The following is a 57,671-nucleotide window of genomic DNA, read 5'->3' on the forward strand; positions in this document are numbered from 1 at the left end:
ACACACCTCTCTGATAACGCTGTTGATTTTCGCGAAATAGATTACACGCGTCCAACCTGTATTCTGATGGGTCAGGAAAAAACCGGTATTACGCAGGAAGCGCTGGATTTAGCGGATCAGGATATCATCATCCCCATGATCGGCATGGTTCAGTCGCTTAACGTTTCTGTCGCCTCTGCGCTGATTCTTTACGAAGCACAGCGCCAGCGGCAGAACGCCGGAATGTACCTTCGCGAAAACAGCATGTTGCCGCAAGACGAACAGCAGCGCTTGTTGTTTGAGGGCGGCTATCCCGTGCTGGCAAAAGTCGCCAAACGCAAGGGGCTGCCCTACCCGCATATCAATCTGCAAGGCCAAATTGAAGCCGATGACGCCTGGTGGTCCACCATGCAGGCGGCGAAATAAATCATGAGTGGGCGCCTGTTAGATGCTGTCCCGCTCAGTTCACTCACTGGCGTTGGCGCAGCGCAAAGCAGCAAGCTGGCGAAAATTGGTCTGCATACCGTGCAGGACCTGCTGTTACACCTCCCTCTGCGCTATGAAGACCGAACCCAACTCTATCCCATCGGAGAACTGCTGCCCGGCGTTTATGCCACCGTTGAAGGGGAAGTACTGAACTGCAATATCACCTTCGGGGGTCGCCGGATGATGACCTGTCAGATCAGCGACGGTTCCGGCATTCTGACAATGCGCTTTTTCAACTTTAGCGCGGCGATGAAAAACAGCCTCGCGACCGGACGGCGCGTACTGGCTTACGGTGAAGCGAAACGCGGGAAGTACGGTGCGGAGATGATCCACCCGGAATACCGGGTACAGGGCGATCTCAGTACGCCGGAGTTGCAGGAAACCCTCACCCCGGTTTATCCCACCACTGAAGGTATCAAGCAGGCGACACTGCGTAAACTCACCGACCAGGCGTTGGATCTGCTGGACACCTGCGCCATCGCTGAACTTCTGCCGCCGGAATTATTACCGGGCATGCTCAGCCTGCCCGAAGCGCTCCGCACGCTGCATCGCCCACCGCCAACGCTACAGTTAAGCGATCTCGAAACTGGTCAACATCCGGCACAGCGTCGTCTGATCCTGGAGGAGTTACTGGCACATAACCTGAGCATGCTGGCGCTTCGTGCGGGCGCGCAGCGCTTCCATGCCCAACCGCTGCGCGCCAACGACAAGCTGAAAAACCAACTGTTAGCCTCGCTGCCTTTTAAGCCAACCGGTGCGCAGGCCCGCGTGGTGGCGGAAATCGAGCACGATATGGCGCTCGATATCCCGATGATGCGTCTGGTGCAGGGCGATGTCGGCTCCGGTAAAACGCTGGTCGCCGCGCTCGCAGCCCTGAGAGCGATCGCACATGGGAAACAGGTCGCATTGATGGCACCAACCGAGTTGCTGGCGGAACAGCATGCCAATAACTTCCGTAACTGGTTTGCGCCTCTTGGCGTAGAGGTCGGCTGGCTGGCAGGGAAACAAAAAGGGAAAGCTCGCCTCGCGCAACAAGAGGCGATCGCCAGCGGGCAGGTGCAGATGGTGGTGGGAACGCACGCGATTTTCCAGGAACAGGTGCAGTTCAACGGTCTTGCACTGGTCATCATCGACGAACAACACCGGTTTGGTGTACATCAGCGCCTCGCGCTGTGGGAAAAAGGCCAGCAGCAGGGTTTCCATCCGCATCAGTTGATCATGACCGCTACCCCCATTCCACGAACGCTGGCGATGACCGCCTACGCGGATCTCGATACCTCCGTCATTGACGAACTGCCGCCCGGACGTACCCCCGTCACGACGGTTGCTATTCCGGATACGCGCCGCAGCGACATTATTGATCGCGTCCGCAACGCCTGTACGCAGGAAGGTCGCCAGGCCTACTGGGTCTGTACGCTGATTGAAGAATCTGACCTGTTAGAAGCGCAGGCAGCCGAAGCCACGTGGGAAGAGCTGAAACTCGCCCTGCCGGAACTGAACGTCGGCCTGGTCCACGGGCGCATGAAACCGGCCGAGAAACAGGCGGTGATGGCGGCGTTTAAACAGGGCGATCTTCACCTGCTGGTCGCCACCACGGTGATCGAAGTGGGCGTGGATGTCCCTAATGCCAGTCTGATGATTATCGAAAACCCGGAGCGTCTGGGTCTCGCGCAGTTACATCAGTTGCGTGGTCGCGTAGGGCGCGGCGCGGTGGCTTCCCACTGTGTGCTGCTCTATAAAGCCCCATTGTCCAAAACCGCACAGCTGAGGTTGCAGGTACTGCGTGACAGCAACGATGGCTTTGTGATTGCGCAAAAAGATCTCGAAATTCGCGGGCCCGGTGAATTGTTGGGTACGCGGCAGACGGGGAATGCGGAATTTAAGGTGGCAGATTTACTGCGCGATCAGGCCATTATTCCGGAAGTTCAGCGCATTGCACGTCACATTCATGAACGTTACCCACAAGAGGCAAAGGCGTTGATCGCGCGTTGGATGCCGGAAACAGAACGCTATTCTAACGCCTGATGGCGATGCAAAAGCGCAGTGGTTCATCACCACCGCACCTTCTCGTTATTGCGCAAAAATAGGCAACAGCAGATACAGCTTAATCACCAGCGCGTTGACGATATCGATGAAAAACGCACCGACCATTGGCACCACCAGAAAGGCCATATGTGAAGGCCCGAACCGCTCGGTAATCGCCTGCATGTTGGCAATTGCCGTTGGCGTCGCCCCCAGACCAAACCCGCAATGGCCCGCCGCCAGCACGGCTGCATCGTAGTTTTTGCCCATCATCCGCCAGGTCACCACTATCGCGTACAGCGCCATAAAGATGGACTGCACCACCAGGATTGCCAGCATTGGCAGAGCCAGTGAAGCCAGTTCCCACAGCTTCAGGCTCATCAACGCCATGGCCAGAAACAGCGACAGGCTGACGTTCCCGAGAACGGACACCGCGCGCTCAAAAACGCGATAAAAGCCCACCGCTGCCAGGCCGTTACTGACAATCACGCCGACAAACAGCACGCAGACAAACGTAGGCAGCTCAAACACCGTTCCCACCAACAGTTGCGCAACAATCCGACCGACGGTCAGACAGATAGCGATAAGTGCAATGGTTTCGATCAGTACCAGAGAAGTGATCATGCGCCCGACGTCCGGTTTTTCAAACGCGGTAGGCACCGCCTGATCGTCAGGCATACCGTCCGGTGTCGTCGAGTGTTTGACCAGGTAACGCGCAACAGGCCCGCCAATCAGACCACCGAGGATCAAACCAAAAGTAGCGCACGCCATCGCCACTTCAGTCGCGTTAGCAAAGCCGTAGCGTTCGATAAACAACTTGCTCCAGGCCGCGCCGGTACCGTGTCCGCCAGACAGCGTGATCGAGCCGGCAATCAGCCCCATCAGTGGATCAAGTCCCAGTAGGCTGGCCATCCCAATGCCGATGGCGTTTTGCATCAGCAGCAACCCCACCACGACGATCAGGAAAATCCCCACTACGCGACCGCCTGCCCGCAGGCTGGCGATGTTGGCGTTTAAACCGATAGTAGCAAAAAATGCCAGCATCAGCGGATCGCGCAACGTCATATCGAAGTTCACTTCCCAACCCATGCTCTTTTTCAGCACCAACAGGGCCAGCGCCACCAGCAGCCCGCCGGCAACAGGTTCTGGAATCGTGTATTTCTTAAGAAAGGAGACTGACTGAACCAGTTTACGCCCCAGCAGCAACGTCAGCGTTGCGGCAACGAGGGTTGATAAGGTATCGAGTTGAAACATACAAAGCTCCTTGAGTACGTCTGAATCAGTTACGCACGATGTCTTATTCCTGAGGCTATTTTTAGCTTTTAATGATAATTCGGCATGGATTTTAAGCAGAAAAGCGCGGAAAGTTATATAAAAATGTGATTTTATCTATTTTAAATATTAAGAACGTTCACTCGCAAACGTTTGCTTTTACCCTCTGCTCAGATAAAATGCCCGCTTTGCTATCACGGGATTATCACTGATGTCTGTTAACACCCTCGAGTCCGAAAATGCGCAACCGGTTGCTCAGACTCAAAACAGCGAACTGATTTATCGTCTTGAAGATCGCCCGCCGCTTCCACAAACCCTGTTTGCCGCCTGTCAGCATCTGCTGGCAATGTTCGTTGCGGTGATTACGCCGGCGCTGCTCATCTGTCAGGCGCTGGGGTTACCGGCTCAGGATACGCAACACATTATCAGTATGTCGCTGTTCGCCTCCGGCGTGGCCTCCATTATTCAGATTAAAGCATGGGGTCCGGTAGGTTCGGGGCTGTTATCGATTCAGGGCACCAGTTTTAACTTCGTGGCACCGCTGATTATGGGCGGTACGGCACTAAAAACCGGTGGCGCAGACGTTCCCACCATGATGGCGGCGCTGTTTGGTACTCTGATGCTGGCCAGTTGCACAGAGATGGTACTCTCGCGCATCCTGCATCTCGCGCGTCGAATTATCACCCCGCTGGTCTCAGGTGTGGTGGTAATGATCATCGGCCTGTCGCTGATTCAGGTGGGGTTGACGTCTATCGGCGGTGGCTATGCCGCAATGAGCGACAACACCTTCGGCGCACCTAAAAACTTGATGCTGGCAGGCGTTGTGCTGCTGCTGATTATTCTGCTCAACCGTCAGCGAAATCCGTACCTGCGCGTGGCTTCACTGGTTATCGCCATGGCTGCAGGTTATGCTCTGGCGTGGTTCATGGGCATGCTGCCGGAAAACAGCGCGCCAGCCTCCCAGGAACTGATCATGGTCCCGACGCCGCTGTACTACGGTCTGGGCATTGACTGGAACCTGCTGCTGCCGCTGATGTTGGTATTTATGATCACCTCACTGGAAACCATCGGCGATATCACCGCAACGTCCGACGTTTCCGAACAGCCCGTTTCAGGTCCACTGTATATGAAACGTCTGAAAGGGGGGGTTCTGGCGAACGGCCTGAACTCATTCGTCTCTGCAGTCTTTAACACCTTCCCGAACTCCTGTTTCGGACAAAACAACGGGGTCATTCAGTTGACTGGCGTGGCCAGTCGCTACGTTGGCTTCGTGGTTGCGCTGATGCTGATCGTACTCGGTCTGTTTCCGGCAGTGAGTGGTTTTGTGCAGCATATTCCTGAGCCGGTACTCGGCGGGGCTACGCTTGTCATGTTCGGGACTATCGCGGCGTCTGGCGTGCGTATCGTTTCCCGCGAACCGTTGAATCGCCGCGCGATCCTGATTATTGCGCTGTCGCTGGCAGTCGGTCTTGGTGTTTCTCAGCAGCCACTGATCCTGCAGTTCGCACCTGACTGGGTGAAAAACCTGCTCTCTTCCGGAATCGCTGCCGGTGGTATCACCGCTATCGTACTGAATCTGATTTTCCCGCCTGAAAAGCAGTAAACACGTTGCGACGGTGATTCAACTTCGCCGTCGCTATCATACTCTTTCACGATTCCTGCCTTGAGGATTGCGCGTAAATCGTGCATAACTCAACTATGTGCACTTCGCAGGATGGAAGACCATGAAATTTATTGGAAAGCTGATTCTCTACGTGCTGATCGCCCTTCTGGTGGTGATTCTCGGCCTCTATTTCCTGCTGCAAACACGCTGGGGCGCGGAACACATCAGTACCTGGATATCTGAGCACAGCGACTATCGACTGTCCTTTGAGGCGATGGACCATCGTTTTTCTTCTCCTTCGCATATCCTGCTGAAAAACGTCACCTTTGGGCGCGACGGCCAACCAGCCACGCTCGTGGCAAAAACGGTTGATATTGGCCTGAGCACTCGCCAGCTGACGCATCCACGACATGTCGATACGATCCTGCTACAAAACGGCACTCTGAATATTTCTCCTCAGACGGCACCGTTTCCCTTCCAGGCCGATCGCCTGCAGTTACAGGATATGGCATTTAACAGTCCAGGCAGTAAGTGGGATCTGAGCGCCCAGCGGGTGAATGGCGGCGTCATCCCGTGGCTGCCTGAAGCTGGCAACGTGCTCGGCAGAAAAGCGCAGATCCAGCTCAGCGCCGGCTCTCTGACGCTGAATGACGTTCCTGCTGCCAACGTCTTGATTGAAGGCAGCATCGACAACGAACAGGTGACATTAAGCAATATTGGCGCAGATATCGCGCGCGGTGCCTTAACCGGTGTGGTAAAGCGCCTTGCCGACGGCAGTTGGATGGTTGAGAATCTTCGACTGAACGACATCCGACTGCAAAGCGATAAATCACTAGCCGGCTTTTTCGCGCCGCTTAATACCATCCCGTCACTACAGATTAATCGCCTGGAGGTCACCGACGCGCGTCTTCAGGGGCCGGATTGGGCGGTTACCGACCTTGACCTTAGTCTGCGCAATCTGACGTTCAGCAAAGACGACTGGCAGACGCAGGAAGGCAAGTTATCAATGAATGCCAGTGAGTTCATTTTTGGCTCGTTGCACCTGTTCGATCCCATTCTGAATGCGGAGTTTTCACCGCAAGGTATCGCACTGCGCCAGTTCACAAGCCGCTGGGAAGGCGGCATGGTCAGGACTTCCGGCAACTGGCTGCGCGAAGGTAAAGCCCTGATCCTCGATGACGCCGCCATTGCGGGCATAGAGTACACCCTGCCAGAAAACTGGAAACAACGCTGGATGCAGCCGCTGCCGGCGTGGCTGAACAGCCTGACGCTGAAGAAATTTAATGCCAGCCGCAATCTGGTGATTGATATCGATCCGACGTTCCCGTGGCAGTTGACCGCGCTGGATGGCTATGGCGCGAATCTGGGGCTGGTCCAGAACCAGCAATGGGGCGTCTGGAGCGGAAATGCGACCCTGAATGCCGCCGCTGCCACCTTCAACCGCGTCGATGTACGCCGCCCTTCCTTGTCTTTAGCAGCCAACGCCAACACAGTGAACATCAGCGAACTGAGCGCCTTCACAGAAAGAGGGATTCTGGAGGCGACTGCCAGCGTGTCGCAGTTACCACCGCGCCAGACGCAGGTCAGCCTGAATGGCCGCGGTGTCCCGGTGAACGTGCTACAGGAATGGGGATGGCCGGTACTGCCGATCGCCGGTGACGGTAATATTCAGCTGACTGCCAGTGGCACGGTGCAGGCTGACGCGCCCCTGAAACCCACGGTGAATGGACAATTACACGCCATGAATGCAGATAAACAGCAGGTCACGCAAACCATGCACGCCGGAGTCGTCTCCACAGGTGAAGTGACGTCAACCGAACCTGTGCCCCCCGCTCCCGTTACGCCGTAATCTCCGCTCCCCGCTCCCGGATGACCTCATTCCGGGAGCCTTCTCCCCGTGAAAACGAAACAGGTATTCATTTATCGGCTATTTGTGCCTATTTCCCGCAACAGGTTTTCATCCCGATCGAGAGTTGTTATAACGATGAGGTTGGAAGTCTTATTTAATAATTACAAACACTCTACCTAAAATAAAGGAATAGCCATGTCTGTAATACGTCAACGTATTCTGGCGGATATGCAAAGATTCTCCAGAGCAATGATCGGGGCGGTCTTGTTCTTACCTGTTATTGGCTTAATTTTGGCCTTAAGCTCAATATTAACTAACCCGACGCTTATATCCGAAACCAGCTTTTTACATCAAATCGGTCAACTTCTCGGTGATACCTTCTGGCCATTATTCGGTAACCTGGGGCTGCTTTTCTGTGTCGGCATCAGCTATGGCCTGGCGAAAGATAAAAAAACCGAAGTCGCGTTGGTTGCCGTCATGTGCTTTATTATGTTTTTGGGCGCGAACCACTCCTGGCTTGAATATACTCACGGCATCGCTGAAAAGGTCAATGGCGAATATTATGGCACCGGACAAACGCAAATTTTAGGCTTTGTCGTTGTCGATATGGGGATCTTTTTAGGGATTATTCTCGGCTGCACCATTGCCTGGGTACACAATAAAGTCTCTGAAATAGAGCTGCCTGGCGCACTCTCGATGTACGGTGGGGCGAAACTAACCTTAATCGCCATGACGCCGGTGATCCTCTTTTATGCCATTGCGTTTACCTGGTTCTGGCCATTCATCACGCACGGCATCGCCGCATTAACCAGTTTCATGAAAAATGCCGGAGTGGCAGGCGTCTTCGTGTATGGCTTCTTCGAAAAATTCCTGATTCCAACAGGACTGCACCACTTTGTCTGGTCCCCGTTCCAGTTGACCCAGATTGGCGGAACCCTGAACGTTGATGGGCAGGTGGTCTCCGGGACGCAGGCAATCTTCCTGGCCTATATGCGCCATCCGGATCTTACCCCGGTGATGAACGAAGCACTGCGCTTTTCCCAGCAGGGGATGACGACGATCTTTGGCCTTTCCGGCGCGGCGCTGGCGTTCTACCACACCGCCACACCGGAGAAGAAAATGATGGCGAAGGCCATTCTGCTGCCTGCGATTATTACCTCTATTCTGACCGGAATTACCGAACCGATTGAATTTACGTTCTTATTTATTTCACCGCTGTTATGGCTGATTCACGCCACGCTGACAGCCGCCTCTCAGGCGATTTGCGATCTGCTGACGGTTCGCCCATGGGGCGCGTCCGGACTCATTGAGTTTCTGATTTATAACCTGCCGCTGCCGGCAGCCCTCACCCGCTGGCCGTTATACGTGCTGATCGGTATCGGGCAATTCGCCGCGTACTACGTGATTTTCCGTACCCTGGTCATCAAGCTGAACCTGAAAACCCCGGGCCGCGAAGATGATGGCGAAGTGAAACTCTATAGCAAAGAAGATTATCGCAATAAAAAGGCCAATGCAGGTCAGGCCGTCACCGATGAGATTATTAAAGGCTTAGGTGGCAAAGAGAACATTATTTCTGTTGATAACTGTTTTACCCGATTACGCGTCGCGCTCCATCATCCCGACAAAATTGATGAGGCCTTATTAAAAAGTACCGGCGCCAATGGCGTAGTGCGTAATCAAAATGAAGTTCAGGTTATTTACGGAGTGAGGGTTGGACAGGTTCGATCCCGGGTAGATAACTGGCTGGCAAATAATTAATCAGGAGTTGTTATGAAATTAACTGTATTAGGTGGGGGCGGTGTTCGTTCCGCGTTCCTGGCAAAATCTCTGGCCTATAATGCGCATCGTATTGGTTTACAAGAAGTGGTATTCCTCGATAATGCAGAAGAGAACCTGAAAATTTTTGGCGAAATCGCCCGTTATGTTTTTGCCACGATTCGACCTGATATTCGTTTCAGCCTGACGACGGATCCGGTATCCGCATTAAAGAACAGCAATTATATCATCACTACTCTGCGTGTCGGCGGTGATGAAAGCCGCGTGCGCGATGAACGCATTGCGCTGAACCATAACACATTAGGTCAGGAGACCACCGGGGCGGGCGGTTTTGCGATGGCGATGCGCTCAATTCCCGCCATTCTCAACTATTGCCGTCTGATTGAAGAACATGCCGCACCTGATGCCATTCTGTTCAACTTTACCAACCCTTCAGGGCTGGTTACCGAAGCCATCATTAAGTCCGGGTTTAAACGCCGGGTTTACGGTATTTGCGATGCGCCTTCGGAACTGATTCGCGAGCTGCCAGCCATCCTCAACTGCGACGAAGCGGATTTGAAAGTGGAATGCTATGGTCTGAACCACTTCTCCTGGTTCACCCACTTCACCGTGAAAGGGGAGGACGTGACCGACAAACTGGTGAGTAACCCGGAACTCTACAGTAAGACGGCGATGCAGTACTTCTCACCGGTATTGGTTCAGCTTTGCGATAAGCAGTTACTGAATGAATATCTCTACTATTACTACTATCGCGAAGTAGCGCTGAAAGCGATTCAGGATGCGCCGGAAACGCGCGGTGAAGCCATCGCGCGGATCAACAAGGAAATGCGCGAGGAACTCCAGAGCGTTGATGCGCAGGCAAACCCGGAAGCCGCATTTGATATCTGGATGAAGCACTATCTGCGCCGCGAAAATAGCTATATGCAGAACGAGTCGCATCAGGAAAAATTCAACACTCGCACCCCGTTGACGCTACAACAGTTTATAGAAGAGCCGGATAGTGGCGGTTACGCAGGAGTGGCGCTGGATATTCTTGAAGCAGTGAACAGTTCCACCAGCAAACGCATTGTTGTCTCGTTGCAAAATAACGGCACGCTGGATTTCTTACGTCCGGATGATGTCATTGAGATCAGCTGTGACCTGAGCAAAGAGGGGCTGAAACCCGTTACGCCGATCCACGTTCCGGACGCCCAGAAAAACATGATCTCCTGCGTTAAGGAGTACGAACGTCTGGCAGTGGACGCCATCATGCGCAAAGACAAGAGTCTGGCCATCCGTGCATTAATGGCGCACCCGCTGATTGGCTCCTGGTCGCTGGCCAAACAGTTGGTCAGCGAGTATCTCGACGAAGCGCAGTTTAGCGACTGGAAATGATGGTACCCGGGGCGTCGGCTGACGCCCCGCCCGGATTTTGCAAAAACCAGAGCTTCAGCAGATGTTCGAATCCCAGAATGCAGTAACCAAAGAAAGGATTGCTCCAGTAGATATCATCATCAAACTTTTGCGGATCATGGATGATGACGGCAGTGTCTGCCGCCTGGGCCAGCGGACTTTGATAGTCACCGGTAAAGCAGACCAGGTCGGTATTTTTTCCGTCCAGCGCTTTGACCCAGTTGAGTGCCGAACTGCTGCGACCGGATTTAGACACCAGCCAGATAGAGTCGAATTTTGCAGCCGTTTTTTGTTCAAGTATTTCGTAGTCTGGCCAAAGTGCCAGACTGGCATTCACGCCAATCACCAGGAATTTATTATAAATATATTGTGCAATCAGTTGAGAGAAGCCGCTACCATGTATAAGAATACGGTCGTGTTGCAGCCGATTTAATAGCTGAGACTGGTTTTCGGCAGGCTGGACATTCATAAAGTTAATATCATTTGTCACATCAAGTTTTGGCATTGTGATATTAAACTTAATGAAGTACACCAACTCCAGCCAGCCGCTAAACTTGAGCTTTTTCGCCAGTCTAACCAGTGAGGACGGATTACTGTAACAGTGCTCTGCGACGGTGCGAATGCCCTCACGGATGCATTGTTCTGGGTTATTCTGAATAAAGCGCAGCACGTTGACTTCTGTCTTACTTAATTTTACATCACGAAATACATTTTCCAGTTCCATTTTCCGCTCCTGTGAGTGCAAAATAAATTTACCATTTTTTAAAGTAAACGGTCTGTGCAACAGGTCACTACATCACAATTTCATATTAAAAAAAGAAATGAATAAAAATCTAACATTACTCGCGATGATATTTTTCTTGTGGGGAAATATAACGGCCATTAACAGCGTGCTGATCATATTTTTCTATCAATATTTCCATCTGTCATGGTCGCAGTCTATTTTCATTACGGTTATTTTTTACGTTGCCCCTTTTCTGACCTGTCTGCCCTGCTCAATGCTGATTGAACGCCGGGGATACCGCAATGTACTGCTGCTGTCATTAACGTTGTCGGTTGCAGGATGTCTGATGTTCGCCCTGGCGTTGCAACTGGATTCCTTCGCTCTGTCACTGCTGGCGATGTTTGTTGTGGCAACGGGTGTGGCGGCGATGCAGGTCGTCGCCAATCCCTATCTGACATTGCTCAGCCCGCCGCACAAACGAATCGGCAATCTGTGTCTGGCCTCTGCCGTTAATTCGCTGGGAACTACGCTTGCCCCCATGCTGGTTGCGCTGCTCCTGGCGTTTTCCCCGGTTGATATCCTGGCGCGTGAAGAGCCTGTCAGCGCGCTCTGGCTTTGCCTCGCCCTCTTTTCGCTGGCGCTGATTGCAGGCGTTTTCTGGATCCGCCTGCCGGATGTCGCGCGTCCGAAAAAAGCCGCGTCGGGAATGCATAATGCCTGGAAGGACAGAGAGCTGCTATTCAGCGTGGTGGCGATTTTTGTCTATGTCGGCGTCGAAGTGAGCCTTGCGACCAGCCTGGTGAAATATCTCATCACCATCGGTGGCTGGAGCACCACTGTCGCGATGTCGCTGGTCTCTTTTTACTGGGGAGGCGCGCTGGCGGGCCGTTTTCTTTACGGTCTGCTCGCCGACAAAACAGGTAATTACACGCCGTTTATGGTGGCGACGCTGGCCTGCGCTACGGCAGTGATCATGGCGGTAGGGCTGAATAATATCACCGGCGGTTATCTGCTTATCCTGACCGGCTTAGGGAACTCAATTCTGTATCCGATTATCTTCGGGCACACCATCAATAAAAATCCGGCAATCGCCAACATTTCAGCCGCAGCAATGGTAATGGCCGGGATTGGTGGCGCGGTCATTCCCTTATTACAGGCCGTCTGCATTGACGGACTCAATCTCCGGTTCAGCTTTTTATTACCGGTCGTGCTGTATCTGCTGCTGGCGCTATGGGGGCGGCTTAACCTCCGCCCCCTCGGTACGTCAACTTAAAGCGTAATGACGATCTCATGACTTTGCGGCGTCACCACTACGCCGGATTCGCTTCCTCGATGTGAAGCGCCGCGAATACCGCTAATTTGCGCAATGTTACGCAGGCACAGCGTCCAGTTGTGCGCATCCCCATTCCCCGTCACGGTGAGGGTGTTGCCATTGCGCTTAGCGGTTAACGTAAAGGCAACCGAACCGTCAGCCGCAGGAACTTCGCAAACGGCTTCACGGCCCTCATCGAGAGAGAACAACTGGAAGGCGGTATCTTCATTCCATGCGTAGTCAGGCTTTTGATTATTGCCCCCCAACGCCAACAACGTGTTGTCACGCACGTACACCGGTAGACTCAGGAAGTCATGCTGCTGCTTGTGCCAGCGACCGCCCTGTACTTCGTCATTGCGCCACAGGTGCGTCCAGCGTCCCTCCGGCAAGTAAAACTGCACATCACCGGCTTGCGAGAACACCGGTGCCACCATCACAGAATCACCCAACATATATTGTCGGTCGAGATAATCGCATGCCGGATCGTCCGGGAACTCCAGCATCATGGCGCGCATCATCGGCGTGCCCCGTTCGTGCGCACGAACCGCCTCCCGGTACAGATACGGCATCATGCGACACTTCTGCTCGGTGAAGTAGCGCACCACATCGCAGGATTCATCGTCATATGCCCAGGGCACACGATAGGATTTACTGCCGTGCAAGCGACTGTGGCTGGAGAGTAGACCAAAAGCACACCAGCGTTTATAGACGTGTGCCGGCGCGGTATTCTCGAAGCCACCGATATCATGGCTCCAGAAGCCAAACCCGGACAAACCGATAGACAAGCCACCGCGCAGACTTTCCGCCATTGACTCATAGTTGGCGTAGCAGTCGCCACCCCAGTGCACCGGGAATTGTTGTGCGCCCACGGAAGCGGAGCGGGCAAACAGAACCGCCTCTTCTTCGCCCACGGTCTCTTTCAGCACGTTCCACACCAGTTCGTTGTAGACGTACGCATAATGGTTGTGCATTTTCTGCGGATCGGAACCATCAAACCATTGCACATCGGTGGGGATACGCTCGCCAAAGTCAGTCTTGAAGCAGTCAACGCCGATATCCACCAGACCTTTCAGTTTGCTGGCATACCATTCACAGGCTTGCGGGTTGGTAAAGTCATAAATCGCCAGCCCCGGCTGCCATTTATCCCACTGCCACAGAGAACCGTCCGGACGTTTAAGCAGATAGCCTTTCTCTTTTAGCTCACTAAAAATTGGTGATTTCTGTCCAATGTACGGGTTGATCCATACGCAGACCTTCAGCCCTTTCTTCTTCAGCCGACGAATCATCCCTTCCGGGTCCGGGAAGGTCACCGGATCCCATTCGAAATCACACCACTGGAAGGCCTTCATCCAGAAACAGTCGAAGTGGAAGACGTGCAGCGGCAGATTGCGCTTCGCCATGCCATCAATAAAGCTGTTTACCGTCGCTTCATCGTAGTTGGTGGTGAACGAGGTGGTCAGCCACAGTCCGAACGACCAGGCAGGCGGTAGCGCCGGACGCCCCGTGAAGCGGGTATAGCGGTTCAGTACGTCTTTCGGCGTCGGGCCGTCGATCACGAAATATTCGAGATATTCCCCCTCGACGCTGAACTGCACTTTTGACACTTTCTCCGAGCCGATTTCAAACGAGACGCACTGTGGATGGTTAACCAGTACGCCGTAGCCACGGTTAGTCATGTAAAACGGGATATTCTTGTAGGACTGCTCGGTGCTGGTGCCGCCGTCGCGGTTCCAGGTTTCTACCGTCTGGCCGTTGCGCACCAGTGCGGTAAAGCGCTCGCCCAGCCCGTAAACCGTCTCGCCGACGCCCAGATCCAGGCGCTCGAACATGTAGTTTCGCTGAGTGCTGGTGTCCTGCACATAACCATTGTTCTTCAACTGGCTGCCGGTGATGCGCACGCCGTCACGCAGGAAATCCAGCGACCAGAACTCACCTTTGGTAACGCGCACGCTTAAGTGACCGCTTTTCAGTTCAGCAACGTCGGCGGTGTTTTGGATGTCGACCTTCACGTCCTGCACAACGTTGAGCGGGTAATGCGGACCGTTATCCAGCGCCCCCTGAAAGTGTTCCATGCGCACGCCTACAACCCCTTCCTGCGGCGAAAAGAAACGCAACGTAAACAACGGGGTATCCAGTTGCCAGGTACGTTCACGGACGTCACGCGGTGCGGCATAAACCACCAGTTCATTACCGTGCTGTTCTACATCAAACACCTGGACAGGATGCGTCAAATTAAGGCCAGGCTGAATCAGCCAGTTTCCGTCGCTAATCTTCATACTCTGTTCCTTTAGTTCTGAAATTCGTTATGCGTAAATTCGTGCTGATTGCGGCGCGCGCCCTGTGCCAGTTGGTCAAGGATATTTCTCAGGTAAGGCGTTTTGAGGGTGTAATAGCGTTTGGCAATCACGGCGCTCAGCAGGTAACAGATGGCCGGAACGATCGTGAACAGAGCAATAATGATGCTGATAGTGGCACTGTTCTGGGTTTTCGCCGTCGCGTCGTAACCGCCGCCCGCCAGCATCCAGCCAATAAGCGCGCCGCCGAGCGCCAGGCCCAGCTTGAGCACGAACAGGGTGCCCGCAAAGCTGATGCCGGTCAGACGCTTACCGTTACACCATTCGCCATAGTCGACGGTATCGGACATCATTACCCATTGGATCGGCGTCACCAGTTGGTGCAACACACCGATCGCGAAGATAAAGACGAACATGGTGATGTCGGCTTGCATCGGGACGAAGAACATCGCGAGACTAACCACCGCCAGCGCCGCATTGGTCCACCAGAAAATGCTGACTTTGCATTTCCAGTCGGTGAGCGGTTTTGCCAGCGCGGAGCCAATCAGGTTGCCGACGCAGTAGGTGGTCAGGAAGGCAACGAACACCTCGGGCGTTCCCAGGATCCAGGTGACGTAATACATCATCGCACCACCGCGCACGCAGACGGCGAGGATATTGAGGATGGTCAGGAGCCCCACGATCCGCCACTGGTCGTTTTGCCAGATATCGCGCAGATCTTCGCGCATCGAGGTGGTGCTCGGCGGTGCTTCCACACGCTCTTTAGTGGTGAAGAAGCAGAACGCCAGCATCAGGAACGCCACCACGGACAGCACCGCAATCCCGCCCTGGAAACCCAGCGCTTTGTTATCGGCGTCAATGAAATTCACCAACGGCATCATCAGCACGGTCGAGAGCATCCCGCCCGCCGTCGCCAGCACAAAGCGCCATGACTGGAGGGAAATGCGCTGCGTTGGATCGCTGGTAATCACCCCACCCAGCGCGCAATACGGGATATTCACCACGGTATAAAGCAGCGTCAGCAGCGTATAGGTGACAGCGGCGTAAATCATCTTACCGTTCAGGCTGAGGTCCGGCGTGCTGTACGCCAGAACGCAAACAATACCAAACGGCAGTGCGCCAAACAGCACCCACGGACGGAATTTTCCCCAACGAGAGCGCGTGCGGTCTGCCAGCAGTCCCATGCACGGGTCTGAAATGGCGTCCAGCACACGCGCCAGTAAAAACATGGTGCCGACAAAACCGGCAGGAATACCGAAAATGTCAGTATAAAAAAACATCATATACAGCATGACGTTATCGAAAATAATATGACTGGCAGCGTCACCCATCCCGTAGCCAATCTTCTCCTTAACAGACAAAACATGAATAGTCATAACACATCCTTTTCGCGCTCCCATGCGCACTGGTACCGGTTACCGTTTTTGTAAACCATCCCGTTGGCTGCGAATATTCCGATATCTCGTTATCAAATTACGATTCTTGTTTTCTGTGATCGCGGTTGCGCCAGAAGATGTGAGGAAATGTAACTAGAGGAATTTATGAGGATTTATATGAAACCGATCATAGTAAAGAGAAAGGGAAGTTAAAAAAGTGAGTGAGGGGGTGTGGAAACGTCAGGAAGTAGCTATAATGCGCCCCGCCTCCATGTAGCAATGCAGGCGCGGAAGATCGTCGTCTCCGGTGAGGCGGCTGGACTTCAAATCCAGTTGGGGCCGCCAGCGGTCCCGGGCAGGTTCGACTCCTGTGATCTTCCGCCAGTTTGCCTCTCCTGAGTTCTCCCTAAGTCAACTAACCCCTTCTGAATGCAGCGATGCTCTCCTGAGGTCAACTCATATCTATTAGATATCATGAACTTTTAGCACGGCTTTGGCGCGTAAAACGATAAATAAACGGCCCCTTAAACGAGCGGGCCGGCGAACAAAATTAACCTAACACCATTTTGCCGATCATCAGCCCCATCGCCACAGAGACAATCACATTCACCAGGCCGGGACGCATAAAGCTGTGGTTAAGCACGTATTTGCCGATACGGGTGGTGCCGGTATCGTCGAAGGCCAACGCCGCGAGGCACTGCCCGGCTACCGGAATAAAGAAGTAGCCGTTAACCGCAGGCCAGGAGCCAATCAGCGCATACGCCGGTAACCCCAACGCCAGCCCCAGCGGCAGCAGAATCAGGGTAGTCGCCGCCTGACTGCTGACCATCGCCGAGACAAAGAACATCATGATGGCGATGAGCCAGGTATGCTCCTGCAACAGCACCTGCACTTCGGATTTGATCAGGTCGATATGGCTACTGACGAAGGTTTCACTCATCCACGCCAGGCCAAAGGCACAAACGATCGCCAGCGCACCGGCGCGGAACACGCTGCCACTGAGGATGTGATCCACCTGCGGGCGGCACAGCAGCACAATCAGGCAGGCAAAAGAGAGCATCACAATCTGGATCGCCGCCGACATCGAGAGCGGTTGCAGCCCTTTGGTGGTTTCAACCAGCGGACGCAGGCCCGGCACTAGCCCCAGCAGCACAATCACCACCGCGCCGGTCAGGAACAACAGCACCGAGAGTTTCGCGTGTGGCGCAATTTCAGTGCTGCGCTCCGCTTTGCCGATCGGCTTGAGCAACCCTTCCGCCAGGCGACGCTGGTATTCCGGATCGTCCTTCAGTTCCTTGCCTTTATTAAAGGTGGCGATCGCTCCCGCCGCCACGCCAATCAGCGTCGCCGGGACGCAAATCATCATGATAGTGGAAATAGAGATGCCGAACGGGGCCATCAGGCCAATCATCGCCGCCATGGCCGCCGAAATCGGGCTGGCGGTTATCGCCTGCTGAGACGCGATGACCGAAATCGACAGCGGACGCTCCGGGCGAATGCCGGAATCCCGCGCCACTTCGGAGATCACCGGCAGCAGGCTGTACACCACATGCCCGGTGCCGGACATAAAGGTGAAGATATAACAGATAAACGGTGCCAGCAGCGTGATATAGCGCGGATGGCGGCGCAGCATTTTTTCCGCCAGCCGGACTAATAAATCCAGTCCGCCGGACGCCTGTAATGACGATGCCGCTAATACTACCGAGAGAATAATTAAAATAACATCAATGGGCGGCGACGAGGGCGTCAGGCCAAAACCAAATACCAGAACGCCAACGCCAAGGCCGCCAACCATACCTAAAAATACGCCGCCAATACGCGCACCAAACATCAGGGCAACCAGGATAAAACACAATTCTGTCCAGAACATACTTACCCCCGGATAATGGAGTGAATTCCAGTTATGTTTTTATGTAATCGGTGAAAGGCAATTAGCCGGAATACGGTTTACCAAAGCCAAACGCGCCATAATGATGTAAGACCTGGCCCGCGGATTTCCCGCCTGCCGTCATGGCGCGAATAATATCGTCATGGTCCGGTTGGGGTTTATCGCATGCCAGAATGGATAGCATAAAGCCAGTTAAAAAAGCATCCCCCGCGCCGAGAGTATCGACCGGTTGAATATAAACAGGCTGCCACTCAATAAGTTCACCGCCGGCATAGTAATAAACCTTTTCATGCCCGCGGGTAGCGATAACATGTTTACAACCGTAATCGTATAAATTATAAATTTTATTAATCGTCTCTTCGACCGATAATGCGCCGCAGGAAATAAAACCATAATCGACCCACGGACATACCTGTTGAAAATAGTCGTCAGTCCCTCGCCCGGAAAAATCAAACGACAGGGTGACATTGCGTTGTTTAATTTTTTCTAATTCCGGTTCGAGAAATCCATTAATGCTGGAGTGCACCGCATCGAATTGCGCAATATAATCGAGATCGTCGTCGGATAATTGCAGCGGGTGTTCCCGTAATACGCCGTTTTTATTACTGGTGACAAATTCCCTGTCGCCATCCACCAGCCGGATACAGGCATAGCCGTTTTCCCCGACATAGTGGCGACAGCGCTGACTGTCGATGTTCAGTTCCTGCAATGTTTCCTGCACGTGCCGTGCGGCGGCATCGTTGCCGAACGCGCCAAGAAACGCGCTTTCACAGCCCGCCAGCCGGGCATACACCGCGAAGTTCAGTGCATTACCGCCGGGATACATCACGCCGGAATGGAGATATTTATCAACGACATTATCACCAATGCCAATCACCTTAATGTCCATCATTATTCCTTGTTGATAACGATAAATCGAGCGTCCCTGCCCCTGCGTCAAATCCTGGCGTGATTAATATTCGACCTTCCACATGTAGCGGCGGGTCGTTAACGGATGCTGGCGGATCTCAGCCAGAGCACGGTTATAAACCGGATAAACGTTATTGAACAACGAATGGTTGAAGTAATCGATCACCGTCGGCTTGATGGTGGAGAGACCCAGCTCTTTAGCATCCACCACTTCGATGCGGCGGCCATATTTTTTCAGGAAGTTCAGGGCGCGCTCATCTACCGCACGGGTGCTGCCTTCAGAGAACTGGAAGAAGAACGGCGTGTTGGCATCGGTGATTTCAAACGGGCCGTGGAAGAACTCGCCGCTGTGGATGCAGGCGGAGTGGATCCACTGCATTTCCATAAAGATGCAGATGCTCTGCAAATAGGCCGCGCCGTAACCCGCACCGCTCGCCATGGTGTAGATGACTTTGTCGTCTTTGTATTCCTGGGCGAACGCCTGGGCGCGGTTCTGCAAATGATCACACGCGCGGTACACGATACGGTTGATTTTGCTCAGTCCGTCCTGGAAATCCTCATAATGGGCATAACCTTCGGTCTGGTTGAGAATTTCTACCGCGGTGATCAGGCCCTTAAGGGTTTTCTCTTCGGCGATGTCTTTGCCGTCGCCGAAGCTGTAGGTTTCTACAAAGTCGCAGTGAGCCACCAGCGGGGAGTCGGTCACCCAGGTCAGGCCAATAACCGGTACGCCGCGGCTCTGGGCCAGCTCTGCCGCTTTGATGGTTTCCGGGGTGTTGCCTCTGTGGGATGCGACCACTACCACCGCGTTGTCGCCCAGTGCCACCGGCGGGTTATTGATAAACTCACCACTGTTGTACAACCCGACGGTGACCTTAGTGGCTTCTTTTTCCAGGAAGGCTTTCGCCGGGTAAAACGCCGCATACGAGCCGCCGCAGGCGACGTAATATACGTGCGTGATCCCGCCTTTCTCTGCTTTATTGTCCACAATGCCGTTAATGATTTCTTTAATACTCATCACTTTTCCCCTTGGGTCGTTTCTGACGTTAACCGCGTGACAGCCGCGCGCCAATCAATGTATCTAAATGTATTGTTATAAATGTATAACATTGGAATACATTTCGATCAACGTGTGCCCATACAAAAAATCGGGATCCGCGATGCGGATCCCGATTTACGCTGAAACGACGTAACGATCAACGGTAAAAAATGGGGGTCAGACGGTAAAACGCAGTTTGTCGCCGACAATCAGTTGATGAGATATGCAGGACATTTCACCTTTGTTATCAATCATCTCGCTTTTAATCGAGATCAACGGATAACGGTTAGCGACGCCGAGATAGTGGGCCACCTCAAAATTAGCGTATACCAGCTCAATGGTTTTGCTGGAGTGGGTAAACCACAGGCCATGCTTGTCGCGCAGAGTATCGTACAGGGAATGGCTGTTGAGATCTTCATTCAGCAGTGCGGCGAACTGCGGGGGGAACCAGACCGTTTCCAGCGATACCGGCACGTCGTCGGCATAGCGAATACGCTCAATCACCACCGCTTTTTCCCCATCGGGGATGTTCAGTTTGGCGCGGGTGTCCTCATCGCAGGCCTCAAACACCGACTTGATGGTGCGCGAACCCGGGCGGCGGCCCTGGGAGCGGCACAGCTCACTGAAGCTCATGATGCCGGTCATACTGCGCTGAAACTTCTCGCCGGATACGAATGTCCCTTTACCCGAGACCCGGGTAAGAAAGTTTTCCCGGGTCAGCGCATCCAGCGCCTTTCGCACCGTTACGCGGCTCACCTGCCAGCTGGCACTGAGATCGTTTTCGGTTGGGATCTGCTGCCCCGGCTGATATTCGCCGCTTAAAATCGCCTCTTTCAGGGCTTCTTCAAGCTGCTTATACAGCGGTTTGGCACTTGAGGTATCCGGCAGATTCACGTTATGTATCCTTTTGTATTATCATAAGGCAGGCAGCGCATGGTTTACAATATACAACAATTTGCTTATGGCTACACTTGAACAGTGATTACTCAGCAAGGAAAAAAGTGTTTGCAATAGAATTGCTGCACAGTTCAGATTGCACCAGTGCCAGCATTCGGGAGGGAGTCACGCGCGATGAATACATACTTATTGCGCAGCGTTATCCTGACTTAACCTTAAGTACTCATTTTTACGAGAACAACCCATGAATACTTTACCTGCCATAAAGATAAATAATCAATAAATTCAATCTAGTAACATGTTGAATACGACTCCCGTGATCGACCTATTACAACGCCATCACCATCTCGTGCCACGCCATCCCGCCGTGCTCGGATTCTGACGGTTTGACGTAGCGATAGCCAAAGTGGGCGTAGAGATCGACATGGCGGTCTTTGCACATCAGGTGAATCGTCTTTTTGTGCATTGCTTTCATCCGCGTCACAAACTCACGCATCATCAGTGACGAATAGCCTTTACCTTGAAAATCCGGGTGCACCACTACCGACATAATCACCGCATTGGGCGCGTGCGGATCGTGCCCCACCAGTTCCTTAAATTCTTCATCAGACATCACCACCTCCCAGGCGCATCCGGCATTGATAAAGCCAGCCACTTCACCGTTGAGTTCCATGCACATGAATCCCTGCGGATAGCGCTGGATACGAGTGGCGATCTTTTCCCGGGTTGCCGCTTCATCGCCTTCATAGGCAAGCGTTTCAATCTCATAGCAGCGATCAACATCGGCGGGTACGGCCTGACGGAATAGCGGAGTGGACATGCGTTTACCTTTTCTTGAATCAACTGGACAGCCTCATCATACCTGCTGACAACAGGGTTTACGCTGATTGTATTCACATGAAGAATGAAGGGTGTGCATTCCATCTTACACAAAGCCCGGCGCTGTGTGATTCGCCGGGCCATTTATAGATGCGCGAGCAGATGGACGCGCTGCGTCATGAAATCAGCTAGCCGGGTAATCCAGATACCCTTCCTTCCCGCCGCCGAAGAACCTCTCTTTAATGGGCGCATTCAGAGGTAAGTCATTTTTCAGACGATGCGGCAGATCCGGGTTGGCAATAAACGGGCGACCAAAACCAATCAGGTCAGCCCAGCCGTTCGTCAGCGCCTCTTCAGCACGCGCTTTGGTGTATTTACCGGAGTAAATCAGCGTACCGTGGAAGATAATACGCAGCGCTTCTTTAAACGCAGCAGGCATGACCGGCGCATCTTCCCAGTCCGCTTCGGCGATATGAATATAGGCAATACCCAGATCGTTCAGCACGCTGGCCGCCGCCAGGTAGGTCGCTTCCGGTGTATCATCTTTTGACCCCATCAGCGTGGTTAACGGGGCGAGACGAATGCCCACTCGCTCTTTACCAATTGCCGCAGAGACCGCCGTCACCACCTCTCGCATAAAGCGCAGACGATTTTGCAGCGAGCCGCCGTAGTCGTCATCACGCAGGTTGGCCTGTGAGTCAATGAACTGGTTGATCAGATAGCCGTTCGCCCCGTGCAGTTCAATACCGTCGAACCCTGCGGCGATAGCATTGCGCGCCGCCTGGGCATAGTCATTGACGATAGCCGGGATCTCTTCCCGCGTCAGGGCTCGCGGCATGTCATGCTGCACCATCTCGCCGACGCCATTTTCCGGACCGCGCCCTTCAACATCGACAAACACTTTCACCCCTGGCGCCTGAATGGCGGAAGAAGAGACCGGTGCCGCGCCGCCAGGCTGCAAAACGGTGTGCGAAACACGACCGACGTGCCACAGCTGAGCAAAGATTTTACCGCCCGCCTTGTGTACGGCGTCAGTGACTTTTTTCCAGCCAGCAATCTGCGCTTCGGAATAGATGCCAGGCGTCCAGGCATAGCCCTGGCCCTGTTGGCTGATTTGCGTGCCTTCGCTAATGATGAGCCCTGCGCTGGCACGCTGTGCGTAATAGTCCGCCATCATGTCAGTCGCGACGTCGCCTGCCCCGGCGCGAGAACGCGTCATCGGCGGCATAACAATCCGGTTTTTTAACGGCAAGGCATTCAGCGCATAGTGATCGAATAACATAATGGGTTCCTCTCGCGATTATTTATACAGTTCTGCACTCATGGTGACGGTGTTGCCCATGCGCGCACTGGTAATTTTGTATTCAGAGGCATTCATCTCTTTGGCTTTTTGCGCGATGACCGCTTCAGCGGAATCCAGCGTGGTGCCGGTTGCCGTAACGCTTTGCGCAGAGGCGTTAAACGCCACAGCAGAGAACAGAGAGGCAGTAAAAATAGCGAAAATAGTTTTCATGTTTATATCCCAGAATAAAGTGATAATTTGGCGTTGATTAACGCGATGGAAGAAGAATACGCCTGTCTACAGATGACATAAATGATACAAATGACAATAGACTATTGCGTTTTAGTTAATAATAAGGCGTCGGATCCTCCGACGCCTGCAGGTCGAATCAGGAAACAAAGTTGTCCTTCAGCGCCTTGAGACCATCACTGTAGATGCCCGTAAACAGCGCCTGAGCCTCTTCGTCAGATACGTTCACCGGCGTGAATTCGCCGGACCATTCCACGCGGGAAATCTGGCTGTCGGCGGTCTCATGAACCGTGATGGTTGAGAGGTAATTCACCACCGGAAACGGCGCCTGAATAATGGAGTAGGTGTAGCTGCGCTGACGATTATCAAACGCTTCCAGACGCTCAATCACGGTACCGCCGTCGGAAGTTGTCAGCGAACGCACGCGCCCCCCTTCTGTCACCACGCTTTTCGGGATGAACGGCAGCCAGTCCGGCAACGCGTCAAAGCCGCCCATCAGTTGCCATACTGCGTCGGCAGAAGCCGGAATTTCAATCGATACACTTGTCTTAGCCATGATATTTTTCTCTTAAATTTATAGGGTTACATTGTCAGGGTGTCGACGACGCCGCCATCGACGCGCAGGGCTGCCCCTGTCGTTGCCGAAGAGAGCGGAGACGCGAGATAAACCGCCAGATTCGCCACTTCTTCCACATCCGCCGCACGCTGGATGATGGAGCTCGGGCGCGCCGTTCTGACAAACTCGTCGGCTTGTTCACGCGGGCTACGTCCGGACTGTGCGGCGGCGTCCGCCAGCATCTCCTGCAGGCCATCGGTAAAAGTCGGCCCCGGCAGAATGGCGTTAACGGTCACACCGGTTCCGGCGAGTCGCTTCGCCAGACCGTGGGACACCGCCAGATTCGCGGCTTTTGTGACGCCGTAGTTGATCATGTCGCCGGGGATAGCCACGCCCGATTCGGACGAAACAAAGATAATTCGCCCCCAGCCCTGTTCCGTCATGGCTGGCGCATAATGACGCGCCAGACGAACGCCGGAGAGGACGTTGACGTTATAGAAGTGCAGCCACTCGTCATCCGGAACGCTGAAGAAATCTTTATCGTTGAAAATCCCCAGATTATTGACCAGCACATCCGTCGTCGGAACGGCGGCGATCAGCGCATTTACGCCATGTTCGGTGCTGAGATCGGCCACCACGCCACGCAGCGACGCCGCAGGATTTTGTGCCGTAATCGCGGCCATCGCGTCATCGACGCCGCGCTGTTTACGCCCGACGACAACCACCGTTGCGCCTGCTTTTGCCAGTCCGGCGGCAATACCCTGCCCAATACCGGAGGTTGAGCCGCTGACCACAGCGACTTTACCTGTCAGATCCAGTTTCATCTTTTTCTCACTCGGTTGATTAACGGGTCGGCAGCGGCGCGTTTTCCGCAACCAGAGCCTGACGGCGCATTTCCGTCCAGAATTCAGCCGGAACGGTTGCATTCAGCGCAGCCAGATCTTCCGCCATACGGCCAGGACGGCTGGAGCCAGGAATAACCGCCGCGACGGCAGGGTTTGCCAGCGCGAACTGCAGCGCCGCTGCTTTAACATCGACGTTAAAATGCGCGGCAATGGCGTGAATTTGCGCCACTTTCTGCTTAATGGCCGGGGAGGCTTTCTGATATTCAAAGTGCTCACCACCTGCCAGTACGCCGGAGCTGTAAGGGCCGCCGACGACGATATCGACGTTATGTTCCAGCGCTTCTGGCATCAGGCGTTGCAGTGCACGTTCGTGATCCAACAGGGAATAACGACCCGCCAGCAGGAACGCATCCGGCTTCGGCTCATCAAGCGCCAGCGTCAGTTCACAAGGTTCAACGCGGTTCACGCCCAGTCCCCACGCTTTGATCACGCCCTCGTCACGCAAACGTGTCAGCGCACGAAATGCCCCCGTACGGGCAATATTGAACTGCTCCAGCCAGCTGTCACCGTAGAAGTCCTGCGCCGGATCGTGGATCCAGACGATATCCAGATGGTCCGTTTTCAGGCGTTTCAGGCTGTCTTCAATCGAGCGCAGGGTGGCATCGGCAGAGTAGTCATTCAGAATTTTGTTCTTCAGGCCGTGTTCGAAAAGACCGCCTTTCTCACCAAAATCACGTTTGGCGGGATCTTCCATTTCGTCCAGCATGATGCGGCCGACTTTACTGCTCAAAACATATTCATCGCGTGGATACTGAGACAGCGCTTCGCCCATACGAATTTCAGAAAGGCCAGAGCCGTACAGCGGCGCGGTGTCAAAGTAGCGCACGCCCAGGTTCCAGGCTTCGCTCACGGTGGCGTGGGCCTCTTCTTCCGGAATGGCACGGAACATGTTGCCGAGCGGCGCGCCGCCTAAGCCGATTTTGCCGGGAAGTAAATTTTTAATGCTCATAAGATGTCCTCAAGTATTCGGGTTTAGTTCGGGCGTTTTTTGCTATCGCCCTGTGACGGAGCTCACAATACCTTGCAAGGTTGTGACTTGATAGGACATAATTCGTCTAACTTAAGTCCTTTGAGGTCTGACATGATTGATTTACGCCAACTGAAATACTTCGTGGTGGTCGCAGAAGAAGAGCACGTAGGACGTGCTGCTGAGCGACTGCATATCTCGCAATCGCCGCTCAGCCGCCAGATTGCGCAACTGGAAGAGCGCCTGGGACTGATGCTGTTTGAGCGCAATCAACAACGTATCCGACTGACTGCTGATGGGCAGACATTCCTCGCCGAAACGCGCTCATTGCTGACGCATGCCAATCGTCTGGAATCACTGGGTAAACGTCTGGGACGCGGTGAAGATGGAGGCTTGTGTATTGGCTATATTGAAAACGCCATGCATTCCGGCGTGCTTTCTACGGCGTTGCGTACGTTACGCTTATCGCGCCCGGATGTGCATATCGCGCTTTACAGCCAGCCACCGGCTACCCAGATTGAAGGTTTGCGCCAGCGCAGCCTCGATTTTTCACTGGTCGATACACCGCCCACAGACAGTGAACAGGATCTGGAATACATTCAGGTTCTGGACGATCGCATGCTGTTGGCCTTACCGCAAAATCATCCGCTGGCGGAGGAAGAAAACCTTGTCGCAACACAGCTTGCCAACCAGCAGTGGATTGCCGTTATTCATAATGACGATGCCCATTCCCGTGATGATTTTGTCGCGGCCTGTGTCAAAGCCGGGTTTAATCCCGATATTCGTTTAGAAGCTGGTGAACCGCTGACAGCATTAGGTCTGGTCGCTGCAGGATTAGGTCTGGCATTAATTCAACATAGCCTGCGTCACAATGCGCCGGAGGGCGTGGTATTACGCGAATTGCCGTGGATGAATTATTCCACGCAACTATGGGCTGCCTGGCATAAAGCCAATCAACGCCCGTTGGTATCCCATTTCCGCCAGATCCTACGCGGTGAATAAAAAAGCCAACGCACGTGCGATTCTTTCACGATGATTGGTGTTAACGTTGCGTTCTGATGCAAAAGCCGGTGAGATTTCCCCGGCTTTAAAAGATATTAATCAAACACACCGTTGATAATTGCGGTTACCACTGCGGTACTCAGCGCTATCAGCACTAAATCATCCCCAACGATTCTCCACTCATAGCCCGGATAGTAAGGGAGTTCTCCCAGCATCGATGCCGGAACCGCCTTTTTCGCGATCCCCGGAGGAAGCGGTTTTCCTCGTGCCAGGTTTTTCGCGATTCCCGGAGGCAGAGAATCATATCCCGTCAGGCCGTAGTTCACCGCCAGATGACGCGCTGTCGCGAAACTGATGTCAGACTCGACGTGATCGGGTTTGCCGTAATTTTTACGATGATCGGAAGAACCGTTGTTTTTCTGGGCCGGATTTCCTTTTTGTCCATGATTCCCCTGGTTACCTTTATTCCCCTGGTTGCCACTGCTGTTGCCCTGACCGCCGCCATGACCATTTCCGTTGCCATTTCCCGGATTTGCCATAACCGGCGCGGCAAACAGAGAGAGAGAAACCAGAGTGGCCAGCACAGCCGTTAAACCACGACGCTTACCCATGATGTGTTCCTTCCTGCTGAAGTTTCATTTTGACAATAGAACGCCGCCATCCCCCGCGCAATGTCAAAAACTCCTGGATTCGAATTTGCATGCAGACCGTGAATAAACAACCTGTTATGGCGAGGGAAACGCTTCTGTCTTATCTGTTATCATGCCTGCAAATAACGTCCAAAAAACAAAGCCGAGGAAAACATGGGGTCCACCAGAAGAGGGATGCTGAATGTCCTGATTGCCGCCGTTTTATGGGGAAGTTCAGGGGTCTGCGCGCAGTACATCATGGAGCAAAGCCAGATGTCGTCGCAATTTCTGACCATGACGCGTCTGATATTTGCTGGCTTAATTCTGCTGATGCTCTCCGTGGTTCACGGCGACAAAATCTTTTCCCTTTTCAAAAACCGCAAAGACGCCCTGAGCCTGCTGATTTTTTCTGTCGTCGGCGCGCTGACGGTACAACTCACCTTCCTGCTGACCATCGAAAAATCTAACGCCGCGACTGCCACGGTGCTGCAATTTCTGTCGCCAACGATCATCGTGGCGTGGTTCGCGCTGGTGCGTAAGGCCCGTCCCGGCGTGCTGGTGCTGACCGCAATCCTCACCTCGCTCATCGGCACCTTTTTGCTGGTCACGCACGGCAACCCGACCTCACTGTCTATTTCACCCGCCGCGCTGTTCTGGGGGATTGCCTCAGCGTTTGCCGCCGCGTTTTACACCACCTACCCGTCAACGCTGATTGCGCGCTACGGCACCTTGCCGATTGTCGGCTGGAGTATGTTAATCGGCGGGATGATCCTGTTGCCGTTTTACGCCGGTGAGGGCACAGATTTTGTGGTCAATGGCAGCCTGATTCTGGCGTTTTTTTATCTGGTGGTGATCGGCACGTCGTTGACGTTCAGCCTGTATCTGAAAGGGGCGCAGATGATTGGTGGGCCGAAAGCGAGCATTTTAAGCTGCGCCGAACCGCTGAGCAGCGCGTTGCTGTCGTTGCTCTTGTTGGGGATTACCTTCACCCTGCCGGACTGGCTGGGCACGCTGCTGATTCTGTCTTCCGTGGTGTTGATCTCAATGGATTCCCGCCGCCGCGCCAGAGCTGCCTGACAGACTCCGGTGCGGCAACGGTCACTCTTACCAACCCGGCACCGCGCCGCCGTTAAAGATCGTTTCTGCCGCTTTGGCGACCTCAGGTGACTGATAAGAGGCCAGAAATTCCTTCACATTTTCCGCATCTTTATTGTCTTCCCGCGCCACGAGGATGTTCACATACGGCGAATTTTTATCTTCGATAAACACGCTGTCGTGAACCGGAGAAAGCCCGGTTTGCTGAATGTAAGTGGTGCTGATAATCGCCACGTCAACTTTCGGGTCGTCCAGTACACGCGGCAGTTGTGCCCCTTCCAGCTCCATAATCTGTAAATGACGCGGGTTGGCGGTAATATCCAGCGCCGTCGGCAGTAAACCTTTTCCTTCTTTCAGGGTAATCAACTGCTCTTTTTGCAACAGCAACAGCGCACGCCCGAGGTTGGTAGGATCGTTCGGGATCGCCACCGTCGCGCCGTCTTTCAGTTGATCCACCGTTTTGATTTTTTTCGAATAACCGGCCATCGGGAAGACAAAGGTATTCCCCACCGCGACCAGCTTATAGTTGTGTGCCTGATTATCCTGCTCAAGGAACGGACGATGCTGGAAAACGTTGGCATCCAGTTCACCGTGATTGGTGGCATCGTTCGGCAACAGCGAGCCGCTGAAACCGACCAGTTCAACATCAAGCCCATACTTCTCTTTCGCCACTTTTTTGGCGACTTCCGCCACATCCTGCTCAGCGCCGTTAATCACGCCGACTTTAATGTGCTTTGCATCGCTGCTCTGCTGGTCGCAACCGGCCAACAACAATCCTGCCAACAGTACCGCTGCCCCTGTCCGTAAATGAGGTATCGTCAATTTCACGTTTTTATCCTTTTGAAATAACCGCCTGATGAGTAATGAAATGACTATAGCGGGAAGGGCGCTGCGGTTTAAAAAACGAAAAGGTATCAATAAGAAGAAAAAAGCATAAAGCGGGAATATTAAAAAATGCCGATGGCGCTGCGCTAACCCTGCGCAGCGCCATTCGGTTCAGACCAATGCTTTCACGATCTCCATTAATCGGACGATATCCTCAGGTCGGGTATTGCCGGTTTGTGGGTCGATAATTGAGGTGTATAAATGCGGCATTACGCGTGGTACGCCTGCCTCCAGGCAGGTTTGCAGTATGACGCCAAAGTTTTCCACATCAATGCCCCCCGTTGGCTCGATCAGCGTCATGCCGTTACGAGCTGCGGTAGTTGCCAGCACGTACAGCTCAGAAAGCGACTTTTCACCGCCCATTGGGAAGAACTTCGCCGCGTGCGCCCCCATATCCTGCATCATCCGCACGGCGGCATCACAGGAGACGCGCGCCGGCGTACCCTGGCTGCTGCTGACCCCAGTAGAGATAAGCACCTCGCCCGGCGTACCCGTCGGGCTAACCAGCGCATTGATGTGGGTCTGTTCACCTCCCGTCGCCGCCAGCGCGCCGGCGGCAAAACCACTCCCGGTAAAGGTCTGGTTGACGTGCGCCGGATGGACCTGTGATGCAATCATCGCCGCCTTGTAATACTGCGCCGGATCGCCCGCCCCCAGGCCCACGGAAATCGAGGGAACGTCCGCCATCCAGCGTTTTACTTCCTGAACGCCTTCGTCGATCGACGAAAACTGCGCGGACAGGATGCCAATCACCGCATGTCCCTCAGCGGCGTCATAGATTTCCCTGGCGTTAGCGATATCTTTCGCCAGCACGTTAATCGCCACACGTTGACGATAAAAATTAATCTGCTGCATGTTCTGCTATCTCCTTGAGTCGCGCCACAATCAACGCCATTTCCCCCTCAGCGACCGTGCGTGGGTCGAGGCTAAAAACGCCCTGATGGAGGTTATAGCGCCGTGCGTAAATGGCGATATCGCCACCCCGCAGTTGGGCTTCGACTTCACGCGCGTCCAGACCGAGCGTCTGCGCATCAACCCGAACGCGAATGCGCCAGATGGCGCGCCCGGCTTCGTCCTGCTCAATATCGGCGGTCAGCCCGCGGATGGCCGAAATTGCCTCCGCGGTCGGTTGTAACTGTTCGGCGGTCACCACGGTCTGCCCCTGGTGATAATTTTCCAGCGCATATACCAGCCCGACCATGTTCTCTTTGCCTATCTTCATCGCTCTGGCGATACCGTGATGCTGCGCTTTACAGGCGGCAATCCACGGTTTCTTGCCGGTGATAAACCCCGAGGTTGGCGCATTGAAGGCTTTCGCTCCGCTGTAGACAACCATATCCGCCCCGCTCGCCACCCAGGCGTGTAAATCCTCCTCGGCAGCGGCATCGACAATCAACGGCAGATTGTGGATCTGCGCAACCTGCACAAAGTCGTCAATGCTGAGCATGCCTTTCTGCACGCAGTGGTGCGATTTCACATACAACAGCGCGGCGGTCTCGTCCGTAATTGCGCTTTCCAGTTGCCAACGCGCCGCGAGATTGCTCGCCCCGACCTCCACGACGCGCCCGCCGCCCAGACGAATAGCGCTGGTGATGGGGGCGCCATAGTCCACGTTATGACCGCGCAGCATCACCACCTCGTTAGCCATTCCTCTACTGTCCGGCATGAGCGCTACTCTGAGCGGGTCGCCGCGGGTAATGGCGGCGGCAACGGCAATGGCGATCCCCGCCGACGCGCAGGAGGTGACATAGCTGTCCTGCGCGCCGGTATAGCGGGAAACCAGCTCACCGGTACGATCCACCAGCTTGTCGATTTCGACAAAGGTGGAGGCCGCCCGCGCAGTGGCCTGCATCACCTGGGGCGCGACGCTGGAGACGCCAAGAATCGTCATCTTGCCGCAGGCGTTAATCACCTGTTTTAGCCCCAGCTGTTGATAGATATTCTGTGTCATGACTTACAACACTCCCAGCAGCGAACAAACCACGCTAAGCGCCACAATCGACAGCAGAATGGTGGTGTATCGCGGCCCTTTCTTCACCAGAAAGATATAGATGGCAAACACCGCCGCCAGCGGCAGCAGGCCCGGCGCGATGGAGTCAAGAATCTGCTGCACCACCACTTCAGAACCTTTCAGGGCACTGATTTTCAACGGCGTAGTGATCTTGACGTAGCTTGCCGACAGCGCGCCCATCATGATCAACCCCAGCACGTTCGCGCCGTAGATCAGTTCTTTGATTCGCCCCCCTTGCAGTAGCCCGACGATAGAATCACGCCCCAGGGTGTAGCCTTTGTGGATCAGGCCGTAACTGATCGCCAGCGTGATCGCCGGATAGAGGATCAGCGGTGCAATACCACCAAACGCGCTGCCATTAGCGGCGAAAGGAATGAAAATCGCGATGAGTAGCGGCATAACGGCCGCCCATACGATGGAGTCGCCCATCCCAGCCAGCGGGCCCATCAGACCGGTTTTAATCCCGGTAATCGAGGCATCGCTGATCGGCTCGCCGCGCGTTTTCTGCTCTTCCATGGCAATGGAAATCCCCTGGATCACCGCGCCAAAAGTTTGTTCGGAGTTGAAGAAGTTAAGGTGACGTTTTAGCGCCTCCACCTGCTCCTCTTTTTGTGGGTAGAGCTTTTTGATGATCGGCGTCATCGAGGCGCAGAAAATCAGGCTTTGCAGACGTTCATAAGAGTTAGATACCTCCGCGCCCAGCCAGTAGATAAACCATGCTTTGGTGATATCTGCTTTGGTTAACGCCCCGGTTGTCCGTGCGCGTTCAACCAGTTCATGCTGCATTACGTCGCTACTCATCATGCTGCTCCTTCATTTTTCGCCAGACCTTTAATCAGGAAGGCCACACAGGTACCGAAGATCGCCATCGCCATGATGTCCACCTTGAGGTACAGCACCGCGAAGAATCCGCCGATAAACCACGGCAGCAGGCTCTTTTTACCGATCACCATAATGGTGATGGCGAAGCCCAGCGCCGGCAGGATCCCGCCCATGATTTCAAAGGAGTGGGTCAGCCAGTGCGGCATCAGTTTGAGGAAACTTTCCACCACGTCCTGACCGAAGTAGTTCGCGGCAAACACCACCGGGAAACGCAGCGCCAGTCCAAGCAACGCCGGGTAGAGGAATGCACAGCGCATGATGCCCGACATATTCGCCGTTTCCGCGTGCTTATCGGCCATATGTACCCAGGCCGCGTTAAGGGTACGACGCAGCTGGTCGAGGAAAACGCCGATCACGCCGAAGGGGATCGCCAGGGCAATCGCCAGGTTCGGATCCATCCCGGCTTTCACTGCGATTGGAATTGAGATACAGGCTGCCAGTGCCGGATCTGACGGCACGTTACCGCCAGGCGTTGAGGTCACGCCGAGATAAACGAGCTGCATCCCCGCGCCGATGATCATCGCCGTCTGCATGTTGCCAAGCAGTAGCCCGACAAAGACGGCCACCACCACCGGCTGTAGCAGCATGGCAGAGAAGGTGTAGCCAAGGCGTAAGCGGGCAAACCAGTAATACAACCCCATGAGGCTTGCAAAAACTAAGGTATCCATAGTGTTATCCCATTATCAGAGAATTAGAATTTTTTCAGGATATCGTCCAGCGACTGCGGTTTATCTTCCGGGATAGTCTGGAAGAACACCTGAATCCCACGACTTTTCAGGTCGTTAAGAATGCCAACGTCTTTTTCATCGAGCGTAATGTTCTGGAATACTGCTTTGCGGTTTGGTCCGCCACCCAGACCGCCAACCTGAATGGTCGTGACATCAAATCCCTGTTGTACGGCCTGTTGAATCGCCGCCAGGGAAGGGAACAGCACCAGCACATTGCCGTCGCCCAGTTGGTTCTCTTTCCAGGAGGCCGCAAAACTCTGGTTGCTATAGCAATCCACTTTGATGTTCGGCGGCGCGGCCATCAGGTAGATGTTTTTCATAAATGGATCGGCGTCCAGTTCGTCACTGACCACCGCAATGCGGTTGGCCTGGGACTGCCCGACCCACTTCGTCACCACCTGTCCGTGGATCAGTCGGCTGTCGATACGACATAACACGATGTTTGCCATGATGATTTTCCTTATTGTGATTGTTGTAATTGACGGACATGAGCGACAACGTCGAGGCAACTGCTGCGCCCGGCTTCCACCAGTTCACTGACGCAGGTGGTCAGGGAGCCGTGTTCACGTCTGTCCAGCGCTTCCAGCAGTAGCGACGCGTTCAACCCGGATACGACCGCAATCGGATAATCCACGCTTAGCCGCGCTGCCACATTGGACGTCGTGCCGCCAACAAAATCGGTCAGAATAAGCGAGCCGTCCGGCATGGTTTTCACCACGTCCTCGACACGCTGATAAAACTCGCCCAGCGTATCGACGGGCATCAGCGCAATTTCCGTCACGCCTTTAATTTCGCCCATCACCATGCGCAGGCTGTTACAGAGCTGTTGTCCCCAGCCACCATGAGTGAGCAGCAGAATTTCGGGCAACGGTTGAGTGGTAGTCAAAATGGCCTCCTGGCGCAGCTACGTTTATATGAGACTTACAACGCCTGATGGTGCTTCGCTTATCAGGCCTACGGATAGTGCTTTTGTAGGCCGGATAAGGCATTTATGCCGCCATCCGGCAAAACTCATCAAAGTAAGAGCAAGGGCTGTGCCAGTATTTGTGTCACGCGAGAGGGAAAGGTGAGCGGGCAAGGCGCAACGCCTCGCCCGTTAAGGGATCAGCTATAAAGAAGTTCGTAGATATAAAAATATTCCGCATCCGATAAACGGATGGCATAGGCCTCTTCAATGGGCAGAAACGCAGATTTAATGACACTAAACGCGCGGGGATCGAGATTCGGTTTGTTTTCCAGCGCCATCTGTAACGGTTTACGGTTGATCACGATACGCTCAACCATGCAACAGCAGTGGATCAGGAAGCGTAGTGTCACCTGGCGACTCGGTTTCAGAGAAAGCGTGGTCGTCAGATGGTTAAGTACACCCTCCATCTCCTTCAGAATGCGCTGCGGATTGAGCACCGAAATATGGTTAATGATGCTCTCCATGGTCAGCGCGCTGATAAAGCGCATGGCGCTGCGCTCCATCTCCAGACGACGTTCGGCGCTGGAGAGATCTGGCGTCAGCAGGCTTAACACCAGTTCTGGCCCCTGCTCAGAGAACAGTTCTTCCAGCGAGATAAACGGAATATCCGGCAGCCCTGGCTGGAAAGTACCGACAATTCCCGCCAGCCGCTCATTGGCATTCAACGCCTGCTGGACACGTTCGAGGCTGCGCACGTCGTTGTAATCGAGGATCACCATTCGCGTGTCCTGCGACATCAGTTCGCCAAAGCTCTCCTCAAGCACTTTTTTAATCTTTTCCGCCGTCCCCATGCCGGTAATACAGGAGACGACCAGCACTTTGCCGCCGTTTTCCTGCTGCGGGGTACACAGCTGACAGGGGATGTTTTTGCTCTGCATGAGCGCCGCAAGCTGGGGTAAATCGCTGGTTTCGTAGCTTAAATCCAGACCGACCTCCAGCAGACTGGTCAGCGTAATGTTGGGCATTAACAGCACGTCTATCTGAAATAACTTGCTGATCGTACTGCCGAAATGCACCAGAGAACCAATGTCGACCATCAGGATCAGCCGCTGATAGCGTTGGGTCTGAATAATCTGGGTCAGCGTCTCCAGCGTGTCATGCACCGACTGCTCAAACGGCATGTCGACCGCGCTGAACAGATCGCGTTCCAGTACACGGTTAACGTACTGCGCCATACTGGTCGCGGTGGTTGCGCCGTGCGCGACGAGGATCACCCCGCAGTCCGGGCTGGCATCAATGCGCTGGCGGTAGTGACGACACTCTTTCAGGAACAGACACAGCCAGACCACTTCCGTCGCCGGGCACTGAATATGCAGCAGCTCATTGATTTTCCGACACAGCAGCGTGGCATTATCGTATTCGTCTTTACAGCGGTCGAGGATCAGGCTGGAAGAATAGAGTTGCGGAATCAGCCCGCGCTGGACATAGCCAATCAGCGCCAGGAAATGTTTGCGCAGCGGATTCACCAGATTTTCCGGCAGCGTAAAGCCCAGCACCTGCTCCACGCAGCCGATCAGCAGCGTCACGCGTTCTTCAATTTGATCGCCATAGCGCGGCGGATGCGCCACGCTATCACGGCTGTAGAGGCCATATTCGAAGATTGAACTGAGCTTGTTTTTCAGGATGGCCAGCGTTTCCGCCGGCGGGACATTACTGTTGCGCAGATTGACATATTCACGGGTCAGGAAGCTGTAAAAGAGATCGCTCTCTTCGATTTCCGCCCCGGTCGCCAGTGAGGTTTTCAGCGCTGGCAACGTACGCGCATCAATGTTCAGCCGCTCTTTTCCTTCAAACAGCGCGTCGACCAACAAACGTTGTTCCGGCGTGGCATGGAACGGTATCTCCGCCAGTCGTTTATCCAGTTGTAGGGTGTCGTTATGTTCCGTCATCCCCGACGCCCACGCCTGGGCGCACAGGAACTGGATATCGCTCTTCAACTGACCAATGTTACCCTCCAGCGGTTTGTTCAACAGCCAGAGCAACAGCGTCTTGTCGATGCTGACCGTGCGCTCGATTTTGCGACTTTCACGCTGCAAAAAACCAACGATCAGCTCTACCTGTTCCTCAATCGATCGCTGACGGATTCCCGGCAAGTCGATGCTCACCTGAATTCGTCGCTGGAACGTACGCAACAGCGATGAACTCACCGGTTCCGTGGTCGCGCAAATCAGACGAACCGAGATTGGACGCGCCGTGGCGCTGGATCCCAGCGGACGGTACTCCCCCTTATCAAGAATGGAGAACAGTTTTTCCTGTCCTTCGTACGGCAGGCGGTGTACTTCGTCGAGCAGCAAATAACCGCCGTCCGCCTGTTCGACCAGACCGGGTTTATTCTCGTTTGCGCCGGTAAATGCCCCCTGACGATGGCCAAACAGGTGCGAAGAAAGCAGTTCCGGGTTATGGGCGTACTCTGCGCAGTTAAAGTAGACCAACGGCGGCGGAGAACCGGCGGCTTGTTCGCAGGCAAAGCGGTGCATCAGCTCGGCAAAAAAGGTTTTCCCCACGCCGGACGGACCGGTCAGCAGCACATGTAGGCCCTGTGGATAGAGCACGGCGGCACGGCCTTTTTCAACCGCGTCACGCAGGCTGCGATCGTAGCCAATCAGGCCGGTGAAAGGATCGTCACCGCCCGTATTTTCCGCTTGCGGAAGCAGGTCGGCCACCGAGCGCACCTCGCGCTCGCTACTCTCCAGTTTGCGCCCCAGCAACGTCTCCAGCGTCTGTCTGTGCAGGAAAAACACCGGACGTCCCCGGCTTTTTATCGCCAGACCATCGTTCCACAGCTGATTGAGATCTTTACTGACCGAGTTGCGCGCCAGCCCCAGGTTAAAGCCAATCGCCTCCGCCGTGAATGCCGTCTCCTGCGCCAAATCGGCACGATCCAGCCCACGCGTCAGCCTTTCAAGCTCTCCCAGTACGATCTCAATCCGTCTCATCTCTTTACCGCTTAAGAATTAAATGATTGTTCAGAACATACACTATTCTGCTATGCAAGAAAGTGAATCGACGTCCAGACGTCATAGTGAATCCGTCCGGTCATCAAAATGTTTTCGATAAATAATGCCTGGCGGCCCCTTTTTCCGGGAAGTCATCGAGGGTCAGTTGCAGTTGATAACCGTTCTTCTGATAGAACGGCAACGCCTGAAAGCTCAGGGTATCGACCAGCGCATGCAGACAACCTCTCTCACGAGCAGCGTGCTCTGCGGCCTGGATCAGTTGGCTGCCGTAACCGCCTTTACGCAGGGATTCATGCATCCATAAAAAATCAATGCTCAGCCATTCCCCTTTAATTTTGCCAATCAGCCCGCCGCGGATTTTCTGTTGCTCGTCACGCCAGTACACCGCCAGAACGCCAAAATTTCTCGTTTTCAGGAACTGGAAATTGTAGGCACGCAACCCGGTGAGCAGTGCGTTTTGATCGTCTTCGGTAACGGTATCGGTAATCTGTATCTGCATTCTATCCTCCTGAAAAATTAAAACTTTCGGCTGAAGCTTTTTCCAACTTTAGTACGGGCTGCTGAGGGAGTCGTACACCGTCTACACTTACTCTTGAAATGATGCGCATCGACTACAAGGATTATTACCATGAAACGAGCCGTTTTACCGATCATTGCTACCCTTTTATTACTGCCAGCTCTGGCACAGGCCGACTCGCCTTACGGCGCACTGCAGACCGCGCACGAGAAAAATACGATACTCAAGGACCTACGCAAGATCTGTACGCCGCAAGGTTCACCTTCTGACGAGGCGTGGGAAAAAACGATCATGGCGAATGAAGGAAATCAGCAGCACATCCGCGAGGCGGCGTTAGCAATGGAAAGGAATAATCAGAGTAACTACTGGGAAGCGCTCGGCAAAGTGGAATGCCCGGACATGTAAGCGTGAAGCCCGCGCTTCACGCCCGATAATGAACTTTACCGCTGGCGAATATCCGGGATGATTAAGTCGCCGCGCAACACATACGATCCCAACATACTTTGCGTTTTTTCATTCAACCAACTGACTATCCGCGCCGCCATCGCATCCATGGAGTATTCGATTGCCGGGATGGTCGGGATCCCCGGAAGATGTAGCGAACCGGCAAGGCTGAAGATCATAATGTCTTCAGGAACCGACTTATTAAACGCCTGCAATTGCGGGATCACCCGCTGAGCCTGCTGCTCATCCGCCACCAGCAGCGCGTTAAAGTTAAGCGTGGAGGCGTTATTTAACAGCTCTTGCAACGCCACCGAAGAAGACGTCGCTTCCATAAAGACCAGGTTGCGATTAAAGGGCAGGAAATTCTTCTCCAGCGCATGTTTGTAACCGAGCAACACCTGTTCGGAAAACCCCATGCCTTCAGGATGGATGAGAGCAATTTGCCGACGATTTTGGCTAATCAGGTAGTTACAGGCCGTTTCGGTGGCAAAGGCATGGTCAAACTGAATACTGGTCACATCATCGCCCGCTTCCAGACAGTCCACCAGAATGACGTTTTCCTGGCTGATATTCAGCGGGAAGCGCGCACCAATAATCAGTACGTCGTCGCACAAGCCGCAGCTTAATTCATCGAGGGCGCTCATCACTTCCGCTTTGGTGTTGGCAAAACGAAGCAACAAATGTTTCTGATGCTGGCTCAAGTGCTTTTCCAGCGCGTAAAGGTAGCCCGTCGTCTGGTTGATGTTGTCCTGCGCACAAATTACGCCTATGCAACCGGTGCTCTGACTGAGCAGTGACTGGGCAATCACATTCGGACGATAGTTCAGCTCATCCACCGCCTTTAACACGGCAAGGCGACTGGCTTCCTTCACGCCACGCGATCCGCTCAACACGCGCGACACCGTGGCTTTAGACACGCCAGCCAAACGCGATACATCGTTGATAGTAGACATCATTCTCCCCTGACAGAGCCTGCCTGGCTCCTTTAATCCTGAATTTAACACTGGCTCAAATATTCACCATCTGCAGTATAGCCGTTTCCTTTTTTCATGGAAACCGATTTTCCGTTTCCACTCAAAAAGCGTGAAATAGCGACAAAACCGTGAGCTAAATCCAAATAATTAGCCTTATAAGAATAAGATCTTGACGGTTGTCACAGTTCCGTTTGCTTCGTATGGAAACCGGTTTCCGTATGATATCAAATCAGACTCGCAATAAGTTTTTACATTTTGAGGATGGTTAATAATGTTCAGGATTATGTTGTGTTGCTCTGCAGGGATGTCCACCAGTCTGCTGGTTCGTAAAATGGTCGAAGCCGCAGAAGAGCGGAAGCTGCCAGTACAAATTGATGCATATGGCGTTTCCGAATTTGACATTCAGTTTCCAAACTACCAGGTGGTGTTACTTGGCCCCCAGGTAAAATACATGCTTAACACGCTCTCAGAGAAGGCTGCCACCCAAAACATCCCCGTAAAAGCCATTGATATGCAGGATTACGGAATGCAACGCGGTGACAAGGTGCTGGATTTTGCTCTGTCGCTGATTGAAGCGGCACATTAGAAAGGTGTCATTATGAGTTCGTTATATCAGTCAATGGTTGCTGTCATAGAACAATCCATCACGCCTCTTGCCGGTAAACTGGGCCAGCAGAAATATGTGATTGCGATTCGTGATGGTTTTACCGCGGCGCTGCCGTTTATGATCATCGGCTCGTTCATGCTGGTGTTTATTTTTCCGCCATTCTCTGCCGAAACCACCAATAGTTTTGCCCGTGGCTGGCTCGATTTTTCCGCCACATACCGTGAACAGCTGATGCTGCCGTTTAACCTCAGCATGGGCGTTATGACGTTCTTCATCTCCGTGGGAATTGGCGCCAGTCTGGGGCGTCAGTTTAATCTCGATCCGATTATGTCCGGCCTGCTGGCGTTTATGGCCTTTTTGCTCGTCGCCGCGCCGTATGCCGACGGGAAAATCTCCACGCAGTACCTTTCCGGTCAGGGGATCTTTACCGCGCTGATCACCGCCATCTATTCCACCCGCGTCTATGCATGGTTGAAGCAGCACAACATCACGATCCGTCTGCCGAAAGAGGTCCCGACCGGCGTCGCCCGTTCGTTTGAAATCCTCATTCCGGTTCTGGTGGTCATTGCGACACTTCATCCGCTAAACCTGTTTATTGAAGCGCAGACCGGAATGATTATTCCGCAGGCGATTATGCACCTGCTGGCACCGCTGGTTTCAGCCTCTGATTCCCTGCCGGCAATCCTGCTTTCGGTTCTGATGTGCCAGATTTTCTGGTTTGCCGGTATCCACGGCTCACTGATCGTCACGGGCATTATGAACCCGTTCTGGATGGCAAACCTGTCGGCAAACCAGGCTGCCCTTGCAGCGGGTGTCGCATTGCCGCATGTTTATCTGCAAGGTTTCTGGGATCACTACCTGCTGATCGGCGGTGTGGGCTCGACTTTACCGCTGGCCTTCCTGCTGCTGCGCAGTCGCGTTACCCATCTGCGGACTATTGGCAAAATGGGGATTGTCCCTAGCTTCTTCAACATTAATGAGCCTATTCTGTTCGGTGCGCCGATCATCATGAACCCGATGCTGTTTATCCCGTTCGTCTTCGTGCCCATGATCAACGCCGTACTGGCTTACACAGCGACCCGTCTGGGCTGGCTGGATCAGGTGGTGTCACTGACACCGTGGACCACGCCCGCACCGATTGGCGCATCGTGGGCGGCAAACTGGGCTTTTAGTCCGGTGGTGATGTGCCTGATCTGCATGGTGATGTCAGCGTTGATTTACCTCCCGTTCCTGCGTGCTTACGAACGTTCCCTGATGAAAACAGAAGAGCAAAAAGCCCAGGATGCCGTCTCCGTGGCGAACGCTGCCCGTAGCAACTCATAATGAATCAAGGAGTCAGAACAATGAGATACCGTTTTCCTGAAAACTTCTGGTGGGGCAGTGCCTGCTCAGCGCTGCAAACCGAAGGGGATAGCCTGAACGGCGGCAAAAGCCAGACCACATGGGATGTGTGGTTCGACCGCCAGCCAGGTCGTTTCCATCAGGGGGTTGGCCCGGCGAACACCTCGACGTTTTATCAGCACTGGAAACAGGACATCGCGCTGTTGAAGCAGTTAAAACATAACAGCTTCCGTACCTCGCTAAGCTGGTCACGCCTGATTCCTGACGGTACGGGCGAGGTGAATCCTGAGGCGGTGGCGTTCTATAACAATGTCATTGACGAACTGCTGGCGCAGGGCATCACGCCGTTTATCACGCTGTTTCACTTCGACATGCCGATGGTGATGCAGGAAAAAGGCGGTTGGGAAAACCGTGACGTCGTGGAGGCCTTTGGCCGCTACGCGCAGACGTGTTTCAAATTGTTCGGCAACCGCGTTAAGCACTGGTTCACCTTCAATGAGCCAATTGTGCCAGTGGAAGGCGGCTATCTGTATGACTTCCATTACCCGAACGTAGTGGATTTCAGGCGTGCGGCGACCGTGGCGTATCACACCGTGCTGGCCCACTCGACGGCGGTTCGCGCTTACCGCGCGGGCAACAACGATGGGGAAATTGGCGTGGTGCTCAACCTGACGCCTTCCTATCCGCGTTCACAACATCCGGCGGATGTGAAAGCCGCGCACCATGCCGATCTGCTGTTTAATCGTAGTTTCCTCGACCCGGTGCTGAAAGGGGAATATCCGGCGGATCTGGTGGCATTGCTAAAAGAGTACGATCAGTTGCCAGCCTGCCAACCGGGTGACGCACAGCTGATTGCCGATGGCAAAATCGACCTGCTGGGGATTAACTACTACCAGCCGCGTCGGGTGAAATGCCGTGATACCGCAGTCAATCTGAATGCGCCTTTTATGCCGGAGTGGTTGTTTGATTACTACGAAATGCCAGGCCGCAAAATGAACCCTTATCGCGGGTGGGAAATTTATGAGCCGGGTATTTACGATATTATTACGAACCTGCGTGATAATTACGGCAACCCGCGCTGCTTTATTTCTGAAAACGGAATGGGCGTAGAAAACGAACAGCGCTTTATTCAGGATGGACAAATTAACGACAACTACCGTATTGAATTTGTTTCTGAACATCTTAAATGGCTGCATAAAGGCATTAGCGAGGGCTGCCATTGTCTTGGCTACCATATGTGGACCTTTATTGATAACTGGTCATGGCTCAACGGATATAAAAACCGCTATGGCTTTGTACAGTTAGATTTAGACACGCAAAAACGTACGGTGAAAAAGAGCGGCGAGTGGTTCGCTAATACCGCCGAACACAATGGATTCGATTAAGAGATACAGACAATGATTGCATTAGAAGAAGCAGTAATGGAAATTATCGTCAATGCCGGACAGTCCCGTAGTCTGTGCTTCGAGGCGCTGCATGCCGCGCGCGCAGGCAACATTGACGAAGCGAAAAGCCTGCTTCGGGAGGCTGACGGCTACGCCCGTCAGGCTCACCACATGCAAACCAAATTGATCGAACAGGATGCCGGGGAAGCCCGGCAACCTATGACGTTAATTATGGTGCATGCGCAGGATCACTTAATGACATCGCTGTTAGCTCGCGAATTGTCAGAAGAAATTATTCACCTCTATCAACGTTAATTTGAATTAAATAATAAACGGAGACGTCACTACGATTAAATAAATATTACCTGTACCTCTATATAAATAACAGATCAACTTGTTTTGGTGATTGCGAATTACACCGAGGCGGGATGGTTATTATCTTAAAATAAATTAATGCGCTCATCTATTCAGGATGCTTAATGCAAACTGAAGGATAAAACGTAAATGAGATAACCATGAACATGATAAAAAAACTTCCATTAGCCATGGCGGTCGTGGCCGCGCTTTGCCCAATTTCTGTACTCGCGCAGGAATTTACTCAGGAACAAATCGACGCCATCGTCGCCAAAGCCGTAGATAAAGCCCTTGCGGAACGACAGGCGAAAATGGACGCTGCTGTGGCGAAAAAAACCGATATCATTAACGAGCCGCAAAGCGCCGCACAGTCACCGGATATGGCCATCCCGTTCGGTGTGAAATTCAGCGGCTATGCACGTTATGGCGCGCAGTTCCAGAGTGGCGATCAGAAATATGTGGGCGTTGATGGTTCCTATAACGGCGCATCCGCCATTGGTCGTCTGGGTAACGAAGGCAACGGCGGCGAATTCCAGCTCTCCAAAGCGTTCAAAGGCGACAACGGCGCGATCTGGGATATCAACGTGATGATCGACCACTGGGGCGACGAGGTGAACCTCAAGAAAGCTTACGCGGGAGTCACCAACGTCCTGGAATCCAACCCGAACGCCTATATCTGGGCCGGTCGCGACTTCCACCAGCGTCCGCAACAGGGGATCAACGACTACTTCTGGATGAACCACGACGGCCAGGGTGCCGGGGTGAAGAACTTCGATATTGGCGGCGTACAGTTTGACGTGGCCACCGTGGCCGCCGTTGAATCGTGCAGCCCCGAAGTGATGGAAGATGAAGCCAACCCGTCACGTATCACCTGTACCGGCGGTTCCGGCACCGGTGATAAAGGAAACTACGCCGTTACCTCAAAAATTCACGGCATGAAACTCGGTCCATTGGATCTGGAAATCTACGCCAACTACGGCTTTGACTCGAAAGCCGTCGACACCGACGATCGCCTGAAGGCCTGGCAGGGCGCGTTTGTGGTGAGCCATACCAATGACAGCGGCGTCAACAAAGTGATCGCCCGTTACTCTGATAACTCCGACAACAGCGTTTACAACAAAACCGACGACCTGACCGCGATTTACGCCAGCTTCGAAGGAAGCCATAAGTTTACGCAGCAGGCGCAGGTTGAATACCTGTTGGCATTCCATGACTACGATAACAGTGCCGATCAGAGTGAAAATCGTAAGAACTACGGTGCCATTGTGCGTCCAATGTACTTCTGGAACGACGTGCATTCCACCTGGCTGGAAGCAGGCTATCAGCGTGTCGATTATGACAACGGCGGCGATAACAAAGGCTGGAAGCTGACGCTGTCGCAGAACATGTCGATTGCGATGGGACCGGAATTCCGTCCAATGCTGCGCTTCTATGTCACCGGCGGCAAAGTGGATAACGACCGCACCGCCCGTGTGAACGGCACAGATGACGAAACGCTGGACGATTTCAACGTCGGCGCGATGTGGGAAGCGTGGTTCTGATTGGCATTATTGCGTTATGCCGGATGGCGGCATAACTGCCTTATCCGGCCTACAGTCACGTAGGCCCGGTAAGCAACGCGCTACCGGGCATAATGCCGGATGGCGGCGTTAACGCCTTAACCGGCCTACGTGAAGGAACCCTCAAAGAGGGTTGAGGTCATTGCATACCCTTTATGCGAACTTTCGCTGCCACCAGAAGCGCCGTCAGCAGCATCAGGCTGCCGGAGAGTATCAGGGGCGACAGCAGGCCAAGGTTATCGAGTGCATAGCCTCCCACCGCGGCCCCACAGGTATTGGCAAGCTGGATCACGGCGACCTGGACGGATCCAGCCTTTTCTGCCTGATCGGCGAGCGATCGGGTGATCCACGTTGACCATCCCACCGGCACCAGCGCAAACGCCAGCCCCCAGATAATCGCAATGCTTGCCGCGACGATCTTGTCGCTGCCCCACAGAGTCAGCACCAGCGCACTCAGCGCCAGCACCAGCGGCGCACCGGCCAGCGCCAGTTTAACTGAGTGTTTGAGAATCACCGACGACAACGAGGTGCCGACAAAACTGGCGATCCCAAAGCTTAACAGCACCAGCGTCAGGCCATCGACATCAAAACCCGCCAGGTTCATATACACCGGGCGGATATAAGTGAAGAACGCAAACTGTCCGGCAAAGGACATAAAGATGGCAATCATTCCCGCCATCACTCCCGGACGATTCAGCAGGCTGACTATGTTTTGCTTCTGATGAGAAGGCTCGCCGGGCAGCGACGGTAACGATTTCACCAACCAGACAATACACAGCACGCCCATCACCGCCGCCACATTAAAGACGTTACGCCAGCCGATGATTCCCCCCAGGAAACTGCCCAGCGGAGCGGCAATGACCAGCGCGATGGAGACGGCACCGAAAATCACCGACAACGCTTTCGGCACCGTACGCGGCGGAACCAGTCGCATGGTCAGCGAGGCCGACATCGCCCAGAATCCACCCAACGCCAGTCCCAGACAGGCGCGTCCCACCAGCAGTAGCGCGAAGGAATCGGCAAAGGAGACCAGCAGACAGGAGAGGGTCAGCAACAAGGAGAACAGAATCACGACGTAGCGACGGTCAGTGGCCTGAATGATCTGAGTGATAAACAGGCTGGCAAACATGGCGACAAACGCGGTGACGGTCACCGACTGTCCGGCAACGCCTTCCGAGATACCCAGATCCTGCGCCATCGGCGTTAACAGACTGACGGGTAAAAACTCAACGGTAATCAGGCTGGCTACACAGAACGCCACGGCAAACACCGCCGACCAGTTTGGACGTGCGACAACATCAGCGCGGGTTTTCTCTTCGATACATTCACTCATTTTGCAATCTGCGTCGATTTCTGGTGGGAAAGTTACGCAGTTTAACATTTTTATTGTGACGGATTTAACGTTTTGTCAACTTTCTTTGTTTGCACTGTCGCTTTCGAGAAGCTTCGCAAAGGTGAAATTTCTACCGAAAAGGTTAGTTAACATCGTTTTGAAACACATAATATACCACCAGGTGCTATACTTACGGTTACAGGATGTCTCCGATGCGTGTATTCAAAACCAAATGGTTTTCCAGGGAAGCAAAAGCCCATGCCATCAAAGATGAGGCGTTATGCCAGGCAATTGAAGCCACTTTGCAGGGACAGGCAGACGATCTGGGAGGCGGCGTTTTTAAAAAGCGCCTAAACCAGAACCGTGACCGCGCGATTATCCTCGCGAAGGGTGGCAACCACTGGTTTTACACGTTTTTGTATGCCAAACAGGACATGACAAATATTACTGCCAACGAACTGGCGGGCTTTCGTGAGTTAGCAAAACATTACGCTCGTTTGACTGATGACAACATTACGGCGTTGATTAAGAGTAAAGAACTGGTAGAGGTTTGCGATGACGGTAAAAAATAACTTTAAAAGCCCAGCCTTCGAAGCTATCCACAGCGCAGCATCAGGGTTATATAACGTTGAGGCAATCCCTCAGGAAACGATGCGCAATTTCGACAAAGCCTGTCTGAGCCAGGTCGACGATCTCCTGCCACTTGAAATTAAAGCACTACGCGAAAAATTCAACGTTAGCCAACCCGTGTTTGCTCATTACCTGAACACCAGCGTGTCAACTGTGCAAAAATGGGAGAGCGGCGCGAAACGCCCCAGCGGGATGTCCCTCAAACTGCTGAGCGTTGTCCAGAAGCATGGATTAAAAGTTCTGGTGTAACAGTGAAGGGCATGATTCATGATCAATATCCTCGGCTCAGTCAATGACAGTCATCATCTCTATTGATCTTAGTGCAGCCAGTGCACACCGTCCTCGGGCTGAAAAAAGGCGTTGTAACGCATCTGGAACGCATTGATGTCCTGCCTGTCTGGATCGACCTCGCGTAAGAAACCGAGCGCCAGACGCACCTGCGCGTCGGTGATCGGCGCGGCCAGTCGGGCCTTTTGCAGCAGACGATGCCACTGCAACAGATTCTGCTCGCTGCCGTCGACAATGACACTTTGCCAAATCAACAGGACCTGAGCGGCGTTTTGCAGATGGGACTCGTCGGGGCGGTGGAGATACTGCATAAATGCCTCTCCCTGCGCTTTTCCCATCTGATCGATCATCGATTCTACTGCCACCACATCAATATTCAGACGCTCGCTCAAGCGGCGAATCGCCCGCCGGGATCCGGAAGTGAGGATCCGAAACCCGACTACAAACACCACCGCCAGTGTGGCCAGCATTATCCAGACCATGAGTTCTCCTGCTTTATCAGCGCTCATGATATCTGGAAACGGCCCGCGAATACTAATCCACCAGAATGATTTTCAGCGCGAAAAGCACCGCAACCGTAATGACACAGAGGTTTAGCTCCCGCCAGCGTCCGGTAAACACTTTCATAATGCAGTACGACATAAAGCCAAGCGCAATCCCCTCGGTAATGGAGAAACTAAAAGGCATCATCACCGTAGTGATGAACGCGGGCACCGACTCGGTAAAATCATCCCAGTTAACGCGAGAGAGACTTGAGGTCATTAGCACGCCGACAAAAATCAGCGCCCCTGCTGTCGCATAAGTGGGGACCATACCCACCAGGGGAGAAAAAAACATCACCAGCAGGAAGAGTATGCCAACCACGACGGCCGTCAGACCGGTGCGTCCACCAACCGCCACGCCCGAGGTACTCTCAATGTAGGCCGTCACGGAAGAGGTGCCGATAAACGCCCCGGCTACCGAACTCACACTGTCAACATACAGCGCCCGCCTCATGCCAGGAAACTTACCCTCGCTGTCGATCAACCCGGCTTTATCCGTCACACCAATTAATGTTCCTGATGAATCAAACAAATTGATGAGCATGAATGAAAAGATAATCCCGGCCAGATTAAGCGACAACGCACCGCTTAAATCTACCTCTCCTGTCACCCCGCTAATACTGGGAGGCATAGAATAGATACCGCTGAAATGAACATCACCAAAAAACAACCCGCAACAGGAGGTGACGACAATGGAGATCAGCACCGCAGCATGAAATTGACGCGATGACAGTACGGTAATAATAAAGAAACCTAAAATACCCAGTAATACGCTGTGGGAACTTAAGTTACCAATGGTCACCAGAGTCTCTTTATTCGCAACAATAACGCCCGCATTTTTTAACCCCATCAACGCAATAAATAAGCCGATACCGCTGGTGATACCGATACGTAAATTAATCGGGATATTGGAAATCATCCAGTAACGAATGCGAAAAAGTGTGAGTAAAAATAATCCGACTGCCCCCCAGAATATGGCCCCCATTCCCGTTTGCCAACTCACGCCCATCGCTCCCACCACCACAAAGGCAAAAAACGCGTTCAATCCCATCGCCGGAGCCAATGCAACGGGAAGGTTAGCGACGAGCCCCATCGCGATACTGCCAATGCCAGCGATGAGGCACGTGGTGACAAACACCACTTTGGGATCCATCTGTGCGGCCCCAAGTATTTGCGGATTCACGAATACAATGTACACCATCGTTAAAAAAGTCGTCATTCCGGCAATCGTTTCTGTCCGCACGTCGGTGCCATGCTGGTGCAATTTAAATAATCGCGAAAGATGATTTGAATCATTTTTCACGTCATCACTGACATCATTATTCATCTTTTTCATCCATTAATGAAGATATAATCAGGTCTCATTTAAAACACCTCTCATATTTAATTCAGTGATTGCAATCACAATGCCAACGCCCGTTAATCGATAAACTTTAAATAATTACCCAGCATTTACGTGTGATAAATAATAATCAAAATGATAAAATCAAAATGAGAAAAATATGAATAACATCATAAATCATAAATTTCATTATATTAGCCGTCAGGAACAGCAGGAATTGTTAGCCGTTGCGCGCGGTGAATCGGTTGCCGATTATATTATTGATAATGTCATCCTTCTCGATATTATTAATGGCGGGGAAATGACAGGTCCCATTGTGACCAAAGGGCGACATATCGCGGGCATTGGGGCAGAGTATCGTGACGCCCCGGCACGGCGGCGTGTTGATGCCCACGGCGCAACGGCAGTTCCCGGCTTTATCGACTCACATCTGCACATTGAATCCAGCATGATGACGCCGGTCACATTTGAAACCGCAACGCTGCCGCGTGGGCTCACCACCGTCGTTTGCGATCCGCATGAAATCGTCAATGTGATGGGCGAAAAGGGGTTTTCCTGGTTTGTCCGCTGCGCCGAACTGGCGAAGCAGAATCAGTATCTTCAGGTGAGTTCCTGCGTTCCGGCCCTGGAGGGATGTGATGTGAATGGCGCGCGTTTCACCCTCGACCAGATGCTGATCTGGCGCGATCACCCGCTGGTCGCCGGGCTGGCGGAAGTGATGGATTATCCGGGCGTCATCGCCGGACAAAATGCGTTGCTCGACAAAATGGATGCTTTCCGTCATCTGACGCTGGATGGCCATTGTCCTGGACTGAACGGTAAGGCGCTCAACGCCTACGTCGCCGCCGGGATCGAGAATTGCCACGAGAGCTACACTCTGGAGGAGGGGCGCCGCAAACTGCAACTCGGGATGGCGCTGATGATCCGCGAAGGTTCCGCCGCCCGCAACCTAGACGCGCTGGCTCCGCTCATCAATGACTTCAACAGCCCACAGTGCTTACTTTGCACCGACGACCGTAACCCCTGGGAGATCGCGCATGAAGGGCATATTGATGCACTGATTCGCCGACTCATTTTGCAGCATAGCGTCCCGCTTCACGTCGCTTACCGCGTCGCCAGTTGGTCGGCGGCACGTCACTTTGGATTGCACCATCTTGGCTTACTGGCTCCAGGAAAACAGGCGGATATTATCCTGCTCAGCGATGCCCGCAACGTAGTGATACAGCAAGTGTTTATCAAAGGGGAACCTATTGATGCCGAACGCCTGAAAGCTGAAGAACCGGCAAGGCTGGCGCAAACTGTCCCCCCCTATGGCAACACCATTGCACGACGCCCCGTCTGCGCAGATGACTTTGCGCTGCATTTCACCCCCGGCAAACGCTATCGGGTGATTGATGTTATCCCTAACGAACTGGTAACGAGCGCCAGTGCCTGCATGTGCACCGCTGAGGGTTTCGATCGCCATGATATTTGCTATATCGCCGTGCTTGAGCGCTACGGGCAACAGTCGCCCCCGGCCTACGGTTTATTAGGCGGATTCGGTCTGCGTGAAGGCGCGCTGGCGGCGACGGTCAGCCATGACAGCCATAATATTGTGGTGATCGGTTGCAGCGCTGAAGAGATGGCGCTGGCGGTTAATCAGGTGATTGAAGATGGCGGCGGGCTCTGCGTCGTCCGTAACGGTCAGGTGCAATGCCATTTACCGCTGCCGATTGCCGGATTAATGAGTACCGACACCGCTGATTCGCTGGCTGGACAAATCGATGCGCTAAAAGCGGCAGGTCGTGAATGTGGCACACTGCCCGATGAGCCTTTTATCCAGATGGCGTTTCTCTCCTTACCGGTGATCCCCGCCCTAAAACTCACCAGTATGGGACTTTTTGATGGCGAAACGTTTACTTTCACCTCTCATGAGATCGCTGACTGATTTCAGTCAACTATCGCCAGAAACAGGCATAAAAAAGCCCAGCGCACAGGCTGGGCAACCTGTTACCAACTACACACTTAAGCGGTTCTTAACTGCTGAATTTTTCTTTCCCGACGGATTTTGCGCTCTTCCATGACGGCGACCATCGCCATCAGGCAAATACAGCCAATCGCAGCGGCATCCAGCGCGGCGAAGGTACCCGCCCAGCCGGTCAGACCAAACACGGGCGTACCGTCGGCAATCATTCCCAGACCTAACTTGGCAAAGCTATCGCCAATCAAATACGCAAAGGTGCCTTTGATACCGTCCGCTGCGCCGATGGCTTTTTTCGGGACAAAGCCCACCGCCGCCACGCCAATCAGCAATTGTGGGCCAAACACCAGAAAACCGAGCGCAAACAGTGACGCGAGATAGACATACTGGTTGCTGGCATGTTGATAGACGCCAAGCGTCGCGATGATCAGTGCCAGCGCTACACAGGCCACCAGCGCACGACGACCATTCGCCAGATCCGAGAGCCAGCCCCACAGCAGCGTACCGACCAGCGCGCCCACCTCAAACAAGGTAAAGCCCTGAATCGCCACCTCTTTGGACAGTTTCAGCTCCTGGAAAGCATAAACGGTGGACCACTGGTCGATACCGATACGCACTACGTACAGGAAAATGTTGGAGAAACACAGCAGCCAAATGACTTTGTTTTTCAGTACATATTCAACAAAGATTTGCCATTTGGTCATGTCATTTTCTTCAGTCTCTTTATCCTCTTCGCTGATCTCTTCGCCAAACAGCTCTTCAGCTTTGCCGAGACCGTAAGATTCCGGCGAGTCGCTACCGAATCGCAGACCGATAAAGCCGACAATCAGGGCGATAATCGACGGGAAGATAAACATCCCGATCACATGACCGTCGAACAGCACGTTCGCACCGAACAGCGCTACCCCTGCCGCGCCTGCGCCGCCGAGGTTATGAGAGATATTCCAGAAGCCGAGAAACGTACCGCGCTTACGGCGAGGCGTCCATTTGGTAATAGTGGAATAGCTGCACGAACCGCCGGTGCTCTGAAAGAAACCGCTCAGGGCATAGAAGGCGATCATCAGGAACAGGCTTACGGAGCCGGTTCCCATGCTGGCGCTGAAGCCGAGCATACAAATCGCGGAAAGGATCAGCATAAACGGCAAAAACTGCTTGGTGTTTTTGCCGTCAGCGTAATAGGAAACCAGCGTTTTACCCACGCCGTAGGTGATGGAGAATCCCAGACCAATCATCCCCAGTTGCGTCATGCTCAACCCGTAGGTAGTAATCATATCGTTCTGGGCGATGTTAAAGTTCTTGCGGATCAAATACATGGTCAGGTAGCCAATGAAGACCACCAGATAAGACTGCATAAACGGTTTGAACCACATCTTGCGCCGCACATCGAGCGGCAGATCCAGGGTCGGTTTACGCACCTGGTTTAGAAAGGCCAGCATAGGACACTCCCGAGCTCATTTTTTATACCTGCGAATGGCAGGCATTGTAAAAATCCGTCGGGAGACCCGCCTGAGACAGCGTCCAGGCGAAACCGGGAAAATTTCTTAGTTTTGCCCCACTCGCGGTAAAAAAGTGAGCTGCATCACGCTTCCCTGGCTTCGCGAGGAGCCTGGGCGTTGAGGAACGGGAGTAATAACAGAGCGGAGATACCGGCGGCGATAGCAATAACGACGAAGAACCCCGTCCAGTGCCAGATTTCCAGCACCTGTGCCAACGGCCAGCCAGAAAGCGATGCGCCGAGATAGGCGAAAAGTCCCACAAACCCGGTTGCTGCGCCTGCCGCTTCTTTGTGCGAGCACTCCGCCGCCGCCATCCCGATCAGCATCTGTGGGCCAAAGACAAAGAATCCGGTCGTGAAGAAACAAGCCGCCTGCATCACATAGCTGGCAAACGGCATCAGCCACAGTGAGCCCACCGAAAGCAAAATCCCGGCGGCAAAAATCAGGTTCATCGGGCCACGGTTGCCGTTGAACAGTTTGTCCGATCCCCATCCCGCCACCAGCGCACCAATGAAGCCTCCCAGTTCAAACATCGTTACCGCCATGTTGGCGGTCACCAGATCGACCCCCAGCGTCTCGGACATATACAGATTGCCCCAGTCGTTGATCGCCGCACGCACCACGTACACCAGCACATAACACAACGACAGCAGCCAGATGTAAGGGTTGAGCAGTACGTATTTGGTGAGGATCTCTTTGCGGGTCAGCCCTGCGCCTTCCTGTTGCTGGGCGATTTCCAGCGCGTCGTGCTGCCAGTCGCCCACCGGGGGTAATCCCACGGCCTGTGGACGGTCACGCAGTCGCCAGCAGAGAAAAAGACCGACGACAATCGCCAGCGTTCCGGCCAACATCATCCCGGCACGCCAGCCATAGTGCAGCGCTGCAGCGGCCATAACAATGGGGATCAGCGCACCGCCAACGTTGTGCGCGGTATTCCAGATAGCCCACCAGCCGCCGCGCTCATTGCGTGAATACCACGCCGTCAGCAGACGCGCGCACACCGGTGCGCCCCAGCCCTGGAAAAAAGCATTCAGCGCCCACAGCAGGGCAAATGCCCAAAGCGAAGAGGAAAAACCAAACAGAATGTTCACGATACCGGTGGCAATCAACCCGATCCCCATGAAATAGCGAGCGTTGGAACGATCGCTGACGATGCCGGAAACGAATTTCGACACGCCATAGGTGATGTAAAACAGTGTCGCCAGCAGGCCAATATCACTCCGGGTTAACACGCCGCTGACGAGAATTTCCGGCACGGCAGCGTTAAAACTTTTACGGGTGAAGTAGAACAGGGCGTAGCCCAGCCAGATAGTCAGCAGGATATGGCGACGCCAGTAGTGGTAGCGTTCGTCGATCTCGCGCTTGTCCGTTAACTGCGGCGCATTCACCGGCGCCTTGAAAAAGGTCAGCATCGTCGCTCCTTAAACGTAGCGCAGGGGCAACGAGACATTGACTCGCGTACCGTGCGTGCAGGAAATCGTCAGCGAACCGCCGAGCGCCGTCACGCGCTCGCGCATCCCGGTCAGACCAAAACCGTGTTGCCCGGAGCCCGGCGGCAGCCCGCTGCCGTCGTCTTCCATCACCAGCATCAGCCGCTCGTCCTGCTGCCAGCCCTGCAGCGTCACCGCGCTGGCGTTAGCATGTTTCACAATATTGTTCAGTCCTTCCTGGCATACGCGAAACAGCGTCACCCGTTGACTCTCACTGAGCGCCGCCTCATCAATCCGCCAGTCGAGATGGCTGACGATGCCGCGGCTTTCCAGCTCCATTTCCCGCATCAACGAACGGATGGCCTGCTCCAGCGTCAAATCGTCCAGTTGCCGCGGACGCAGGCGTCCCAACAGGCGGCGCACGGAATCATAGACGCCCAGCGACAGCTGTTCGATAAGCTGCCCGCTCTGCTTCACGCCGCCGTTTTCCACCGCCAGCCGCTGCACAATTCCCGCCTGGGTGCGGATAGCGGTGATGGTCTGTCCGATATCGTCGTGCAACTCACGCGCCACGTCGCGGCGCACGCTCTCCTCCGTTTCCAGCAGACGCTCCGCCAGCCGGTGATTACGCGCCAGTTCGTTTTGCAGCGACTGATTCAGTTCACGCAGGCGCTGAATACCAGCGCCAAGCAATAGCCCGGTCAGGCTTTGCGCCAGCAGGGAGAGCAGTAAATCCACGGGGTGATCGTGCCAGGTCTGGCTGGCAATCAGCGCGATAGCGTTCATCAGCGTCGCAATCAGCGCCCCCTGCCAGCCATAGTGCCAGGCGAGCGCGATAATTGGCAGCGCCAGACAGAAGGGGGTAAATCGCGAAAGCTCCGCGGGCAATCCCAACTGAAGCCACAGGCTGACGCTGAACAGCAGCAGATACCAGATCAGGTGCCGACCGCGCCAGTTCACCGGTTGCGACACCAGCGCCGGCCCCAGCGGCAGCCAGGTGGTACTGGTCAGATAGTGCCAGAACACCAGGCAAATCGGCGCCAGCGTTAATCCGCCGGTCAGGGTCAGCAGCAGCGCATTCCACGCCTCTTCCCCCTGCCCCAGCCAGGGTAGCGACTGCAACAGCGCCGCCGCCGTTAACGCCGCTCCCTGAAGCAATAATGTCCGCCAGTCGCGCTGATGGCGATAGCGGGAAATCAGCGCCACGGGCAGCAGCGTCAGCAAGCTACCGATCATCAAAAGGGGAAAGTGCGCCAACGCCACTTCCTGTGCCAGCCAGAAGGTCAATAGCCATTCTGCGCCCAACAAAACCGGCCAGTAGCCGCGCGGACATTGCAGCATCAGCCCCAGACGTAAACCAAACGGGAACAGCAGTACCGCCAGTTCCGGGCGCTCAACCAGATGCAGGCTGATACTCCACAGACAAAACCAGGCGGCAGAGAAGATAAAAAAACAGGCGAGGACGGTGATTAACCGCGAGAACAGAGTTTTCATTACCAGCCGTCAAACATGCGCCGCGCCAGCTCAACGTCATTGCTGACGCCCAGTTTTTCCATCAGGTTAGCACGATGGACGTGCACCGTTTTCGGCGACAGTCCCAGCTCGACGGCAATCTCTTTCACCGCCATCCCCTGCGCCAGCTTTTCCGCCACCTGACGCTCGCGACGGGTCAGCGGATCCTGGCGTCCGGCCGCCAGTTTGACGGCAATTTCTGGCGTCAGATAACAGCCGCCGGTGGCCACCGTATGCACCGCCGCAATCAGTTCATCCGGGCTACAGCGTTTAGAGAGAAAACCGCGCGCCCCGGCGTTCAATGCCTGTTCCACCAGTGCCGGGCTATCATGAACAGAGAGCATGATAGTCGCCATCCCTTTCGGCAACTGGCTCAACAGTTCCAGACCGGAGATATCCGGCATCGAAATGTCACAAATGCATACCTGAACGCCGCGTCCCGGTAATCCTGCCAGCGCTTCACGCCCCGAGCCAAACTCGGCAACAACCTGCAAATCCGCCTCCAGTCCCAGCAGTTGGGCAAAGCCGGAGCGAACGATAAGGTGGTCGTCTATAAGGGCAACGGTAATCATGGGGTTCATCCTGGCAGGGTGAAAAAAACGCGCTTACCTTAACGATAAGCGCGTTGCTGTTCAAGCCTTGAGCGTTCAGGCGATGCCGGTGGTGACCGTAAATGTCCGGGTTTGCTGCGGTTGAACCTCAAGCAGCGTGCCGTTTCGCTGGGCGGCGAGAAATCCTTCCGGGCGGCAGGTGGCAGGCAGGGCGAATGCCGCCACCTGCTGATCGCCATTGTACAGGATCCAGCGTGTCACATAGTTGAGCTCCGAACTGGCGAAACGCGTAACAAACGTGGTGCCATCCGGGGCGATCATGCGGAATTCGGGTTTATCCGTATACCTGTCCAGTTTGTCGGCAAAGAAGACGATTTCCGGATCGTAGAAGTTGGGTTCATTAAGCGTCGCCAGTGACGCTTCGCCTTGTAATATCCGTTGATTAAACGCCAGCCATTGTTCGGTGGGTTTCACATGGGCCGGGACCGATTCACGAAGTCGCAGCGCCTCATCCGGGATATTCTGGCTGAACGTCGCCTCCGGCACATACGCATAGTTCATGTGGCACATGTACTGCAGCGGCATCGCGACAGACGCCAGGTTCGTCACCGCCATCTGAATGTCAAACAGCGCGCTCGCTTTGCGCATTACCACCGCAGGCTGCGCCTGATAATGATGACCGAATCCCATCACATACTCGTAGCGTCCGGTCACGCGCAGACTGTCGCCGTCCAGTTCCAGCCAGGCCTCGTCCATCGCAGCACAGGCCATTTCACCGTGCAACGGGTGAGTATCTTCCGGCGACGGGCAGCCATTGGCCAGCAGTCCGGAATGGAAGGCAAAACAGCCATAGGTCGCCACCACTTCCGCAGCGGGTTTTGGCTGGCGGAACATGTTGCGCATGGTCAGGTCATGGCCGTCAAACTGTGCGTCCCAGATCATCTGCCCCATCCAGGGCAGAATCACCAGATGACCACGACTGTTCTGCACCTTCAGCCCTTCCACACCGCTGGCGTAACGAAAGGCGGTAACCGTGAAATCGCTGTTCTCCAGTAGGGTTTGCGGATGTTCACCAAAGAGCGTCCGCCACAGCGTGATACGTGTTGTCATCATCGTTCTCCTCAGGAAGCGGTCGCTTCAGCCAGGCTGCGCACTTTGCTTTCGCGCCAGAAATAGATCCCCACGTAAACAAAGCACAGCATGGAGACGAGGAACGAGAGTTGCAGCGAGTGGAACATATCCGCCACATAACCCTGAATCGCCGGGACCACGGCGGCGCCAACGATGGCCATCACGATCACCGCGCCCGCCATTTCGGTATGTTCGTTATCCACCGTATCCAGCGTGCCGGCATAGATGGTCGCCCAGCAGGGGCCAAACAGGACGCTCACCAACACCGCGACGTACACGGCGCTGAAGCTCGGCGCCAGCGAAACATAGGCGAGGAAAAGCGCGCCGATGACGGAGTAAAGAATCAGCACTTTTTCCGGGTTAAAACGGGTCATCAGGATGTTGGCGATAAACTTACCGATAAAGAAGCAGGCAAAGCTGTAGACCATAAAGTTAGATGCATCGCGCTCGTTGATATCGCCCAACTCCAGCGCCAGACGAATGGTGAATGACCACACGGCCACCTGCATCCCCACATACAGAAACTGCGCCACAATGCCGCGACGGAAGCGGGCATTGCTCGCCAGATAGCGCAACGTATCCATCGCCGACGGACGTTTATGGTTGGCGGTTTGCGCCACTTTGCAGGTCGGGAAACGGGTCAGCAGGAACAGCACCATCACCACCACCAGAACCATAATCATGTACTTATACGGCTCAAGGGTGTTTTCCAGCATCAGTACTTTAAAGTTATGGATCTGCTCGGCATTCATTCCTGCCATCTGTTTTTCCAGGCTATCGCCTTCGGAAAAGACCAGATATTTACCCAGCAAAATACCGGATGCCGCGCCAATCGGATAAAACGTCTGGCTGATATTCAGGCGTAAGGTGGCATAGGCTTTTGGACCGATCATTGAGCTGTAGGTGTTTGCTGCGGTTTCCAGGAAGCTCAGACCAATCGCAATGGCGAAGATCGCAGCAAGGAACATGGTGTAGGTTGCCATGTGCGAGGCCGGGAAAAAGAGCGTACAGCCAACGATATAAAGTGTCAGACCGATTAATATCGCCACTTTATAACTGGTCTTTTTAATCACCAGGGATGCCGGGATCGCAATTAAAAAATAACCGCCATAAAAGGCGCTCTGAACTAATGCCGAGGCAAAGTTGCTGAGTGAAAATACGCTTTTAAATTGCGTAATCAGAATATCATTTAATGCGGCTGCGCATCCCCATAATGGGAATAAACAGGATAACAAAATAAACTGGAACAGAGGGGTCTTATTCAGATACCCATCGGGCATCTGAATGATGTTTTTATCGTTCATAGTGCTACCTTTTACAGTGCAGGAGTATTATTCGTTTAGGGTAAGAAATTCATTAAATTGTTCGATACTCGGATAAGAGGATTGTGTGCCTTTCCCGGTGACGCTAAAGGCAGCGAAAAGGACGGCTTTCTTCATTGCGGCTTCGACATCTCCGCTCTGAACGTAGTAATGGGCAAAGCAACCGATAAAAGCGTCGCCTGCGCCACTGGTATCAACAGC

The 57,671-nt window shown here is 53.9% G+C and carries 53 protein-coding genes and 1 tRNA gene (2 of these 54 running past the window's edge); 19 read left to right on the forward strand and 35 right to left on the reverse strand.

Annotated elements, in window-relative coordinates; all coding sequences use genetic code 11:
- A protein-coding gene (gene trmH, locus I6L53_RS22265; protein WP_042323361.1) for a tRNA (guanosine(18)-2'-O)-methyltransferase TrmH crosses the window boundary here: on the forward strand, positions 1-405 show its 3' portion. 285 nt of this gene lie to the left of the window's left edge; only the last 405 of its 690 coding nucleotides appear in the window; the start codon falls outside the window, past its left edge; it ends in the stop codon at positions 403-405.
- A 3-nt stretch (positions 406-408) separates the two neighbouring features.
- On the forward strand, positions 409-2,490 hold the full coding sequence (gene recG, locus I6L53_RS22270; RefSeq protein WP_042323363.1) for an ATP-dependent DNA helicase RecG: 2,082 nt from the start codon (positions 409-411) through the stop codon (positions 2,488-2,490).
- A 45-nt stretch (positions 2,491-2,535) separates the two neighbouring features.
- Here recG and gltS read toward each other — a convergent pair whose 3' ends face one another.
- Positions 2,536-3,741 carry a sodium/glutamate symporter gene (gltS, locus tag I6L53_RS22275; protein WP_042323365.1) on the reverse strand — a complete coding sequence of 402 codons (1,206 nt, stop codon included), beginning with the start codon at positions 3,739-3,741 and terminating at the stop codon, positions 2,536-2,538.
- A 229-nt stretch (positions 3,742-3,970) separates the two neighbouring features.
- On the opposite strand from gltS, the gene xanP reads away from it, so the two are divergent.
- The 4 genes from xanP (at position 3,971) to I6L53_RS22295 (ending at position 10,361) form a co-directional block, all read left to right on the forward strand.
- Positions 3,971-5,362: a xanthine/proton symporter XanP gene (gene xanP / locus I6L53_RS22280; protein ID WP_042323367.1), complete on the forward strand. Its 1,392-nt coding sequence runs from the start codon at positions 3,971-3,973 to the stop codon at positions 5,360-5,362.
- Between the two features lie 121 nt (positions 5,363-5,483).
- Positions 5,484-7,211 (forward strand): AsmA family protein, encoded by a 1,728-nt coding sequence (locus I6L53_RS22285; RefSeq protein WP_042323369.1) that lies wholly within the window; start codon positions 5,484-5,486, stop codon positions 7,209-7,211.
- A 195-nt stretch (positions 7,212-7,406) separates the two neighbouring features.
- Complete coding sequence (locus tag I6L53_RS22290; RefSeq protein WP_042323371.1) at positions 7,407-8,969, forward strand: PTS transporter subunit EIIC; 1,563 nt, start codon at positions 7,407-7,409, stop codon at positions 8,967-8,969.
- Between the two features lie 12 nt (positions 8,970-8,981).
- Positions 8,982-10,361, forward strand: a complete 1,380-nt coding sequence (locus I6L53_RS22295) for a family 4 glycosyl hydrolase (protein ID WP_042323373.1) — start codon at positions 8,982-8,984, stop codon at positions 10,359-10,361.
- On the opposite strand, the gene I6L53_RS22300 is transcribed toward I6L53_RS22295, so the two are convergent.
- Positions 10,345-11,103, reverse strand: coding sequence for a MurR/RpiR family transcriptional regulator (locus I6L53_RS22300; RefSeq protein WP_042323375.1), 759 nt, complete (start codon positions 11,101-11,103; stop codon positions 10,345-10,347). The genes I6L53_RS22295 and I6L53_RS22300 overlap by 17 nt on opposite strands.
- A 166-nt stretch (positions 11,104-11,269) precedes the next feature.
- Here I6L53_RS22300 and I6L53_RS22305 point away from each other — a divergent pair, with 166 nt between their 5' ends.
- Positions 11,270-12,376 (forward strand): MFS transporter, encoded by a 1,107-nt coding sequence (locus I6L53_RS22305; protein WP_232231101.1) that lies wholly within the window; start codon positions 11,270-11,272, stop codon positions 12,374-12,376.
- On the opposite strand, the gene yicI is transcribed toward I6L53_RS22305, so the two are convergent.
- The gene (gene yicI / locus I6L53_RS22310; protein WP_042323380.1) at positions 12,373-14,691 is read right to left on the reverse strand and encodes an alpha-xylosidase; all 2,319 of its coding nucleotides are present in this window, start codon (positions 14,689-14,691) and stop codon (positions 12,373-12,375) included. The genes I6L53_RS22305 and yicI overlap by 4 nt on opposite strands.
- An 11-nt stretch (positions 14,692-14,702) precedes the next feature.
- Complete coding sequence (locus tag I6L53_RS22315) at positions 14,703-16,085, reverse strand: glycoside-pentoside-hexuronide family transporter (protein ID WP_042323381.1); 1,383 nt, start codon at positions 16,083-16,085, stop codon at positions 14,703-14,705.
- A gap of 289 nt (positions 16,086-16,374) precedes the next feature.
- Between I6L53_RS22315 and I6L53_RS22320 the strand changes: the two genes are divergently transcribed.
- A tRNA-Sec gene (locus I6L53_RS22320) sits at positions 16,375-16,469 on the forward strand.
- 166 nt (positions 16,470-16,635) lie between these two features.
- On the opposite strand, the gene I6L53_RS22325 is transcribed toward I6L53_RS22320, so the two are convergent.
- The 10 genes from I6L53_RS22325 to I6L53_RS22370 all read right to left on the reverse strand — a co-directional run bounded on the left by I6L53_RS22325 (position 16,636) and on the right by I6L53_RS22370 (position 25,578).
- Positions 16,636-17,955 carry an anaerobic C4-dicarboxylate transporter family protein gene (locus I6L53_RS22325; protein WP_042323383.1) on the reverse strand — a complete coding sequence of 440 codons (1,320 nt, stop codon included), beginning with the start codon at positions 17,953-17,955 and terminating at the stop codon, positions 16,636-16,638.
- A gap of 61 nt (positions 17,956-18,016) precedes the next feature.
- Positions 18,017-18,862, reverse strand: coding sequence for a fructoselysine 6-kinase (locus tag I6L53_RS22330; RefSeq protein ID WP_042323385.1), 846 nt, complete (start codon positions 18,860-18,862; stop codon positions 18,017-18,019).
- Positions 18,863-18,925: 63 nt separating this feature from the next.
- Positions 18,926-19,900: a 6-phosphofructose-aspartate deglycase gene (fraB, locus tag I6L53_RS22335; RefSeq protein WP_042323387.1), complete on the reverse strand. Its 975-nt coding sequence runs from the start codon at positions 19,898-19,900 to the stop codon at positions 18,926-18,928.
- Positions 19,901-20,098: 198 nt separating this feature from the next.
- Positions 20,099-20,815, reverse strand: a complete 717-nt coding sequence (locus I6L53_RS22340; RefSeq protein WP_042323388.1) for a GntR family transcriptional regulator — start codon at positions 20,813-20,815, stop codon at positions 20,099-20,101.
- Between the two features lie 331 nt (positions 20,816-21,146).
- Positions 21,147-21,638: a GNAT family N-acetyltransferase gene (locus I6L53_RS22345; RefSeq protein ID WP_042323390.1), complete on the reverse strand. Its 492-nt coding sequence runs from the start codon at positions 21,636-21,638 to the stop codon at positions 21,147-21,149.
- Between the two features lie 183 nt (positions 21,639-21,821).
- Complete coding sequence (locus I6L53_RS22350; protein ID WP_042323392.1) at positions 21,822-22,919, reverse strand: alkene reductase; 1,098 nt, start codon at positions 22,917-22,919, stop codon at positions 21,822-21,824.
- Positions 22,920-22,937: 18 nt separating this feature from the next.
- A complete protein-coding gene (locus tag I6L53_RS22355; protein WP_042323394.1) occupies positions 22,938-23,150 on the reverse strand; it encodes a YdgH/BhsA/McbA family protein in 213 nt (70 codons plus the stop codon).
- Between the two features lie 157 nt (positions 23,151-23,307).
- Positions 23,308-23,724 carry an SRPBCC family protein gene (locus tag I6L53_RS22360; RefSeq protein WP_042323396.1) on the reverse strand — a complete coding sequence of 139 codons (417 nt, stop codon included), beginning with the start codon at positions 23,722-23,724 and terminating at the stop codon, positions 23,308-23,310.
- 26 nt (positions 23,725-23,750) lie between these two features.
- Complete coding sequence (locus I6L53_RS22365; protein WP_042323398.1) at positions 23,751-24,548, reverse strand: SDR family NAD(P)-dependent oxidoreductase; 798 nt, start codon at positions 24,546-24,548, stop codon at positions 23,751-23,753.
- 19 nt (positions 24,549-24,567) lie between these two features.
- Positions 24,568-25,578 (reverse strand): aldo/keto reductase, encoded by a 1,011-nt coding sequence (locus tag I6L53_RS22370; RefSeq protein WP_042323400.1) that lies wholly within the window; start codon positions 25,576-25,578, stop codon positions 24,568-24,570.
- A gap of 132 nt (positions 25,579-25,710) precedes the next feature.
- On the opposite strand from I6L53_RS22370, the gene I6L53_RS22375 reads away from it, so the two are divergent.
- On the forward strand, positions 25,711-26,598 hold the full coding sequence (locus I6L53_RS22375; protein WP_042323402.1) for a LysR substrate-binding domain-containing protein: 888 nt from the start codon (positions 25,711-25,713) through the stop codon (positions 26,596-26,598).
- Between the two features lie 95 nt (positions 26,599-26,693).
- Here the strand turns inward: I6L53_RS22375 and I6L53_RS22380 are convergent, their stop codons facing one another.
- Positions 26,694-27,209, reverse strand: coding sequence for an anti-virulence regulator CigR family protein (locus I6L53_RS22380; protein WP_042323404.1), 516 nt, complete (start codon positions 27,207-27,209; stop codon positions 26,694-26,696).
- 192 nt (positions 27,210-27,401) lie between these two features.
- Between I6L53_RS22380 and I6L53_RS22385 the strand changes: the two genes are divergently transcribed.
- Complete coding sequence (locus tag I6L53_RS22385) at positions 27,402-28,304, forward strand: carboxylate/amino acid/amine transporter (RefSeq protein WP_042323407.1); 903 nt, start codon at positions 27,402-27,404, stop codon at positions 28,302-28,304.
- Positions 28,305-28,331: 27 nt separating this feature from the next.
- On the opposite strand, the gene nlpA is transcribed toward I6L53_RS22385, so the two are convergent.
- From nlpA to I6L53_RS22430, 9 genes are all read right to left on the reverse strand, one after another.
- The gene (gene nlpA / locus I6L53_RS22390; protein WP_042323409.1) at positions 28,332-29,150 is read right to left on the reverse strand and encodes a lipoprotein NlpA; all 819 of its coding nucleotides are present in this window, start codon (positions 29,148-29,150) and stop codon (positions 28,332-28,334) included.
- Positions 29,151-29,318: 168 nt separating this feature from the next.
- Positions 29,319-30,062, reverse strand: coding sequence for a 2-dehydro-3-deoxy-phosphogluconate aldolase (gene dagF / locus I6L53_RS22395; protein WP_042323411.1), 744 nt, complete (start codon positions 30,060-30,062; stop codon positions 29,319-29,321).
- Complete coding sequence (gene dgaE, locus I6L53_RS22400; protein ID WP_042323413.1) at positions 30,049-31,158, reverse strand: D-glucosaminate-6-phosphate ammonia lyase; 1,110 nt, start codon at positions 31,156-31,158, stop codon at positions 30,049-30,051. The genes dagF and dgaE overlap by 14 nt, the downstream gene beginning before the upstream one ends.
- A gap of 3 nt (positions 31,159-31,161) precedes the next feature.
- Entirely contained in the window at positions 31,162-32,022 is an 861-nt protein-coding gene (locus tag I6L53_RS22405; protein WP_161215577.1) for a PTS system mannose/fructose/sorbose family transporter subunit IID, read from the reverse strand.
- Positions 32,019-32,768: a PTS mannose/fructose/sorbose/N-acetylgalactosamine transporter subunit IIC gene (locus tag I6L53_RS22410; protein ID WP_042323417.1), complete on the reverse strand. Its 750-nt coding sequence runs from the start codon at positions 32,766-32,768 to the stop codon at positions 32,019-32,021. Before I6L53_RS22410 ends, I6L53_RS22405 begins: the two co-directional genes overlap by 4 nt.
- A gap of 23 nt (positions 32,769-32,791) precedes the next feature.
- Entirely contained in the window at positions 32,792-33,277 is a 486-nt protein-coding gene (locus I6L53_RS22415) for a PTS sugar transporter subunit IIB (protein WP_042323421.1), read from the reverse strand.
- An 11-nt stretch (positions 33,278-33,288) separates the two neighbouring features.
- Positions 33,289-33,714 carry a PTS sugar transporter subunit IIA gene (locus tag I6L53_RS22420; RefSeq protein WP_042323424.1) on the reverse strand — a complete coding sequence of 142 codons (426 nt, stop codon included), beginning with the start codon at positions 33,712-33,714 and terminating at the stop codon, positions 33,289-33,291.
- A 218-nt stretch (positions 33,715-33,932) separates the two neighbouring features.
- Positions 33,933-36,731, reverse strand: a complete 2,799-nt coding sequence (gene dagR, locus I6L53_RS22425) for a transcriptional regulator DagR (protein WP_042323426.1) — start codon at positions 36,729-36,731, stop codon at positions 33,933-33,935.
- A 103-nt stretch (positions 36,732-36,834) separates the two neighbouring features.
- On the reverse strand, positions 36,835-37,251 hold the full coding sequence (locus tag I6L53_RS22430) for a GNAT family N-acetyltransferase (RefSeq protein WP_042323429.1): 417 nt from the start codon (positions 37,249-37,251) through the stop codon (positions 36,835-36,837).
- A 129-nt stretch (positions 37,252-37,380) separates the two neighbouring features.
- On the opposite strand from I6L53_RS22430, the gene I6L53_RS22435 reads away from it, so the two are divergent.
- Positions 37,381-37,674 carry a YicS family protein gene (locus tag I6L53_RS22435; protein WP_042323431.1) on the forward strand — a complete coding sequence of 98 codons (294 nt, stop codon included), beginning with the start codon at positions 37,381-37,383 and terminating at the stop codon, positions 37,672-37,674.
- Between the two features lie 35 nt (positions 37,675-37,709).
- Here the strand turns inward: I6L53_RS22435 and I6L53_RS22440 are convergent, their stop codons facing one another.
- Positions 37,710-38,666, reverse strand: coding sequence for a LacI family DNA-binding transcriptional regulator (locus I6L53_RS22440; RefSeq protein ID WP_042323433.1), 957 nt, complete (start codon positions 38,664-38,666; stop codon positions 37,710-37,712).
- A 292-nt stretch (positions 38,667-38,958) separates the two neighbouring features.
- On the opposite strand from I6L53_RS22440, the gene I6L53_RS22445 reads away from it, so the two are divergent.
- From I6L53_RS22445 to I6L53_RS22465, 5 genes are all read left to right on the forward strand, one after another.
- Positions 38,959-39,273, forward strand: coding sequence for a PTS sugar transporter subunit IIB (locus I6L53_RS22445; protein WP_042323435.1), 315 nt, complete (start codon positions 38,959-38,961; stop codon positions 39,271-39,273).
- Between the two features lie 12 nt (positions 39,274-39,285).
- On the forward strand, positions 39,286-40,617 hold the full coding sequence (locus I6L53_RS22450; RefSeq protein ID WP_042323438.1) for a PTS sugar transporter subunit IIC: 1,332 nt from the start codon (positions 39,286-39,288) through the stop codon (positions 40,615-40,617).
- A 20-nt stretch (positions 40,618-40,637) separates the two neighbouring features.
- Positions 40,638-42,020, forward strand: a complete 1,383-nt coding sequence (locus I6L53_RS22455; protein ID WP_042323440.1) for a glycoside hydrolase family 1 protein — start codon at positions 40,638-40,640, stop codon at positions 42,018-42,020.
- A 12-nt stretch (positions 42,021-42,032) separates the two neighbouring features.
- Entirely contained in the window at positions 42,033-42,335 is a 303-nt protein-coding gene (locus I6L53_RS22460) for a PTS lactose/cellobiose transporter subunit IIA (protein ID WP_008786514.1), read from the forward strand.
- 200 nt (positions 42,336-42,535) lie between these two features.
- Positions 42,536-43,915: a carbohydrate porin gene (locus I6L53_RS22465; protein ID WP_042323442.1), complete on the forward strand. Its 1,380-nt coding sequence runs from the start codon at positions 42,536-42,538 to the stop codon at positions 43,913-43,915.
- Positions 43,916-44,072: 157 nt separating this feature from the next.
- On the opposite strand, the gene nepI is transcribed toward I6L53_RS22465, so the two are convergent.
- On the reverse strand, positions 44,073-45,266 hold the full coding sequence (gene nepI / locus I6L53_RS22470; protein WP_042323445.1) for a purine ribonucleoside efflux pump NepI: 1,194 nt from the start codon (positions 45,264-45,266) through the stop codon (positions 44,073-44,075).
- Between the two features lie 212 nt (positions 45,267-45,478).
- Here nepI and I6L53_RS22475 point away from each other — a divergent pair, with 212 nt between their 5' ends.
- A complete protein-coding gene (locus I6L53_RS22475) occupies positions 45,479-45,838 on the forward strand; it encodes a type II toxin-antitoxin system RelE/ParE family toxin (RefSeq protein ID WP_042323447.1) in 360 nt (119 codons plus the stop codon).
- Positions 45,822-46,145, forward strand: a complete 324-nt coding sequence (locus I6L53_RS22480) for a helix-turn-helix domain-containing protein (RefSeq protein ID WP_042323449.1) — start codon at positions 45,822-45,824, stop codon at positions 46,143-46,145. The genes I6L53_RS22475 and I6L53_RS22480 overlap by 17 nt, the downstream gene beginning before the upstream one ends.
- Before the next feature lie 68 nt (positions 46,146-46,213).
- Here the strand turns inward: I6L53_RS22480 and I6L53_RS22485 are convergent, their stop codons facing one another.
- Both I6L53_RS22485 and I6L53_RS22490 read right to left on the reverse strand, forming a co-directional pair.
- Complete coding sequence (locus I6L53_RS22485; protein WP_042323451.1) at positions 46,214-46,666, reverse strand: DUF1198 domain-containing protein; 453 nt, start codon at positions 46,664-46,666, stop codon at positions 46,214-46,216.
- 52 nt (positions 46,667-46,718) lie between these two features.
- On the reverse strand, positions 46,719-48,053 hold the full coding sequence (locus I6L53_RS22490; protein ID WP_042323453.1) for an NCS2 family permease: 1,335 nt from the start codon (positions 48,051-48,053) through the stop codon (positions 46,719-46,721).
- 175 nt (positions 48,054-48,228) lie between these two features.
- On the opposite strand from I6L53_RS22490, the gene adeD reads away from it, so the two are divergent.
- The gene (gene adeD, locus I6L53_RS22495) at positions 48,229-49,995 is read left to right on the forward strand and encodes an adenine deaminase (protein ID WP_042323455.1); all 1,767 of its coding nucleotides are present in this window, start codon (positions 48,229-48,231) and stop codon (positions 49,993-49,995) included.
- A 77-nt stretch (positions 49,996-50,072) separates the two neighbouring features.
- Here adeD and uhpT read toward each other — a convergent pair whose 3' ends face one another.
- The 7 genes from uhpT to rbsK form a co-directional block, all read right to left on the reverse strand.
- Positions 50,073-51,464, reverse strand: a complete 1,392-nt coding sequence (uhpT, locus tag I6L53_RS22500; RefSeq protein WP_042323457.1) for a hexose-6-phosphate:phosphate antiporter — start codon at positions 51,462-51,464, stop codon at positions 50,073-50,075.
- A gap of 143 nt (positions 51,465-51,607) precedes the next feature.
- Complete coding sequence (gene uhpC / locus I6L53_RS22505) at positions 51,608-52,936, reverse strand: MFS transporter (RefSeq protein ID WP_042323459.1); 1,329 nt, start codon at positions 52,934-52,936, stop codon at positions 51,608-51,610.
- Between the two features lie 9 nt (positions 52,937-52,945).
- Positions 52,946-54,448, reverse strand: a complete 1,503-nt coding sequence (gene uhpB, locus I6L53_RS22510; protein ID WP_042323461.1) for a signal transduction histidine-protein kinase/phosphatase UhpB — start codon at positions 54,446-54,448, stop codon at positions 52,946-52,948.
- The gene (uhpA, locus tag I6L53_RS22515) at positions 54,448-55,038 is read right to left on the reverse strand and encodes a response regulator transcription factor UhpA (RefSeq protein ID WP_042323463.1); all 591 of its coding nucleotides are present in this window, start codon (positions 55,036-55,038) and stop codon (positions 54,448-54,450) included. The genes uhpB and uhpA overlap by 1 nt, the downstream gene beginning before the upstream one ends.
- 75 nt (positions 55,039-55,113) lie before the next feature.
- On the reverse strand, positions 55,114-56,127 hold the full coding sequence (locus tag I6L53_RS22520; protein WP_042323465.1) for an aldose 1-epimerase family protein: 1,014 nt from the start codon (positions 56,125-56,127) through the stop codon (positions 55,114-55,116).
- Positions 56,128-56,138: 11 nt separating this feature from the next.
- On the reverse strand, positions 56,139-57,452 hold the full coding sequence (gene fucP, locus I6L53_RS22525) for an L-fucose:H+ symporter permease (RefSeq protein ID WP_042323466.1): 1,314 nt from the start codon (positions 57,450-57,452) through the stop codon (positions 56,139-56,141).
- A gap of 27 nt (positions 57,453-57,479) precedes the next feature.
- Positions 57,480-57,671: the 3' portion of a ribokinase gene (rbsK, locus tag I6L53_RS22530; RefSeq protein ID WP_042323468.1), read on the reverse strand. 729 nt of this gene lie beyond the right edge of the window; the window shows 192 of its 921 coding nt (coding positions 730-921); its start codon lies off the right edge, out of view; it ends in the stop codon at positions 57,480-57,482.

It is taken from the genome of Citrobacter farmeri (assembly GCF_019048065.1).
In the GTDB taxonomy this organism is placed as follows: Bacteria; Pseudomonadota; Gammaproteobacteria; order Enterobacterales; family Enterobacteriaceae; genus Citrobacter_A; species Citrobacter_A farmeri.

Excerpts from the sequence above, each read along its gene's own strand:
- recG (WP_042323363.1), top strand. The coding sequence starts at position 409 with ATGAGTGGGCGCCTGTTAGATGCTGTCCCGCTCAGTTCACTCACTGGC.
- gltS (WP_042323365.1), bottom strand. The coding sequence starts at position 3,741 with ATGTTTCAACTCGATACCTTATCAACCCTCGTTGCCGCAACGCTGACG.
- xanP (WP_042323367.1), top strand. The coding sequence starts at position 3,971 with ATGTCTGTTAACACCCTCGAGTCCGAAAATGCGCAACCGGTTGCTCAG.
- I6L53_RS22285 (WP_042323369.1), top strand. The coding sequence starts at position 5,484 with ATGAAATTTATTGGAAAGCTGATTCTCTACGTGCTGATCGCCCTTCTG.
- I6L53_RS22290 (WP_042323371.1), top strand. The coding sequence starts at position 7,407 with ATGTCTGTAATACGTCAACGTATTCTGGCGGATATGCAAAGATTCTCC.
- I6L53_RS22295 (WP_042323373.1), top strand. The coding sequence starts at position 8,982 with ATGAAATTAACTGTATTAGGTGGGGGCGGTGTTCGTTCCGCGTTCCTG.
- I6L53_RS22300 (WP_042323375.1), bottom strand. The coding sequence starts at position 11,103 with ATGGAACTGGAAAATGTATTTCGTGATGTAAAATTAAGTAAGACAGAA.
- yicI (WP_042323380.1), bottom strand. The coding sequence starts at position 14,691 with ATGAAGATTAGCGACGGAAACTGGCTGATTCAGCCTGGCCTTAATTTG.
- I6L53_RS22315 (WP_042323381.1), bottom strand. The coding sequence starts at position 16,085 with ATGACTATTCATGTTTTGTCTGTTAAGGAGAAGATTGGCTACGGGATG.
- I6L53_RS22325 (WP_042323383.1), bottom strand. The coding sequence starts at position 17,955 with ATGTTCTGGACAGAATTGTGTTTTATCCTGGTTGCCCTGATGTTTGGT.
- I6L53_RS22330 (WP_042323385.1), bottom strand. The coding sequence starts at position 18,862 with ATGGACATTAAGGTGATTGGCATTGGTGATAATGTCGTTGATAAATAT.
- fraB (WP_042323387.1), bottom strand. The coding sequence starts at position 19,900 with ATGAGTATTAAAGAAATCATTAACGGCATTGTGGACAATAAAGCAGAG.
- I6L53_RS22345 (WP_042323390.1), bottom strand. The coding sequence starts at position 21,638 with ATGTCCACTCCGCTATTCCGTCAGGCCGTACCCGCCGATGTTGATCGC.
- I6L53_RS22350 (WP_042323392.1), bottom strand. The coding sequence starts at position 22,919 with ATGTTATTCGATCACTATGCGCTGAATGCCTTGCCGTTAAAAAACCGG.
- I6L53_RS22355 (WP_042323394.1), bottom strand. The coding sequence starts at position 23,150 with ATGAAAACTATTTTCGCTATTTTTACTGCCTCTCTGTTCTCTGCTGTG.
- I6L53_RS22360 (WP_042323396.1), bottom strand. The coding sequence starts at position 23,724 with ATGGCTAAGACAAGTGTATCGATTGAAATTCCGGCTTCTGCCGACGCA.
- I6L53_RS22365 (WP_042323398.1), bottom strand. The coding sequence starts at position 24,548 with ATGAAACTGGATCTGACAGGTAAAGTCGCTGTGGTCAGCGGCTCAACC.
- I6L53_RS22370 (WP_042323400.1), bottom strand. The coding sequence starts at position 25,578 with ATGAGCATTAAAAATTTACTTCCCGGCAAAATCGGCTTAGGCGGCGCG.
- I6L53_RS22375 (WP_042323402.1), top strand. The coding sequence starts at position 25,711 with ATGATTGATTTACGCCAACTGAAATACTTCGTGGTGGTCGCAGAAGAA.
- I6L53_RS22380 (WP_042323404.1), bottom strand. The coding sequence starts at position 27,209 with ATGGGTAAGCGTCGTGGTTTAACGGCTGTGCTGGCCACTCTGGTTTCT.
- I6L53_RS22385 (WP_042323407.1), top strand. The coding sequence starts at position 27,402 with ATGGGGTCCACCAGAAGAGGGATGCTGAATGTCCTGATTGCCGCCGTT.
- dagF (WP_042323411.1), bottom strand. The coding sequence starts at position 30,062 with ATGCAGCAGATTAATTTTTATCGTCAACGTGTGGCGATTAACGTGCTG.
- dgaE (WP_042323413.1), bottom strand. The coding sequence starts at position 31,158 with ATGACACAGAATATCTATCAACAGCTGGGGCTAAAACAGGTGATTAAC.
- I6L53_RS22405 (WP_161215577.1), bottom strand. The coding sequence starts at position 32,022 with ATGATGAGTAGCGACGTAATGCAGCATGAACTGGTTGAACGCGCACGG.
- I6L53_RS22410 (WP_042323417.1), bottom strand. The coding sequence starts at position 32,768 with ATGGATACCTTAGTTTTTGCAAGCCTCATGGGGTTGTATTACTGGTTT.
- I6L53_RS22415 (WP_042323421.1), bottom strand. The coding sequence starts at position 33,277 with ATGGCAAACATCGTGTTATGTCGTATCGACAGCCGACTGATCCACGGA.
- dagR (WP_042323426.1), bottom strand. The coding sequence starts at position 36,731 with ATGAGACGGATTGAGATCGTACTGGGAGAGCTTGAAAGGCTGACGCGT.
- I6L53_RS22430 (WP_042323429.1), bottom strand. The coding sequence starts at position 37,251 with ATGCAGATACAGATTACCGATACCGTTACCGAAGACGATCAAAACGCA.
- I6L53_RS22435 (WP_042323431.1), top strand. The coding sequence starts at position 37,381 with ATGAAACGAGCCGTTTTACCGATCATTGCTACCCTTTTATTACTGCCA.
- I6L53_RS22440 (WP_042323433.1), bottom strand. The coding sequence starts at position 38,666 with ATGTCTACTATCAACGATGTATCGCGTTTGGCTGGCGTGTCTAAAGCC.
- I6L53_RS22445 (WP_042323435.1), top strand. The coding sequence starts at position 38,959 with ATGTTCAGGATTATGTTGTGTTGCTCTGCAGGGATGTCCACCAGTCTG.
- I6L53_RS22450 (WP_042323438.1), top strand. The coding sequence starts at position 39,286 with ATGAGTTCGTTATATCAGTCAATGGTTGCTGTCATAGAACAATCCATC.
- I6L53_RS22455 (WP_042323440.1), top strand. The coding sequence starts at position 40,638 with ATGAGATACCGTTTTCCTGAAAACTTCTGGTGGGGCAGTGCCTGCTCA.
- I6L53_RS22460 (WP_008786514.1), top strand. The coding sequence starts at position 42,033 with ATGATTGCATTAGAAGAAGCAGTAATGGAAATTATCGTCAATGCCGGA.
- I6L53_RS22465 (WP_042323442.1), top strand. The coding sequence starts at position 42,536 with ATGAACATGATAAAAAAACTTCCATTAGCCATGGCGGTCGTGGCCGCG.
- nepI (WP_042323445.1), bottom strand. The coding sequence starts at position 45,266 with ATGAGTGAATGTATCGAAGAGAAAACCCGCGCTGATGTTGTCGCACGT.
- I6L53_RS22475 (WP_042323447.1), top strand. The coding sequence starts at position 45,479 with ATGCGTGTATTCAAAACCAAATGGTTTTCCAGGGAAGCAAAAGCCCAT.
- I6L53_RS22480 (WP_042323449.1), top strand. The coding sequence starts at position 45,822 with ATGACGGTAAAAAATAACTTTAAAAGCCCAGCCTTCGAAGCTATCCAC.
- I6L53_RS22485 (WP_042323451.1), bottom strand. The coding sequence starts at position 46,666 with ATGGTCTGGATAATGCTGGCCACACTGGCGGTGGTGTTTGTAGTCGGG.
- I6L53_RS22490 (WP_042323453.1), bottom strand. The coding sequence starts at position 48,053 with ATGAATAATGATGTCAGTGATGACGTGAAAAATGATTCAAATCATCTT.
- adeD (WP_042323455.1), top strand. The coding sequence starts at position 48,229 with ATGAATAACATCATAAATCATAAATTTCATTATATTAGCCGTCAGGAA.
- uhpT (WP_042323457.1), bottom strand. The coding sequence starts at position 51,464 with ATGCTGGCCTTTCTAAACCAGGTGCGTAAACCGACCCTGGATCTGCCG.
- uhpC (WP_042323459.1), bottom strand. The coding sequence starts at position 52,936 with ATGCTGACCTTTTTCAAGGCGCCGGTGAATGCGCCGCAGTTAACGGAC.
- uhpB (WP_042323461.1), bottom strand. The coding sequence starts at position 54,448 with ATGAAAACTCTGTTCTCGCGGTTAATCACCGTCCTCGCCTGTTTTTTT.
- uhpA (WP_042323463.1), bottom strand. The coding sequence starts at position 55,038 with ATGATTACCGTTGCCCTTATAGACGACCACCTTATCGTTCGCTCCGGC.
- I6L53_RS22520 (WP_042323465.1), bottom strand. The coding sequence starts at position 56,127 with ATGACAACACGTATCACGCTGTGGCGGACGCTCTTTGGTGAACATCCG.
- fucP (WP_042323466.1), bottom strand. The coding sequence starts at position 57,452 with ATGAACGATAAAAACATCATTCAGATGCCCGATGGGTATCTGAATAAG.